The organism is Antrihabitans stalagmiti (genome assembly GCF_016482825.1).
Lineage (GTDB): Bacteria > Actinomycetota > Actinomycetes > Mycobacteriales > Mycobacteriaceae > Antrihabitans > Antrihabitans stalagmiti.
The window spans coordinates 1-45648 of sequence record NZ_JAEMNV010000015.1 but is presented as its reverse complement, the minus strand read 5'-3'; the positions used below and the strand labels follow the sequence as shown (position 1 = coordinate 45648).

Annotated in this window: 39 protein-coding genes, 1 tRNA gene, 1 rRNA gene and 1 pseudogene; 8 read left to right on the top strand and 34 right to left on the bottom strand. The window is 63.3% G+C overall.

What is annotated here, in order from left to right; genetic code table 11:
- The coding region (locus JGU71_RS28645; protein ID WP_199708564.1) for a non-ribosomal peptide synthetase at positions 1–3297 on the bottom strand (3297 nt) is incomplete at its 3' end.
- 539 nt (positions 3298–3836) lie between these two features.
- On the opposite strand from JGU71_RS28645, the gene JGU71_RS28640 reads away from it, so the two are divergent.
- Positions 3837–4055 (top strand): hypothetical protein, encoded by a 219-nt coding sequence (locus tag JGU71_RS28640; protein WP_199708563.1) that lies wholly within the window; start codon positions 3837–3839, stop codon positions 4053–4055.
- A gap of 49 nt (positions 4056–4104) precedes the next feature.
- On the opposite strand, the gene JGU71_RS28635 is transcribed toward JGU71_RS28640, so the two are convergent.
- Genes JGU71_RS28635 through JGU71_RS28615 form a run of 5 tightly spaced genes read right to left on the bottom strand, consistent with a single transcriptional unit; the run spans position 4105 to position 10105 of the window.
- Positions 4105–5163, bottom strand: coding sequence for an LLM class flavin-dependent oxidoreductase (locus JGU71_RS28635; protein ID WP_199708562.1), 1059 nt, complete (start codon positions 5161–5163; stop codon positions 4105–4107).
- A gap of 32 nt (positions 5164–5195) precedes the next feature.
- The gene (locus JGU71_RS28630) at positions 5196–5969 is read right to left on the bottom strand and encodes an SDR family oxidoreductase (RefSeq protein ID WP_199708561.1); all 774 of its coding nucleotides are present in this window, start codon (positions 5967–5969) and stop codon (positions 5196–5198) included.
- Positions 5970–6009: 40 nt separating this feature from the next.
- Complete coding sequence (locus tag JGU71_RS28625; protein ID WP_199708560.1) at positions 6010–7059, bottom strand: 2,3-butanediol dehydrogenase; 1050 nt, start codon at positions 7057–7059, stop codon at positions 6010–6012.
- A gap of 9 nt (positions 7060–7068) precedes the next feature.
- On the bottom strand, positions 7069–8439 hold the full coding sequence (locus JGU71_RS28620; RefSeq protein WP_199708559.1) for an NAD-dependent succinate-semialdehyde dehydrogenase: 1371 nt from the start codon (positions 8437–8439) through the stop codon (positions 7069–7071).
- A 40-nt stretch (positions 8440–8479) separates the two neighbouring features.
- A complete protein-coding gene (locus tag JGU71_RS28615) occupies positions 8480–10105 on the bottom strand; it encodes a flavin-containing monooxygenase (RefSeq protein ID WP_199708558.1) in 1626 nt (541 codons plus the stop codon).
- Positions 10106–10321: 216 nt separating this feature from the next.
- Between JGU71_RS28615 and JGU71_RS28610 the strand changes: the two genes are divergently transcribed.
- Positions 10322–12034, top strand: coding sequence for a helix-turn-helix domain-containing protein (locus JGU71_RS28610; RefSeq protein ID WP_199708557.1), 1713 nt, complete (start codon positions 10322–10324; stop codon positions 12032–12034).
- Here JGU71_RS28610 and JGU71_RS28605 read toward each other — a convergent pair whose 3' ends face one another.
- Positions 12035–12934: a LysR substrate-binding domain-containing protein gene (locus JGU71_RS28605; protein WP_199708556.1), complete on the bottom strand. Its 900-nt coding sequence runs from the start codon at positions 12932–12934 to the stop codon at positions 12035–12037. It lies immediately after the preceding gene.
- A 95-nt stretch (positions 12935–13029) separates the two neighbouring features.
- Here JGU71_RS28605 and JGU71_RS28600 point away from each other — a divergent pair, with 95 nt between their 5' ends.
- From JGU71_RS28600 to fabG, 3 genes are read left to right on the top strand one after another with little or no spacing between them, the layout of a single operon-like run.
- Entirely contained in the window at positions 13030–14208 is a 1179-nt protein-coding gene (locus JGU71_RS28600) for an acyl-CoA dehydrogenase family protein (protein ID WP_199708555.1), read from the top strand.
- Complete coding sequence (locus JGU71_RS28595; protein ID WP_199708554.1) at positions 14205–15419, top strand: CaiB/BaiF CoA transferase family protein; 1215 nt, start codon at positions 14205–14207, stop codon at positions 15417–15419. The genes JGU71_RS28600 and JGU71_RS28595 overlap by 4 nt, the downstream gene beginning before the upstream one ends.
- A gap of 14 nt (positions 15420–15433) precedes the next feature.
- The gene (gene fabG / locus JGU71_RS28590) at positions 15434–16162 is read left to right on the top strand and encodes a 3-oxoacyl-ACP reductase FabG (protein WP_199708553.1); all 729 of its coding nucleotides are present in this window, start codon (positions 15434–15436) and stop codon (positions 16160–16162) included.
- Between the two features lie 22 nt (positions 16163–16184).
- On the opposite strand, the gene JGU71_RS28585 is transcribed toward fabG, so the two are convergent.
- The 3 genes from JGU71_RS28585 to JGU71_RS28575 are packed head-to-tail and all read right to left on the bottom strand — an operon-like array spanning position 16185 to position 17583.
- On the bottom strand, positions 16185–16532 hold the full coding sequence (locus JGU71_RS28585) for a DUF3703 domain-containing protein (protein WP_199708552.1): 348 nt from the start codon (positions 16530–16532) through the stop codon (positions 16185–16187).
- Between the two features lie 2 nt (positions 16533–16534).
- Positions 16535–17254 carry a cation efflux transmembrane domain-containing protein gene (locus tag JGU71_RS28580; protein WP_233530239.1) on the bottom strand — a complete coding sequence of 240 codons (720 nt, stop codon included), beginning with the start codon at positions 17252–17254 and terminating at the stop codon, positions 16535–16537.
- Complete coding sequence (locus JGU71_RS28575) at positions 17254–17583, bottom strand: ArsR/SmtB family transcription factor (RefSeq protein ID WP_199708550.1); 330 nt, start codon at positions 17581–17583, stop codon at positions 17254–17256. Before JGU71_RS28575 ends, JGU71_RS28580 begins: the two co-directional genes overlap by 1 nt.
- 808 nt (positions 17584–18391) lie before the next feature.
- On the opposite strand from JGU71_RS28575, the gene JGU71_RS28570 reads away from it, so the two are divergent.
- A complete protein-coding gene (locus tag JGU71_RS28570) occupies positions 18392–19534 on the top strand; it encodes an SGNH/GDSL hydrolase family protein (protein ID WP_199708549.1) in 1143 nt (380 codons plus the stop codon).
- Positions 19535–19685: 151 nt separating this feature from the next.
- Here the strand turns inward: JGU71_RS28570 and JGU71_RS28565 are convergent, their stop codons facing one another.
- From JGU71_RS28565 to JGU71_RS28545, 5 genes are all read right to left on the bottom strand, one after another.
- Positions 19686–20624, bottom strand: a complete 939-nt coding sequence (locus JGU71_RS28565) for a TAXI family TRAP transporter solute-binding subunit (protein WP_199708548.1) — start codon at positions 20622–20624, stop codon at positions 19686–19688.
- A gap of 24 nt (positions 20625–20648) precedes the next feature.
- Complete coding sequence (locus tag JGU71_RS28560) at positions 20649–22013, bottom strand: MFS transporter (protein WP_199708547.1); 1365 nt, start codon at positions 22011–22013, stop codon at positions 20649–20651.
- A 121-nt stretch (positions 22014–22134) separates the two neighbouring features.
- Positions 22135–23508 carry a sensor histidine kinase gene (locus JGU71_RS28555; protein WP_233530238.1) on the bottom strand — a complete coding sequence of 458 codons (1374 nt, stop codon included), beginning with the start codon at positions 23506–23508 and terminating at the stop codon, positions 22135–22137.
- A 28-nt stretch (positions 23509–23536) separates the two neighbouring features.
- The gene (locus tag JGU71_RS28550; RefSeq protein WP_199708546.1) at positions 23537–24196 is read right to left on the bottom strand and encodes a response regulator transcription factor; all 660 of its coding nucleotides are present in this window, start codon (positions 24194–24196) and stop codon (positions 23537–23539) included.
- 553 nt (positions 24197–24749) lie between these two features.
- Positions 24750–24823 (bottom strand) — tRNA-Pro (locus JGU71_RS28545).
- 229 nt (positions 24824–25052) lie between these two features.
- Between JGU71_RS28545 and JGU71_RS28540 the strand changes: the two genes are divergently transcribed.
- Entirely contained in the window at positions 25053–26462 is a 1410-nt protein-coding gene (locus JGU71_RS28540) for an HNH endonuclease signature motif containing protein (RefSeq protein WP_199708545.1), read from the top strand.
- 20 nt (positions 26463–26482) lie between these two features.
- Here JGU71_RS28540 and JGU71_RS28535 read toward each other — a convergent pair whose 3' ends face one another.
- From JGU71_RS28535 to steA, 12 genes and pseudogenes are all read right to left on the bottom strand, one after another.
- Positions 26483–27247 carry an acyl-[acyl-carrier-protein] thioesterase gene (locus JGU71_RS28535; RefSeq protein ID WP_199708544.1) on the bottom strand — a complete coding sequence of 255 codons (765 nt, stop codon included), beginning with the start codon at positions 27245–27247 and terminating at the stop codon, positions 26483–26485.
- Between the two features lie 42 nt (positions 27248–27289).
- The gene (gene der / locus JGU71_RS28530) at positions 27290–28723 is read right to left on the bottom strand and encodes a ribosome biogenesis GTPase Der (protein ID WP_199708543.1); all 1434 of its coding nucleotides are present in this window, start codon (positions 28721–28723) and stop codon (positions 27290–27292) included.
- Positions 28720–29382, bottom strand: coding sequence for a (d)CMP kinase (gene cmk / locus JGU71_RS28525; protein ID WP_233530246.1), 663 nt, complete (start codon positions 29380–29382; stop codon positions 28720–28722). Before cmk ends, der begins: the two co-directional genes overlap by 4 nt.
- A gap of 23 nt (positions 29383–29405) precedes the next feature.
- Positions 29406–30410 (bottom strand): annotated as a pseudogene (locus JGU71_RS28520) (pseudouridine synthase); the annotation flags it as partial.
- A 466-nt stretch (positions 30411–30876) separates the two neighbouring features.
- Complete coding sequence (gene scpB / locus JGU71_RS28515; protein WP_372433256.1) at positions 30877–31581, bottom strand: SMC-Scp complex subunit ScpB; 705 nt, start codon at positions 31579–31581, stop codon at positions 30877–30879.
- Complete coding sequence (locus JGU71_RS28510; RefSeq protein WP_199708540.1) at positions 31578–32471, bottom strand: segregation and condensation protein A; 894 nt, start codon at positions 32469–32471, stop codon at positions 31578–31580. The genes scpB and JGU71_RS28510 overlap by 4 nt, the downstream gene beginning before the upstream one ends.
- The gene (locus tag JGU71_RS28505) at positions 32396–33247 is read right to left on the bottom strand and encodes a ParA family protein (RefSeq protein ID WP_307829972.1); all 852 of its coding nucleotides are present in this window, start codon (positions 33245–33247) and stop codon (positions 32396–32398) included. Before JGU71_RS28505 ends, JGU71_RS28510 begins: the two co-directional genes overlap by 76 nt.
- 201 nt (positions 33248–33448) lie before the next feature.
- Complete coding sequence (gene xerD / locus JGU71_RS28500; RefSeq protein WP_199708539.1) at positions 33449–34432, bottom strand: site-specific tyrosine recombinase XerD; 984 nt, start codon at positions 34430–34432, stop codon at positions 33449–33451.
- On the bottom strand, positions 34374–35003 hold the full coding sequence (locus JGU71_RS28495) for an NUDIX domain-containing protein (RefSeq protein WP_199708538.1): 630 nt from the start codon (positions 35001–35003) through the stop codon (positions 34374–34376). Before JGU71_RS28495 ends, xerD begins: the two co-directional genes overlap by 59 nt.
- A complete protein-coding gene (gene pyrG, locus JGU71_RS28490) occupies positions 35000–36757 on the bottom strand; it encodes a CTP synthase (RefSeq protein WP_199708537.1) in 1758 nt (585 codons plus the stop codon). Before pyrG ends, JGU71_RS28495 begins: the two co-directional genes overlap by 4 nt.
- A 141-nt stretch (positions 36758–36898) precedes the next feature.
- Positions 36899–37834 carry a copper transporter gene (locus JGU71_RS28485; protein WP_199708566.1) on the bottom strand — a complete coding sequence of 312 codons (936 nt, stop codon included), beginning with the start codon at positions 37832–37834 and terminating at the stop codon, positions 36899–36901.
- On the bottom strand, positions 37831–39015 hold the full coding sequence (steA, locus tag JGU71_RS28480; protein ID WP_199708536.1) for a putative cytokinetic ring protein SteA: 1185 nt from the start codon (positions 39013–39015) through the stop codon (positions 37831–37833). Before steA ends, JGU71_RS28485 begins: the two co-directional genes overlap by 4 nt.
- 148 nt (positions 39016–39163) lie before the next feature.
- On the opposite strand from steA, the gene JGU71_RS28475 reads away from it, so the two are divergent.
- Positions 39164–39592, top strand: a complete 429-nt coding sequence (locus JGU71_RS28475; RefSeq protein ID WP_199708535.1) for an SRPBCC family protein — start codon at positions 39164–39166, stop codon at positions 39590–39592.
- Positions 39593–39605: 13 nt separating this feature from the next.
- On the opposite strand, the gene recN is transcribed toward JGU71_RS28475, so the two are convergent.
- The 7 genes from recN to rrf all read right to left on the bottom strand — a co-directional run.
- Complete coding sequence (recN, locus tag JGU71_RS28470) at positions 39606–41381, bottom strand: DNA repair protein RecN (protein ID WP_199708534.1); 1776 nt, start codon at positions 41379–41381, stop codon at positions 39606–39608.
- Between the two features lie 3 nt (positions 41382–41384).
- Positions 41385–42326, bottom strand: a complete 942-nt coding sequence (locus tag JGU71_RS28465; protein ID WP_307829966.1) for an NAD kinase — start codon at positions 42324–42326, stop codon at positions 41385–41387.
- A complete protein-coding gene (locus JGU71_RS28460) occupies positions 42323–43147 on the bottom strand; it encodes a TlyA family RNA methyltransferase (protein WP_199708533.1) in 825 nt (274 codons plus the stop codon). Before JGU71_RS28460 ends, JGU71_RS28465 begins: the two co-directional genes overlap by 4 nt.
- 1 nt (position 43148) lies before the next feature.
- Entirely contained in the window at positions 43149–43391 is a 243-nt protein-coding gene (locus tag JGU71_RS28455; protein ID WP_199708532.1) for a hypothetical protein, read from the bottom strand.
- Between the two features lie 11 nt (positions 43392–43402).
- Positions 43403–44434 (bottom strand): HAD-IIA family hydrolase, encoded by a 1032-nt coding sequence (locus JGU71_RS28450; protein WP_199708531.1) that lies wholly within the window; start codon positions 44432–44434, stop codon positions 43403–43405.
- On the bottom strand, positions 44431–45408 hold the full coding sequence (locus JGU71_RS28445; protein ID WP_199708530.1) for a tetratricopeptide repeat protein: 978 nt from the start codon (positions 45406–45408) through the stop codon (positions 44431–44433). The genes JGU71_RS28450 and JGU71_RS28445 overlap by 4 nt, the downstream gene beginning before the upstream one ends.
- A 165-nt stretch (positions 45409–45573) precedes the next feature.
- Positions 45574–45648, bottom strand: a 5S ribosomal RNA gene (gene rrf / locus JGU71_RS30700); the annotation flags it as partial.

Genomic DNA, 45648 nt, shown 5'->3' with positions numbered 1-45648 from the left:
CGCAACAAACCGCGACGCCGTCAACCCCGACCGACCCCAATACCCCCGCGCCACACCAGGACCCGACACATACAACTCACCGACCACACCCACAGGCACCACCCGCAACCGCGAATCCAACACGTGCAACTGCAGACTCGGGATCGCTCGTCCGACGGGACTCGCGGACGCGCTCCCAGCGGTGTCGCTTGTCATCCGGAGCATCGTTGCGTGCACGCAGATTTCGGTGATGCCGTACATGTTCACCAGTACGGGCGACCTGTCACCGTGCCGCTCCCACCAGTTCGTCAGGAGTGCTGGGTTCAGCGCCTCCCCGCCGAAGACGATGTAGCGCAACGACAGTGGCGATGCGCCCGCGGGGCGGGACAGTTCTGTGTTCGAGAGTTGGTAGAACGCCGTCGGGGTCTGGCTGAGCACGGTGACACGCCGCTGCCGCAACAGGTCCAGGAACTGGACGGGTGTGCGCGCAGTGAAGTGATCGACGACGACAACGCTGCCGCCGGAGAGCAGTGCACCCCACACCTCCCACACGGAGAAATCGAATGCGGGCGAGTGGAACATCGTCCACACATCCGACTCGTCGAAGCCGAATTCGACGAATGTGTTGGCCAACAGATTGACGACGCTGCGATGCGAGACGAGAACGCCCTTCGGCACTCCCGTCGATCCGGAGGTGTAGATGAGATAGGCCGTGTTGTCGGCTCGCAACGGTGCCGGCCGCTCTGTGTCGCTCACCGGTTCCGTCGACAGGCCGGTAATGGTCGCCACCGTATCCGGATCGTCCAGCAGCACAAGCCGATCGGCACCGAGGTCGTGCTCGTCGCAGAACTGTGCCGTAGTAACGACGATCAGCGGGTGTGCGTCGTCGAGGATGGCACGGATGCGTGCCGTCGGGTGCGTGACATCGATCGGCAAGTACCCGGCGCCTGATGTGAGCACTGCTGTGAGCGTGACGACCAACTCGGAGGTACGCGGCAATACGACCGCGACGAGCGTGTCGGGGCAGCAACCCTGCGCAATGATATGGCGGGCAAGTTGATTCGCGCGAGCGACCAACTGCCCGTAGGCGAGCGTCGACCCGGCGTCGTGCACGGCCGGAGCGTTCGGAGCGAGCGCGGCGCGGTTGGCGAGCATGCTCGTGATCGTTGCCGCACCGGTGTCGACGCCCGACTTGTTCCAGCGTTCGATCGTGCGACGTTCGACGGAACTGAGTAGTTGAACGTCACCCACCCTCGTTTCGGGGTCGGCGGCCACCGCCGCCAGCGTCCGCGCGAACCGATCGGCGAATCCCCGTACGGTCGCCTTGTCGAATATGTCAGTGGCATAGGTAAATTCCACCGATATCCCGGCGGGCCGCCCCTGTGGGTCGAATCGTTCGGCCATCCTCGTGTGCAGATCGAAGCTGACGTCGACCGGCTCGAGCCCGAGTGACCGCTGCGACTCCATTTGCTCGAGGACAACCTGAAGCAGCGACGTGTGCGCCGACGATCGCACACGAACCAACTCGTCGACCACACGATCGAACGGCACGTCTGCACGCTCGAACGCATCCAGATCCACTGTGCGTACGCGATCGAGCAAGTCTGCGAACGCCATCCCCAACTCGACCGGTGTCCGCAAGGCGACCACGTTGCTCCCCGTCACGACGGCGGGAGGTCCAACCGTCGTTCCGATGACGACGTCGTCCTGCCCCGACAACCTCGTGAGCAGTACCGCCAACGAGGCATGCATCGTCATGAACAGGCTCGCGCGATGAGCGTCCCCGAGGCTGACAAGACGTCGATGTAGCGACGGTCCGATCTCGAAGTTCACCCGGCCCCCGCGCGTGGACCGCACCGTGTTCCGCGGCCGATCCAACGGCAACGCCAGCACCTCGGGAGCACCGGACAACGTTGTACGCCAATACTCGAGCTGCTCTTCAGTACGCCGCAATTCTTCACCCGCGCGCGCCGACTCGGTGTGCACCGCAGAGAGCAACGTGGCCGAATCGGCTTGCAGCAGTTCCTCGAGCAGAGCCGAGAAAGTCTCCTGGTGGGCACCGAGTTGTGCCTCGTCGTACCGGTCGGGATTGGCACGAAGGTCGACGAATACGCGGGCGGGATTGCCGACGGGATACACATTGACCGACAGGTCTCGCTCGGGACCGTAAGTGAGAATGCGGTTTTCGCAGCTCGTCGATCCTAGCTGCAACGAATGGAAGTAGAGCATCACGTTCACGACCGGTCCCCCGAAACGCTGGGTACCCGGTTCGCCGACCTCGTGGCGTAGGTCGGCGATACCGAAACGCTGATGTGGCAGTACGCCCTTCACTGCGAGTTGTACCCGTCGAACCAACTTTTCGACAGAGTCGTCGGGCTCGACCCGAAGTCGGAGCGGTACGACCTCGGCCATCATGCCGCCGGCACGCCGCTCCTCTGGGGTGACGCGCGCCGACATCGGCACGTTGAGCACTACCTCGTCGCGGCCGGTTGCTCGCGACAGATAACACGCAAAGGCAGCCATGACGGTGGCCGCCGACACTGCAGGCCGCTCGGCACCCAACAGAATGGCGGTCGCCTGTTCGGACAGCGGGCCGGCCACGCGCCGGTTGCCTGTGGCGGCGGGCGCGTCGGTGGTAGCCAACGTGGCGACCCCACGGACATCACTCAACTGCTCCACCCAGTAGGCCCGGTCTTCGTCGAACGACGCCGACGTGCGATAGCGCCGGTCGATCGCAACCAGTTCGCGTAGCGGGGTCGCCTCCGCCGGTCCGGGTTCGCGCTCGTGGACCGCTGCTGTGTAGAGCTCGGCGACTCGATCGAAGATCGTCATCGCGCCGAAGCCGTCCAGGACAATGTGGTGGACACGGAAGTACCAGAGGTAGTGCTGATTTCCCGTCCAGAGCGCTGCCGACCGAATCAGCCGATCACCGACCACGTCGAGCGGCGCCGTGTAGTCCTGTTCCATCCAGTCGTGTGCGGCAGCCACGGGGTCTGTACAGCTCCGCACGTCGATCAGCTCCACCGACACGTCGAGTGAGTGGTCGACGATCTGGTGTGGGCGACCGCCGACGTCGATTATTCGGACGGCGAATGCCTCGAACTCGCGCCCCGCCGTGGCATAGGCCCAATTGAGCAGGGCGACATCGAGATCGCCACACACTTCGACACATTGGGCAACGGAGAGCGAGATCTCCGGGTCGAGCTTGTATGCCAGCCAGATCCCGTGCTGTGCAGCGGACAACGGAAATGGTTTGCCCGGCAACAGGTTCTCAGGGAGAGCCCGATGTTCCCATGCCGGATACTCCGCAGCACTCATCGTTTGTTGCAGATCGCTCCGACTCGTGGCGGCTGCGTTTTCAGCTTGAATCGGTTACCCCGCGAAAGGTCACAAGGGCCTGCGTAATCGGGCGGGCAGAGCGTCATCAGGAACCTCCGTGAAGGAGATGAACCGGTTCTAGTTCATCGTTTGACCACCCGACCTGATGGACCGATATAAGCACGCCGTCTTAGTTCACGTGCGCGAACGCCTGAAGTTAACGCAATTGATAGACAATTGAAACCCGTTGAAAGACAGGTAAATAGGTTTATTTTCCGTACCGGTCACTGGCGCAAGCACTCAGTACCGGGCGGTAGGTTTTGTTTCGAGACAAGGGGCATCCTGCACGATTCCGGTTCCGGCGCAACACAATCGAGGCGCAATCGATGCACGGGATGTCACCGGCCGCCGAGGTTGCCACAACCGACCACCGGCCACGGTGAAATACTCGGAAAAGTCGATACGTCGCACGCATGTTTTCATAACTGCGTCGTCACAACGGATGATTAGAAAACTCGAAAAGCGGGCACCGCACAGACATGAACTCGAGCGAACCGTTCCTCCCTGTCAAGCACTCACGCACCGACGAGATAGACGCCGCCGATCCTGGCCTCGGCGCACCCGGCACCATTCTTCCCCCGGATGCCACCGACGCCGAACTGAAAGCGCAACAGGACGAGTTCCAGAAGAGGATGGACCAGGAGCGAGATCACGACTCCCTGTTTCGTACACCGAACCCGAACGCGACCGACAGATAGGACCGTCCTTTACGCCGGCAGGGCCATGGGCAACGACCATTCCGCCTGATCAGGCAAATACCGACGTCGGTTGTGCATCGACTCGACTGCTGGCGTCGAGTCGTCGAGTCACCTCCGGAATCACATGGTCGGCGATGTACTGGATTCGCGCGGAACCGGAGTCGACGGATTCTCCTGGTAGCTGCGCCCAGTAATGGAAGTCACGAATCTGTGGGTAGGTGGTCGCGAGGGTAACGAGTTCGTCGACGGCCATCGACGCATCCATCAGGCGGTAGGCGCCGGCATCGAGAACCGACTGTGTGTCGCCGAACTCCGATGGCTGATCGGGCCCTTCGAAGGATCCCCACGCGATGTACTCGTTGAGTTGATATCTCGCGTGTTCGCCCACCTGCGCCCACACCCGCTCCGGATCGTCGGCGACGATGGTCCACTGGCTGGCGTAGATCCGCGCTTCGGCGAGATCGCCCCCGTGGCGTTCGACGGCATCGAGGTAGACCTGGCAGTGATCGTTCGACAGTGTGATGACGCCGTCGCCCATGCGGGCGGCCCGGTCGATCCCTACTGGCGACTGTGCACCGATCAACAGGCGCGGCGCCTGTTCCGGAACCGGTGTGACCTGCAATCCAGGTAGCGAAAACCTCTTGCCCTCATAGGGTTCGGCGCTGCCGCTCCACGCTTTCCTGATGACAGCGATGCTGTCTTCGAGCAGGCTCGGACGTTGTTTGACCCTGCGACCGAACGCCTCGAATTCGCGTGCGTGATAGCCGAGACCAACTCCGAGCTCGAATCGATTGTCGGTCAACAGCGATAACGCAGTGGCGTCTTCGGCGAGCCGCACCGGGTCGTGCAACCCGGCAACCACGATATTCGTGCCGATGCGCATCGTCGAGGTGCGCGCACCGATGGTCGCTGCGATCGTCAGGGGCGACGAGGCGTAGTCGTCGTCGGCGAAATGGTGCTCGCTGACCCAGGCGGACCCGAATCCGAGTTGCTCTGCCCAGGCAACTTGATCGACCGACTCCCGATACAGCGAGCCGAGCGGCTGACGCCACTGCGAGGGATTGCGAAGGTCGTACCAAAGGCCGAATGTAGGTGTGGAGGTGGACATCCGAAGCTCCTTTTCGGTGGTGTGTTGTCGGCTCAGACGAAAAGCATTCCGCCGTCGATCAATACGGCTTGACCGGTCATGTAGTCGGAGTCAGGTCCGGCAAGAAAGGACACGAAGTTTGCGACGTCTGCACCGGTGGACACCCGTCCGAGGGTGATGCCCGCGGCCATGGCCTTCATCGACTCGCCCTCTCCGACGTCGTTGATCGCACCGAGGTCGCGATCGACCTCCACCCACATGTGGGTGTCGACTATGCCTGGGCAGTAGGCGTTCACCGTGATTCCGTGCTCGCCCCATTCCTGCGCGGCAGCTTGGGTGAGAGCCCGTACACCGAACTTCGACGAGCTGTAGACACCGAGCAAGCCGAAGCCCTTGTGACCGGCGATCGAGGAGGCGCCAATGATTTTGCCGCCCTTACCTTGTGCGATCATCTGGCGCGCCGCTTCGGTGTAACAGAGGAACACGCCGCGACCGTTGACCGCGTGCACCTTGTCGTACTCGGCCGGCGTCACATCGAGCAACGCCTTCGTCTGGGCGATGCCGGCGTTGGCAACCATTACGTCGAGCGAACCGAGATGTTCGGCGGTGTCGGCAACCAGACGATGGACCGATTCCGGGTCCGACACATCGCCGGTCAAGGCAACGGAACGGACCCCGTGCGTCTCGATTTCCTTACGGGTGACGTCGAGTTCGGCGCTCATGGACGGCAGGTCGGACACGGCAACGTCATGTCCGTCCTGCGCGAGGCGAAGAGCGATGGCTTTACCGATTCCGCGCGCGGCGCCGGTAACATGTGCAACAGTCATGACAATCTCCAGTATTCGAATTGGTTTGTAGCAGAGTTATTTACAGCGTCGGATCTACGAGAAGCTTCATCTTGCGTCCGGCCCGCAGCGGTTCGAAGCCTTGCTCGACAACCCCGCTGAGCGGGATGGTGTCGACCCAGCCGGTCGTGTCGTAGTGCCCGCGTGACATCAGATCGACGACGGCGCGATAGTCGTCGCTCGTGTAGCAGATCGTTCCTTGAATTCGCCGCTCGCGAAGGACCAGATTGATCAGTGGTGTCGGCAGCGGCCGATCGTAGATTGCGACGCTGATCAGTGGCCGACGCTCCCCCACGCACTCGAGTGCAGCCTCGACGGCCGGCGCGACGCCAGCTGCGTCGAAGGCTGCATCAACTCCGTTGCCATTTGTGCGATCGGCAATGAGTGCCGATACGTCCTGACTTGTCGGATCGAGGGTCCGCGCACCGAGTTTTTCGATCGACTGCCTGCGCGTCGGCGAAGGCTCGACCACATCGATTTCCGTCAATCCCATGCCCCGCAACGCAAACCACAGACCGATTCCGATCGGTCCCGCACCGAAGATCAAGGCGCTGTCCTGGTCGCCGACGGCACCGAGCACGGCGGCGTGATAGGCAACCGACATGGGTTCCACGAGCGCACCCATTTCGACCGAGACCGAATCCGGCAATACATGAATCTGGTTGCGCGGCACCACGGTGTACTCCGCCATACCCCCATCGGCCATAAGTCCGTGGAAGCCGATGACGGTGCACAGGTTGTAGTGTCCGGACTTGCACGGTCGGCATTCGCCGCAGCGATACAGCGGCTCGATGGTGACTCGATCGCCTTCGTCGATGTCTGTCACTCCTGCGCCGAGATCTGTTACAACACCGGAGAATTCGTGTCCGAGGACGAGTGGCATCGCTTTGCCGGTGAGGGGGTGTGGATCACTCGGCGGGATGAAGATCGGGCCGTCGTAGAACTCGTGTAGGTCGGTGCCGCAAATACCGTTGCGACTGACCTTCACCTTGACCTGCCCCTCTCCTGGCGTTGGTTCGGGGATATCTTCGATGTCGAGCTTGTTGTTTCCGTAGTACATCGCTGCACGCATTGTCACTCCTCAGGCGATTCGGACGAGCTTCTTGTTTGCGAACTCGTCGAGACCGAATCGACCGAGTTCCCTGCCGATTCCAGAGTTCTTGACACCACCGAAGGGCATATCCGGTGCGCTTTTCAAAGTCGTGTTCAGGCCGACCATTCCGACGTCGAGCCGATTCGCGACCGCGTCGGCAACGGTGTCGTCTGTGGTGAACACCGAGCTACCGAGTCCATACGGCGAATCGTTGGCCAGATCGACGGCCTGATCGACGGAGTCGACCTTGTAGAGGACCGCGACTGGGCCGAACAACTCTTCGTGGTACGCGCGCATCTCCGGCGTCACGCCGGAAAGAACTGTGGCGGGATAGAAGGCGCCCCGACCGTCGGGGACCTTGCCGCCCGCGTGGACGACGGCTCCCTTGGAGATTGCGTCGTCCACCTGGGCTGCCAATTCGTCGCGAGCATCGATCGACGACATCGGTCCGAGTTTGGTCTCGTCACGCCGAGGATCACCAACCGTCCACTGCGCTGTCTGCTCGAGGAAGCCGGAAACAAATCGATCCCACACCGGTGCCTCTACGATCAGTCGCTTGGCAGAAGTACAAGCCTGCCCCGCATTGCCGAACCTGCCCGGAACCGCAGCGGAAACCGCCTGTGCGACATCGGCACCGGCGAGAACGAGTAGCGGATCGGACCCGCCAAGCTCGAGCACACATTTCTTGAGGTGCTTGCCAGCCAGTCCGCCGATTTCGCTGCCGGCACGCTCGGAACCCGTCAGTGAGACGCCTTGCAGGATCGGGCCCGTGATCATCTGCGCGACCTGGTCCCTGTTAGCAAACACATTCTGGTAGATGCCGGTAGGTGCTCCTGCTTCCTCGATCAGCTGTTCGATCCTGAGTGCTTGCTGCGGGCAGTTCCCGGCGTGTTTGAGCAGAATAGTGTTGCCCAACAGCAGATTCGGTGCGACGAATCGGGCAACTTGGTAGTACGGGAAGTTCCACGGCATGACGCCGAGCAGTGGACCGATGGGCGCAGTTCGGACGACTGCTCGTCCAGTCCCAGCGATGTCGAGGACTTCGTCGGCAAGAAAGTTCACGCCGACCGTTGCGTAGTACTCGTAGATCGACGCGGACAGTTCCACCTCGCCCCTCGCTTGCGCGATCGGCTTCCCCATCTCCAAGGTCATCAACTCGGCAAGGGATTCTGCGTGCTCGCGATGCAGGGCCGCCACCCGCGACAACAGCTCGGCTCGCTGGGTGATGTCCGTGCGACGCCAGCTCAGGAACGCCTCCTGCGCGTCCACAAGCGATTGCGCCGCTTCGACATCCGACATCTCTGCAAACTCGCGCACCACCTCGCCCGTTGTCGGGTCGACAGTTGCGTAGCGTGTCATCGTTTCGTCCTTGCTGAATGGTCGGTGAAAGACGTCGCCATCAGGAGACCGGCGTGAGTGCATCGGCTTTGGTCGCGAAGCTTTGGTATCCCGCTGCCGCTTCTGCTCCGCCGATGGTTCGGTATTCCTTCAAACCGCCCAGGTAGAACATGACCGCCCGCTTCTTGCCTGGGATGTTGGCACCGAAGATCCACGACGAGGGCGACTTGGGAAACAGAGTCTGATTTGCGATGTCGATGCAGGTCTCGGTCCACTCGTGTTCGACGTCGGGTTTGACGTCGATCCACTCCTTGCCGTCGGCCAGCACGTGGGCGATGGCGTCGCTGATCCACTCGACCTGAGTTTCGATCGACGGTGGGAGGTTCGTGAACGGGCCGTTCGGACCGAGGATCATAAACATGTTCGGGAAGCCGCTGGTGGCGACGCCGAGGTAGCTCGTCGGTCCGTCACTCCAATGCTCTTTCAGCGTTTGCCCGTTCCGGCCGCGAATGTCGGTGCGCACGTAGTTGCCGTCGACAGCGTCGAAACCGGTGGCGCAGATCAAAACATCGAGTTCGTGCAGGGTTCCGTCGGCAGTGACGATGCCCTTGTCGACGACCTTCGTGATGGGGTTTTCCTTGACGTTCACCAACGACACGTTGGGCCGATTGAAGGTTTCGTAGTAGCCGGAGTCGCACAGCGGGCGGCGCGCGTAGAGGTCGGTCGGAGTGAGCTTGCGTGCCGTTTCCGGGTCCGTGACGATCTGCGCAATTTTGTTTCGGATGAATTTTGCGGCTTCTTCGTTCGCTTCTTCGCTGGTCGCGATGTCGCCGAACGTCTTGAACATAAAGCAGAAACCACCGCCTTCGTTCCAGGCCTCCTCGAATATCCGCTCCCGCTCGGCGTCGGAGACTGTCCCCATTTCGAGGGTGCTCTCGACGAACCCCATCGCGAGCCCCGAGTTGCGGACCTGATCCCAGTTGGCTTCGAAATTGTCTTTGATCGCCTGCTGCTCCTGCTCCGTCAGCACTCGGTTCCCTGCGGGGACGCTGTACTGCGCGGTGCGTTGGAACGAGGTCAAATGACCGACAATCGGCGCTGTCGCGGTGATCACCTGGTTGCCGGTCGATCCATTGCCGATCACACCGATGCGCTTGCCGGTGACGTCCAGATCCTCCGGCCATGCTCCGGTATGTACGAGGCTGCCCTCGAAAGACTCCATACCCGGAAACTTCGGCAGGTTGGTCGCCGAAAGCAGACCGAGTCCGGTCACGAGAAAACGGCTGCGGTAGGTCACGTCGCGGTCGGTACGCACAGTCCACATACCCGCGGATTCATCGAACTCCGCCGACACCATGCCCGTCTCGAGCTGGATGTGGTCGCGAAGCTCGTAGCGGTCGACCACGCCGTTGAGGTATTCCAGGATCTCGGGTTGCCGAACGAACTTCGTCTTCCACGGCGTATCCGTGTACAGGTCGCGGTCGAACGAGTACTGGTAGACGAAACTCTCGGAGTCCGAGAGCGCACCCGGGTATTTGTTCCAGTACCAAGTTCCGCCGACTCCGCCTGCTTTGTCTATTGCAACGGCATCGAGTCCTTGCTCGTTGCGCAGTTTGTGCAGCATGTAGATGCCGCCGAAGCCGGCTCCGACGACCAATGCGTCGAGTTCGTGGACCTGTGCATCCATGGCGTTTGCTCCTTCGGCCTTGCAGCCTGTGTGAGGTAGTTCACTGTCTGACACCATGGTGGGAGCGATCACTGCATGACGGGTGTTCCAATGTGGAACACCGTTCGCCAAAGCGTTGAACAGCGTTTATACCGAAACAGTAAGAATAAGAAGCAGATTGTGTATTGGCTCCGACACCGTTTCGGGCGCACAGTAGAGGCGGAAGGAGGCAAATCGATGTCGGATCTGGTGCGCAGAGCACGCGAAGAACTCATCCGCGTCGGTCTACTCGGTGAATCACACGCCGCCGGCGTCGTCCCCGATCTCGTCCTGCGCAGCTGGCGCAGGTCGATCGGCAACAGTGTCGCGAGCACATCCCTGAGCGAACGCTTCCAGCAGGCCGACACCGATTCGATGCTGCTACGCGCGGCCGACCCCGTACTGGACCGGTGGCAGCATCAGCTGACCGACACCGACATCACCCTGTTCCTCAGCGACCGAGCAGGAAGCATCGTCGCCCGACGCACAGGCGACAGCAGTGTCAGTCGGCGCTTGGATCGAATCCACGCCGCGGAAGGATTCGACTATTCCGAGGACTCGATCGGTACTAACGGGCTCGGCACGTCGATGGTCGAAAAACGTGCGGTCTACATCGAGGGAACTCAGCACTACAGCGACGCGCTGGCGAGTCTCGCCTGCGCTGCCGCGCCGGTCTGCACCCCAACGGGATTGGTGCTCGGATCCATCTCGCTCGGGGGTCCGATCGAGATGGCGAATCCCCTCATGCTGTCGGTCACCCGCGAGATCGGCCAACAGATCGAGGAACGTCTGCGTAGTTCGTCGCGGCCGCAGGATCTCGCGTTGGCGATGTCGTTTATGCGGTACAAGAACTCCCGACGTCCGACGCTCGTCATGGACGAAGAGTCGCTGCTCGCAAATACCCCCGGGCTTTCCTACGTCGATGTCGGCTCCCACGTTGCGTTGTGGCAGTTGCTCAGCGACCAGGACTGGTCCGCCGGCAGCGCGGTGCTACAACTCGACGGACTGCACTACGACGTGACAGCGCGGCGCGTGCTGGACGGTCCGCGTGCACACTACGTGATGCACTTCGACGATCGGCCTGAAGCCCAGGCCGAGCCGAGAAGCTTTGTTGCGCAACCGCACTCCAGCAAGACCACCCCTGCGGCGGCATTTGTCGTCGTCGAGGGACCACGGGGGTCGGGCCGCGCAACGACAGTTCTGGAATCATTCTCGAATCGGGAAGACACAACCGACGTCGAGTCGATCGATCTCTCGATAGCCGGCGATATCCCCTGGCCCGCAGTGACAGCCGCGTTGGCCGATGGAAGGAACGTTCTGCTTCGCCGCGCCGAGGGCCTTGCCGCGATCCAGGCGCGCGACCTGTCACGGGTTGCGCACGAGCATCGGGCGGCAGTGGCCGCGGGCAAGCGTCGAAGCGTGCTGCTGCTGACCGTCTGTAGCGACACTGCGGCCGACGACGTCCGATCGGCGGTCGACGAAATCGGAGTCTCCATACGGACTCATCCGTTGACGTCGAATCGTGAACGAATACCTGGTCTCGTGAAATCGATACTCGACCGCGTCGATCCGGACGGTCAGCACTCCCTCTCCCCTGCCGCACTGCAGGCACTTGTGCAGTGGTCGTGGCCGGGCAATATCTCCGAGCTCATCGAGACATTGACCGAACTCGTACGGACCGCCGACGGCTCGGTGATCGAGCGTCGGCAGTTGCCGCGACACATCCAGCAGGCACCGACGAGCCGTCGACTCACCTTGATGCAGACAGCGGAGCGGGACGCGATCCTGAAAGCGCTCGACAACGCTGGCGGTAACAAGTCCGAAGCCGCCACCCTGCTCGGTATCGGCAGAACCACCCTCTACCGAAGAATTCGCGAGCTGGGCCTCGCAAGTGACGAAAGTTCTTTGTGATCAGTCGAATTCGGCAACGTCGAGCTTACGCATTTCGTCCAGCACCGCCTTCAATGCCGGATTGTTGTCGTTGCGTCGCCACGCGATCCGCAAGTCCACATCCGACGTCGACGCATCGAGCGGAACGAACACCACGTGCGAGTCGATGACGTTGCGTGCGACCGACGCCAAGGTCAGGTGAGCGCCCACTTCGGCGCTGACCAGCGCCAACGCCGTCTGTGTATCCGGTGCAATCTGAACAACCTGCGGCACAAAGCCGTTCGAGTTGGCGAGTCTACGCAGGCGGTCGGGTAACACCGCTCCTTCGTGGGGAGGCAGCGACACGAAACCCTCGTCGGTCAGCTGCGCCATCGTCAACCGACGAGCACCCGCGAGTTCGTGGGTGTCGGGAAGAGCGACGACCAACGAATCGGGCATCGCCACCTCGGCCGACACATCGGCAGGTATGACGTCCCATCGCCCGAGAGCTATATCGGTGGCACCGTCGACGAGCTTCTTCATCGCCGGCTGCGCGAAGTTTTGGCTCGACAGTTCCAACTGAATACCGGGTCGCTGCGATCTGACCACCCGTGCCAATCGAGCGACCAGCCGGTGCGTCGACACACCTGCGAAGGCGATTCGAACGGTGCCCACATCACCGTCACCTGCTGATCGGACCGCCGCTTCGGCTCGCTTCACCGCATCGAGCACCTCTTGGGCCGGACCGACCAGCGCCTGCCCACTCGATGTCAAACGCACCGACCTCGTGTTCCGGTCGAACAACAGCGTCCCGAGCTCTTTTTCCATCTGTTTGATCGTTCGACTCAGCGGCGGTTGCGCAACGTGGAGTCGCTCAGCGGCGCGCGCGAAGTGAAGTTCCTCGGCCACAGCTAGGAAGGACCGCAGTTGGGCTACATCCATAACGGACTCCATTTCACCGGTATTACCCAAAAGGTAATACAGAACTACTTATTAAGTATTGGACTGATCCTAATCGCACACGGATAGTGAGAGTCATGCCAAACCACAACCCCGAGGTACCCGAGGACGTTTTTGCCGAGGTGCTCAAGCAGGTCAGCCAATTCGTCAGGACTCGTGTCGTCCCCCGCGAACTCGAGATCATGGCCGACGACGCTATTCCGGCCGACCTTCGCAAGCAGGCTGCCGACATGGGACTCTTCGGCTACGCAATCCCGCAAGAGTGGGGCGGGCTAGGCCTCGACCTGGTCCAGGACGTCGAGCTGGCTATGGAACTCGGATACACCTCGCTGGCGTTGCGGTCGATGTTCGGCACCAACAACGGCATCGCCGGTCAGGTCCTCGTCGGCTTCGGCACGGACGAACAGAAGGCGCAGTGGCTTCCTCGCATCGCCTCCGGTGAGGTCGTCGCATCGTTCGCGCTGACCGAACCCGGCGCGGGTTCCAACCCTGCTGGTTTGCGCACCACGGCCAAGGCCGACGGTGACGGGTGGATCATCGACGGGAGCAAACGCTTCATCACCAATGCCACCAACGCACACCTGTTCGTCGTCTTCGCGCGCACCGACCCGAAACCCGCTCAGGGCAACGGGATTGCCGTCTTTCTCGTTCCAGCCGACCTTCCCGGCATCGACGTCGGACCGAAAGACGCCAAGATGGGCCAGGAAGGATCACGTACCGCCGACGTCACGTTCGCCGGCGTTCGCGTGGGTCCGGAGGCCCTTGTCGGCGGTTCCGGCGATGTCGGCTACCGCGCCGCGATGACGTCGTTGGCTCGTGGTCGTATTCACATCGCCGCCTTGTCTGTCGGTCAGGCGCAACGTGCACTGGACGAATCCCTTGCCTATGCAACTACTTCGACGCAAGGCGGCACCGCCATCGGCGAATTTCAACTCGTCCAGGCGATGCTCGCCGATCAACAAACCGGCGTGATGGCCGGACGCGCGTTGGCCCGTGAGGCTGCACGATCCTGGGTCGACAACACCGACCGGCGTATTGCGCCATCTGCGGCCAAACTGTTCTGCACCGAAATGGTGGGCAAAGTTGCCGACCTCGCCGTCCAGATCCACGGCGGCACAGGCTATATGCGCGAGGTTCCGGTCGAACGAATCTACCGCGACGTCCGTCTGCTGCGACTCTACGAAGGCACCAGCGAGATTCAACGCCTGATCATCGGCGGCGGACTCGTCCGCGCAGAGCAGAAGAAGACGTCATGATCCTGCCGCTCGAGGGCGTCACCGTCGTTGCGATCGAGCAGGCCGTCGCCGCTCCTCTTGCCACCCGCAATCTTGCCGATCTCGGTGCGCGGGTGATCAAGGTGGAACGCGTCGAGGGCGGCGACTTCGCACGCGACTACGACCACGTGGTGCACGGCACCGGTGCACACTTCGTTTGGTTGAACCGCGGAAAAGAATCCATTGCAATCGATCTGAAGTCCGACGAGGGTCGCGCGGTCGTCCGGCGCCTGGTCGACAAGGCTGATGTCTTTCTGCAGAATCTTGCGCCCGGAGCGGCAGAACGGCTGGGGCTCGGCGCCGCTGCACTTCGCGCAAGCCGTCCCGAACTGGTCGTCGTGAACCTATCCGGTTACGGCACTGGTGGACCCATGGAGCAGCGCAAGGCCTACGACATGCTCGTTCAAGCCGAGGCCGGCCTCGTGTCGATCACCGGAACCCCGGAGACGGCCGTCAAGACCGGCATCCCGACAGCCGATATCGCGTCCGGAATGTACTGCGCTCAAGCAGTTCTCGCCGCTTTGCTGCGGCGTTGGCGCACTGGTGTAGGTGCCACGGTCGACGTGTCGATGCTCGACGCGACCATCGAGTGGATGGGACACGCGATGTACACGCAGATGCACACCGGTGCGCAACCTCCGCGAATGGGATTGAGCCACAGCTCGATTGCCCCGTACGACGCATTTCCGACCCGAGACGGCCAGATGCTGATCGGAGTTCAGAACGACACGGGCTGGCGAGCGCTCGTCGGTTCGGTGTTCAGCGTTCCCGAATTGGCCGACGACCCTCGATTCGCAACGAACATGCAGCGCGTCCAACACCGCAAGGAATGCGATGCGCTTGTGGCCGAACAGACCTCACAGTTGACTACGGCAGAACTCGACGCCCGCCTCGCCTCGGCGGGCGTACCTGCGGCCCAGATCAAACAACTCGATCGGGTCGTCGATCATCCACAGCTGCAGGCGCGAAACCGTTGGCGCAGAATCGAGACCGAGCACGCTCAGGTCGACGCGCTGCTGCCACCGATCACGTTCGACGACGTCGAGTCCGCCATGGGCAACGTCCCAGCGCTCGGTCAGCACACGACCGCGCTGTTGCACGAGTCCGGACTCGACGCCGCAGCCGTCGACGACATCGTCGCGCAAGGAATCGCATTCCAGGCCGAGATGTTCCAGCCCGCACCCACCCGATGAACGATAGGAACCCAATGCTCACAGGACGTACAGCTGTCATCACCGGCGGCGCGCAGGGAATCGGGCTGGCGATCGCGCGCACCTTCGCCGAACACGGCGCCCGCATCGCCATCGGCGATCTCGATGAAACGAAAGCAAAGGAAGCAGCCGCCGGCTTGCCGAACGAGGCGATCGGAATCGGCTGCAACGTAACCGATTCCGAGGATGTAGCCCGGCTGCTCGAGGCTGCGGTCGAGGCCTTCGGCTCACTCGACATCATGGTCAACAACGCAGGCATCACCCGCGACGCGACGATGCGGAAGATGACAGAGGATCAGTTCGATCAGGTTGTCCAAGTTCATCTACGCGGCTGCTGGAACGGAACCCGTTTGGCCGCCGGCATCATGCGCGACAACGGCGGCGGATCGATCATCAACATGTCGTCGATATCGGGCAAGGTCGGCTTCATCGGCCAGACCAACTATTCCGCAGCAAAAGCCGGCATCGTCGGCCTGTCCAAAGCGGCCGCAAAGGAGGTCGCGCATCTCGGCGTTCGAGTGAATGTCATCCAGCCCGGACTGATTCGCACCGCGATGACCGCCGCGATGCCGGAAACAGCATGGGACCAGAAGATGGCGGAGATCCCCATGCAGCGCGCGGGCGAGCCGGAAGAAGTCGCGTCGGTCGCCCTCTTCTACGCCTCCGATCTATCCTCGTACATGACCGGCACCGTCGCAGAAGTGACTGGTGGGCGGCACATTTGATCGGTGGTAGCTGGCAGAGTTCTCAATTCGGCGCTGTCAGCGCCGCTGCGAGATCGGCGGGTACCCGCATCGGCGTCGTGAGGCCGACTGCGGTGCGGCCGGTGTTGCCTTCGGGGTAACGACCGCTCAGCGATCCCGGGGCGGCGACGATGATGCGGACGACTTGGCCGAGGGCTTCCCGCCGGTCGTGCTGCCGAACAGCAAGCGCGAGCATTGCGACGTGGTTTCGGGTGTGCAGCCATGGGTGTGGCTGAGAAACGATGTGCGCGCGTTCGAGATGCACCCATCGCGCGTCAGCGTCGGGGCACGAACGGGCGGCGGCCATTTCCTCGTTGTAGAGAGCGCGCGCCTGTGGGCTGATATTTGGCATGGTCATCCTTCCTCTGTCGGCTGCTGACAGCAGTCGCAGGTGTGTCTCTGCTCGGCGTCGATTGGGTTCGATGCCGTTGCGGGGCAGCAGGTATCGCCCCTCCAGGCGTTGATGCCCTCCCTGACCGCGATGCCGGCGATGACGAGGGCTGCGAGCGGATCGGCCCATGACCAGCCGAACAGGCTGTTCAGCAGCAATCCCACCAGCAGGACCGCAGACAGGTAGGTGCAGAGCAGGGTTTGTTTGGAGTCGGCGACCGCCGACAGCGACCCGAGCTCGCGTCCCGCTCGCCGTTGCGCGTAGGACAGGACGGGCATGATCGCGAGACTGGCTGCGGCCAAACCGATTCCGACCGAGGAGTGCCGAACGTCGCCTACCCCCAACAGGGACCTCAGCGCATCGACGGTGACATAGGCGGCGAGCGCGAAGAAGGAGAACGCGATGATCCGTAGCGCGGTCTTCTCGCGAGTTTCGGGGTCGCGGCCGGCGAACTGCCACGCGACCGCGGCGGCGGAGGCCACTTCGATCACGGAGTCCAGACCGAACCCGATGAGCGCAGTCGAGGAAACCCGGGCCCCTTCGGTGAGCGCGATCGCAGCCTCGACGACGTTGTAACTGATCGTCGCCGCGACGAACCATCGGATCCTGCGTGACAACACTTTTCGTCGCTCCGCACCCCGATCAGCGGTGGGCAATCCGAGGGATACATGAGACTCGGCCATCAGCAGCAGCCTTCGGCCTCGGAATTTGGGCAGCATGCAGGGTCGACCGCGAGAACCAGGCCTACCAAGTCGTCGAGCGCCTGCCCGATGCGGGGATCAGCCAGTTCGTAGCGGGCACGACGCCCTTCGGGGACGGCGACAACAAGGCCGCAACCGCGCAGACAGGCAAGATGATTCGAGAGGATCTGGCGTGTCACTCCGATCGTGTCGGCAAGCTCCGATGGATAGCTCGCACCTTCGCGAAGGCGGAGCAGGATCTGAGTGCGGGTCCGGTCCGAGAGTGCATAACCGAAGCGGCTCAATGCGTCACTGTGCACCACTGTCGACATGGCCTAATAGTACAGGCACTTCTGTATTCAGGGAATGCTGAATCGACTGGTCTGTCACAACCATCGCGGGGGACGCGCAGGCGCACCATCCACCGTCACGCCGATCGAGCCACGGACGCGAGTCCGAATCAGTTGGTCGGCGCATCGGCGTTCTTGAAGTCGACCCTCCCCGATTCCACCGAGGCCGTGTTGCCAGGACACGGCCACTTTGCCCACCTGATGGACACGAAGGGCGTAGCGGCAACATCCGATCGTTCACCCAACACTGACCACGCGCAGAGGCTGAGGCCTCGCGCTAGGCCGGCTCAGCACGAGGCGTCAATGGTTCATCCGCACAGCGCGCGGGCGTGGGCCAACGTACGCACGACCACGGTTATGACAGCCTCGCGTCCGTTTCCGTCAGCATTGCCCTCGCCGGGCCAGGCCGATCGAAACATACTTCGGCAGGCCGGTCGTGCTGATCAGGACACGCAGTCCAGACGGAACGGCGCACCTCGCGCCGATGTCGTCGGCATGGCGGCTCGGTGATCAGTGCATGCTCGGCATGACAGCGGATCGCAAACCACACGCAACCTGCTGTGCGAACGCGAGTGTGTGCTGAACCTGCCGTCCTCGAACTCATGGACGCCCTCGACCGGCTGGCGCTGCTTGCCGGGTCGCCGAACATGACGCAGCGCAAAGTCGAGAAGGGGTACCCCACGAACCTAAGTTGTTTCATTGACCGCTGTGGTCAGTCGGTCGTATCGCGGCAAATCCGACGAATGTCACTGCACGTCTGACGAACTGCCGAACGACGTAGGGTTCGAATATGAGCGAGACACTCACACCGATCACACCGAATCTCGTTCGTGGAGCTCTCGACTTCGAGCGCACCGCTCGTGGTCTGGTGCCGCACCGCCTCCCCTCCTGGGCACGCGCTCGACTTCCCGACAAACAGTTCGCTACGGCGGAGGCGCACCCCTCGGGCGTTCGGTTGGCGTTCCGCACGACAGCCGCCCATATCGAACTCGACGTACTTCCGACCAAACGTGTCTATCGCGGCCTACCGCCCCGGCCGGACGGGGCATACGACCTGTGTGTGGACGGTGAGTTCGTGGAACAGGCCGTCGCTGTCGGTGGCAATACGATCATGGTCGACGTGGCGACCGGAGCCGAAGAGATTCGGGCCGGCACGCACAGCACACTGAGTTTTGCCGTCGGTTCGGCCGGTGTGGCGAAGAGTGTCCGAATTTGGTTGCCGCACAACGAGAACGTCGAGTTGTTGCAGCTGCGGACCGATGCTGCGATCGAACCCGAGTCCCTCACTTCGCCCTCCTGGGTGCACTATGGAAGCTCGATAAGTCAGGGGTCCAACGGTTCGGGTCCCAGCTCGTCGTTCCCGGCGCTTGCGGCGTCGGGCATCGGGTTCGAATTGGTCAACCTCGGGTTCGCCGGAAGCGCTTTGTTGGACCCTTTCGTCGCCCGGGTCATACGCGATACGGCGGCAGATCTGATCAGCCTCGAGATCGGCATCAACATCGTCAACACCGATGCGATGCGGCTGCGCGCCTTCGGCCCCGCTGTACACGGTTTTCTCGACACGATCCGAGACGGACACCCAACCACGCCTGTCATAGTCGTATCGCCACTCTACTGCGCGATTCACGAAAACACGCCGGGGCCAGGCGCTTTCGATCCGGGCGCGTTCGCTGCCGGCGATGTCCGCTTCATCGCGACTGGAGAACCGGAGCCCGGAAAATTGACTCTGACTGTCATACGCGACGCATTGGCACTGATAGTTCGCGAGCGTGCCGCCGATGACCCGAACATCCACTATCTCGATGGGCTGAACCTGTACGGAGAGGCCGACTTCGCGGAATTTCCACTGCCCGACGGACTTCACCCGGGTCCCGAAACGCACCGTCGAGTCGGGACACGTTTCGCAGCCGTTGCAGGCGCCATCGTGAATTAGCACATCGTTGCAGTACGGCGTAATGGGACGGTGAAAACCACCGAAGCCTTGTCGCGCTGACAGCGTTCGAACCTGCGAGTTCTGGTACGCAGTGGACTACTGTGACCTGCGAAAACCCGCGCAGCCGTGCGGTCGGTTACAGCATGTCGGATCAGCCGTGGCGTCTGCGGTATTCCCGTTCCGCCCCCGGGTGCAGGGGGACACTGCCGGTCATGACGAGTGATCGGGCGTCGAGAAATTGGCTCCCGATCGCCTGCCCGGGAACGAGAGCAGAAGACTGGTCGAGAAGCAGGCCTACCAGTGCCCCGACAACGCTGTCCGGCACCGCGGGGTGTGCCAACATCAGGTTCGGAATTCCTACTGTTGTCACCTTCGAGTGTTTGCCGTACACGTCCGCAGGAATCGGCACCGACTCGTAGGCGGTGCCGAACGAACTCCGCAGGTTCGCCACGACGGCGCCCAGATCGAGCAAGCGGATGGCGGTACGAGCATCGGCGAACGCCGGGGTCGGTAGCCCGCCCGCCCACATCACGGCGTCGACCTCGTTGTTGGACAGGGCTTCTGCCGCCGAGCGCATCGACAACTGCACCTGCTGCACGGCACCGGGATCCCCCAAACCGGCTGCGTCGAAGATTCGTTGCGACACCACGGTCGCACCGGACCCAGGCGCACCGATACTGACGCGCACGCCACGCAGATCCGCGACTGACTCGATGGCCGAGTCCGCACGCACGGCGACCTGGAAGTAATTCTCGTACACGCACCCGACCGCCGCCAGATTCGGACTCCGGTGGCTGTATGCGGCATCGATGAGCGTCATCGCCAGATCAGCTCGCCCGGAATCCAATGCTTGGAGATTGTCGATAGAACCAGCGGTCGTGAGCGGAATAATATCCGCTGCATCGGTTTTCGCGGCGGCGCCGGCGAGTAGGCCAGCAAACTCCCAAAAGAAGCCGCCTACCTCGCCTGCTGCGAAACGCAGTTGCGGTGCCGGATCCCGGGCACAGGAACCCACCGCAGTGACCCCGAGTGTCAACAAACAAGCCCGCAGCGTCGCTCTCCTGGAGAGCAATGCTGCGGGCTTGGTCATGTCAGTAACTGTAAGCCTGGAGTCTTACTGAAACGCTCGGCCCTGCTCGCGGTCTAGGACGGTCTCTGCCTTGTTGCGTAGAACGAAGATATAGACCATCAGAGATATCCCGATCACGACCGTCACGTAGAAGATGAACCACGAAACATGGCCACCGTTCTTCGCCGCCTGGTAGATCAGCGGCGCTGTACCACCGAACGCAGAGTTAGCGAGCGCATAGCCGAGACCGACACCGAGCGCACGGACGTGCGAGGGGAACAACTCGGCCTTCACGATCGCATTGATCGAGGTGTAACCGGTCAGGATCACGTAGCCGACGCATACCAGCGCGAGGGACTGGACCACCGAGGTCGCCGTCGGGAGGTAGGTGATGAGCACGTACGTGTAGAGCACGCCGCCGATTCCGAAGAAGAGAAGGAGCGGCTTGCGACCCACCTTGTCGCTGATCAGTCCTCCGATGGGCTGCAGCAACATGAGGAAGATCAGACCGAAGAGGTTGATCCAGGTGCCGGTCATTCCCCGGTCCTCGTACGCGGTCCTGATCATCGAGGGCGCGTTGACACTGTAGGTGTAGAACGCGATGGTGCCACCGGCAGTCACCATGAAGCAGATCAGCAGCGCTCGCCAATGGTTGCCGATGAGTTCTTTCATCGAACCGGAGGCTTGGTCGGCTCCGCTGCGCACGGCGTCGAGTTGATCCTTCGTCAGCGATTCGTCCATGCTCCGGCGTAGCCAGAACACCACTACCGCCGCGACGCCACCGATGAAGAAGGCTATGCGCCAACCGAATTCCTCGATCTGCCCACGGTCGAGGAATACCTGCATCAGCAGCAGGGTCACCTGTGCGAGAACATGCCCGCCGATCAGAGTGACGTACTGGAACGACGAGAAGAAGCCACGACGCTCGCGGGTGGCGGCCTCGGACATGTAGGTCGCCGATGCGCCGTATTCACCACCGGTCGCGAAGCCCTGGACCAGACGACTCAGGACGAGGATCACCGCCGCCCATACGCCGATGCTCTCCCGTCCTGGAGTCAAGGCGATGACCAGTGAACACGCGGCCATCAGGGAGACACTGAAGGTCAGCGCTGCACGGCGCCCGTTGCGATCGGCGTAGCGGCCGAAGAACCACGATCCGACCGGCCGCATCAGGAAGGTGACGGCGAAGATGGCGTAGACGTAGACCGTCGAATTCTTCTCCGCCGAGTCGAAGAACTGGTTCTCGAAGTACGTTGCGAAGACGGTGTAGACGTAGACGTCATACCACTCGACAAGGTTGCCCGACGACCCTCGCAGCGTGTTGAGAACTGCGCGACGAGTCGCAGCGGGCGAGGAGACAGTCTGCGTGGATCGCGGCGATTCGGCTGTCGAGGTGGCCTCGTTGGCCATGGGGAGTCCTTCCACAGGGGGCTGATGCGGGTTGCCGGAACGTGTGCGGCAACCGAAGTCCTCCCACTGTGACCGCAAGCACACCTCAGAACCAAGCTGTCCCGGATTTCCTAACACTCCCTTAGGAAAGCGCGTCGGCCCTCGGCAGCGTGAGTTCGATCCGTAGTCCTGATGGTCGCAGCCCACTGACCTGGAGACTTCCGCCTGCCCGCTCTGTCAGCGCGTGGACGATGGACAGACCGAGACCGGTACCTGTGCCCTGGGCGCTCGAGCCCCGATAGAACCGGTCGATGATGTTCGGCAGCTCCTCGGCGGGTACGCCGGATCCGGTATCGGACACGAAGATCACAACCTGATGTTCGAGTGCTCGGTGACCGATCTCGACGTTGGCACCGGCACCGGCGTACTTGGTCGCGTTGCTCAGGAGCGCGTCGAGAATTCGGGTCAGGTCGTCGTGCGGAAGTGCAGCGAGGTGGGTTTCATCGGACCCGACGATCTTCGGGGTTATGCCTGCCACCGTCATTGCACTCGACCAGAATTCGACTCGCTCTGCTACCGCAGCGCCCACGTCGCATCCGGCGGACTGAGTGTGGGCAGGTGTCTCGGCAGCGGCCAGGACTAGCAGGTCTTCGACGATGGTCGTCAGCCGATCGACCTCCAGAGTCGTCTTCGAATGCGCCGGAGCTGCCGACTCCGGCACCCGCATCCCTAGGATGTCGAGCCGAATCCTCAACGCAGCCAGCGGGTTACGGAGAGCGTGGGCCGTGTCGGCCACCAGCCGTCGCTGCGCGGTCGTTGCCGTCTCGACGTCTTTTGCCATGGCGTCGAATGCGCCGGACAGTTCTCGAACCTCGGGCGGCCCGTCGTAAGCGGGCGGCTCGGGACTTCGAGACTCCTCGATCGGCACCTGGTCGTGGAATTTGTCCCCGAACGTATGGACACGCGACGACAGTGCAGTCAGCGGACGAACCACCCAGCGCGACAACGCCGCGGCGATCAACGCAACGGTGACGAGAATCAGCAGGGCACCGCCAGCAATGACCATCCAGGCCACCGCGACGTCCCTGCGTGCAGGACCGGTCGACGCGGCAATCACCACGGCGCCGTCGACTTGCGTTCCACCGCCGACCGGTGCTGCAACCAATACCGAGGGCTGCGACCACGGCGTCAAACCCGATGGGACGGAACCACGTTGGTTACGCAAAGCCCCTGCGATGGCCTGCCGCACGTCAGCTCGCTCGACGTCCAGGCCCGCCGAAGCCCGGACAGCCCCCGTTCGGTCGACGATCGCTATCCCTTCGTCGTACAGGCTGTTGTAACGCTGCACGGACTCTCGGATCCGAGGTATGCCGGATTCGCCCTCACGCGAACTCAACTCGGCGAAGAACGTTGCTGCAGCGGCACGGTTTTCGCTGAAACGCTGCACTCGTTCCCGTCCGACGAGAACCGCCAAGGGCACCGACAGCGCAAGCACGACAATGGTGGAGTAGATCATGAGCACCACCAGCACACGGCGTCGCACGTCAGGTAACCCAGCGGTAGCCGAAGCCGCGGATGGTCACAATGGTGCCCGGCCGATCGAGTTTCGAGCGCAGCGCCGTCATGTGCACGTCCAGGGTCCGCGAAATTGCGACGTATGCGTCACCCCAGATTGCGTCCATCAACTGCTCCCGACTGACCGCTTCACCACGCCGGGTTACCAGATGAGCCAGCAGTTCGAATTCCTTGGTCGTCAGCGCAGCACCCCGCCCGTTCACCTCTACGCTGCGGCCGACGAGATCGACGACGATATCGCCGAGAACAAGTCTGTCGGCGGTGGAATCGATCGTCGTAGTGCGACGTCGGGCGGCGACCTGGAGTCGCGCGTGCAACTCCCCGAGTCGAGCTGGTTTGACGACGTAGTCGTCCGCGCCGCCGTGTAGTGCCCGGACCACCGAGCGCTCGTCGTCGCGGGCGGTCAGCACCACCACCGGAACCGAACTCAAGGTCCGTAGCTTGCGCAACACCTCGAGGCCGTCCATGTCCGGCAATCCGAGATCGAGCAGGACGACATCAATCTCGTGGTGCCCGAGCAGAACATCGGTGCCGCGGCGCATACGGACAGGTTTATGCCCCACCTCGGCCAGCGCATCCACAAGCGCGTCCCCGACGCCGTCGTCGTCCTCCACCACCGCTATGCGCATCGGTCTCGAGTCACCTCGTATGGGTCAATGACTACCGGGGGGCGAGCGCGGCGGTACGGGATTACCGGCCGCTTACGACACGCAACTGTCCGAACGGTTGATTACACCACCTGCAGCTCCCGTCGACGTAGTGGTGTCCATCTTCACGTTCGCACTCGTCGGATGCGCATCCACTGCCGCACATGAGCATTTGGTGGCCACATCGGCACCGCTCACCGTCACAGCCCGGGTGGTGAAGTGCTTTCGGCGGCGCACCACAGTCGTGACACTTGGTCCTCCCATTGCGTAGTCGACTGGGCCGCCACGTGCATCCCACCGAATCGAGCATTTCCAGATCGCAAGCCTTGCAAATTGCCATGCTGCGCAGAGTCGCACGGGGCACCGACAGTGCAGTGCGCCTATAGAGGGTTCGCAGAGAATACGCAGAGGGCGGACACGCATCACCAGAGTCGTTGTACGACAGGGCCTTCTCGCCAGCTTGCCTTTTCGACCCGCTTTGCACGAACAAAGCGGCTCCGGAATTCTCCGAAACCGCCTGAGACCTAACTACTTGTCGGGCTGACAGGATTTGAACCTGCGACCACTTGACCCCCAGTCAAGTGCGCTACCAAACTGCGCCACAGCCCGTTCGCGCCCAACTGCGGGCGCTCGAAGAGGTTACCCCAAGCGACTCGCCTAGAGCCAATCGCTATCCAGTCGGTGGTCAGGCACGGTAAGACCCTTCTTCAGCTAACCAGAAGTCGCAACATCGGAAACAGGAACACCACAAACACATCCAGACACATCTGCATCGAAACTGTCTGCCACCCAGCATCTTTGACCGAAACGTGTCGGTACCTCGCGATACGATTCGCACATGCTTTCGAACCCAGCATCCGACCCCGCCACCGTGGTCGATGCTGCCTTCGACGCTATCGACACCGCACTGAAAAATCTGCGCGACAACGGATTCGACACCCTGACCACCGCACGCGAACGTATAACCGCCCTCGATCGCCTCGAAACCTTCGCCCGCACGGTCCCCAGCCTCGGCCATACTCTGATCGCCGCACTCGCCACCGACTGGATCCCCGGCGAACTCGGCGACAACCGGCTCGCCGACACTCTCGCCGACCAGCTCCACATCACCCCCACCGACGCCCGTCACCGCGTCCGCACCGCCGAACAACTCGCACCCCGCATCACCCTGACCGGCGAGCAACTCGACCCGATCTACCCGGCGATCGCCGACGCTCAAGCCGACGGCGCCATCAGCGACGCCCACGTCCAGATCATCCGCGAATTCTTCAACCAACTCCCCCACGACACCGACCTCGACACCCGCGAACACGCCGAACGCACGCTCGCTCACCAAGCCCGCACACTGCGTCCCGACCAACTCCGCAAGGTATCCGAACGCCTCCTCGCCTACCTCAACCCCGACGGACACTTCGACGACGCTGACCGCGCCCGCAAACGCAGCTTCATGTTCGGCAAGCAAGGCCCCGACCTGATGACAAAAGGCGACTTCGTCATCGACCCCGAACTGCGCGCCTACCTCGAAACCATCCTCGCCAAATACGCCAGACGCGGCATGTGCAACCCCGACGACACCGAATCAGCCGTCGACGCCGACCCCACCGAGACAGCCGCCGCCCGCGACCGCCGCAACCCCGGACAACGCAACCACGACGCACTCAAGGCTGTCCTCCGCGCTACCCTCGCCACCGGCAATCTCGGCCAACACCGAGGTCTGCCTGTCACTGTTGTCGCCTCGATGACCGTCAAAGAGCTGACCGACGCCACGGGCACCGCCACCACCGCGGGCGACACCGTGCTCCCGATGCGCGACATCCTCAAAATGGCACGCCACGCCTACCACTACCTCACCATCTTCGACGACGACGGTCGCCCCATCTATCTCGGCCGCACCGTCCGCATCGCCTCAGGCGACCAACGCATCGTCTGCTACGCCAAAGATCGCGGCTGCACCTTCCCCGGCTGCTGGAGACCCGCCAACCTCTGCCAATGCCATCACTGCAGGGAATGGGCCGCCCAACACGGGCACACCGACGTCGACCAACTCGCCCTCGCCTGCGACTCCCACCACCAACTCGCCGGGCTCACCGACAAGCACTGGCACACCATCACCGCACCACCCGGACACTCGCACGCAGGCCGAATCCTGTGGATACCACCCGCACACGTCGATCCCCAACGAAAACCGAGAATCAACTATTACCACCACCCAGGCGACTACCTCATGGACGACGAGCCGCTCCGATGACGCGGCGGATGGTCGTACAACTACGCCTCGAGCGGGGAAACCCTTGCCACGGCGCGCATTCCGGTGCCGACGCCGAACCAGACGTCCAGCGCGGACCCGTCCCGGCGACCCAGCACCAGCACGTCCTCCCCCGCCATCAGCGGTTTGCCGTATTCGATCACGACGCGGTACGGCGGCTTCATCAAACTCGGGTCGACGGCAAGGAACTCTTCAATCGCGTGCAAGTGCACGGCGTTGTTGACGTGGCCTAGCCAATCGAGGTCGGTGATGCGCAGCGGGAAATGCATGGCATGCACATCGTCGTCGTCGGGTCCGGGCATCGGTTCGGTCAGCGCAGCTTTCCACCGCAGTCTGTGCTCGGTGGTGTGCGCCAGCATCGGCGCCATGAACTTCTCGCTCATTCGCGTCGGCAGACCGGAGTCTTCGCCGAAGTGGATGAGGAACGCCTCGGTTTCGATACGGCCACCGCGATCACCGACGATCTGGACGCGCATATTGCACCAACGATTCGACAGCGCAGAACTCCAGCGCCGCAACGTCGCGCGTTCGCCGAACACCAACGGTTCCAGCACATCGAAAACCGTTCGGCGAACCACCCAACCGCGGTGGTTGTCGCCGTCGTCGCTCACCTCGAGATGCTCGTACCCGATGTCCTGCAGATACCGCGCGACGGCATCGAGCCGCAGCCGCTGATCGGAATCCGTATCCGCCAATCGGACCGGCCACGACGTCTCGAAAGGAACCAGACCATCAGGACTGTCGGGTAGCGGAGTAGCGATCACCATCCGGCGAGTATGGCAGTTGCCACACTCGCCGCGGCGACCACGTCAGCCTCGTTTGCCCGGCCGATCCCGCTTCTCCCGCACGCGGACCGACACTCTGACCGGGCTGCCGTCGAAGTTGAACTCTTCACGCAGCCGCCTCTCGATGAAGCGGCGATAGCCTGCCTCGAGGAACCCGGTGGTGAACAGGACGAACGTCGGCGGACGCGTCGCGGCCTGCGTCGCGAACATAACTCGCGGCAGACGACCACCACGCAACGGTGGTGGCGTGGCAGCGATGACTTCCTTGAGCCAGTTGTTGAGTCGGCCCGTCGGGACGCGCTTGTCCCACGATTCGAGCGCAGTTTCCAAGGCGGGAACCAACTTCTGGACAGCGCGGCCGGTCTTCGCGGAGATGTTCACTCGCTGCGCCCACGGCACGCGGGCAAGCTCGCGATCGATCTCCTTGTCGAGCTGCAACCGTCGGTCCTCGTCGACGAGATCCCACTTGTTGAACGCGATCACGAGCGCACGACCGGCGTCGGCGATCATCGACAGCACCCGCAGGTCCTGCTCTGTGAGCGGCTCGGACGCATCGATCAGCAGAATGACGACCTCGGCGGCATCGATCGCCGACTTGGTCCGCAGCGACGCGTAGAACTCCGCACCACTCGCATGGCTGACCCGCTTGCGCAGACCGGCGGTATCGACGAAACGCCACGTCTTGCCGCCGAGTTCGACAAGCGAGTCGACCGGATCGACTGTGGTACCGGCGACGTCGTGCACGACAGACCGCTCGTCACCGGACAGCCGGTTGATCAGGCTCGACTTGCCGACGTTCGGCTTACCGACGAGCGCGACGCGACGCGGACCGAGGCCCGTACCGCCTTCACGCGGCGTCTCCGGCAGGATCGCGAGAATATCGTCGAGCAGGTCACCGGTACCGCGGCCGTGCGTTGCACTGACCGCACGCGGCTCGCCGAGTCCGAGCGACCACAGCGACGCGGCCTCCGACTCGCCACGCGCATCGTCGACCTTGTTGGCGACCAGAATCACCGGGGTCTTCGACTTTCGCAGCACACGTGCCACGGCCTCGTCGGTCGTTGTCGAACCGACGACGGCGTCGACGACGAGCAGGATCGCGTCCGCAGTCGACATAGCAAGCTCGGCCTGACGCGCAACGGACTGCTGCAACCCCTTCGCATCCGGCTCCCAGCCGCCGGTGTCCTGAACCATGAACTTGCGCCCGGCCCAGTTCGCCTCGTAGGAAACACGGTCACGTGTCACACCGGGAACATCTTCGACGACTGCTTCGCGACGGCCGATGATGCGATTCACGAGCGTCGACTTTCCGACGTTCGGGCGGCCGACGACCGCAAGCACAGGCATAGGGATATGAGCATCGAGTTCGCCGTCTTCGGCGAGATCGGCAAGTTCCCAGTCCGCTTCTTCGTTCCAGATGCCGTCTCCGGCGTATTCGACGCCTACGTCTTCACTCATCTCAGGGCGCCTGTCTTCTCACACACAACGTCGTACAACCTGTCGATCACTGCTTCTATGCCCAATTCACTGGTGTCGACGATCACGGAATCGTCCGCCGGCCGCAGCGGGGAGACAGCTCGGGTGGAGTCGAGATTGTCGCGACGCTCGACGTCGGCGAGCACCGCGTCGAAGTTGTCGCCTCGACCTTGTGCGACGTTCTGCTCGTTGCGACGCTCGGCACGAGCCTGCGCCGACGCGGTCAGGTAGATCTTCACATCCGCATCCGGCAGCACAACGGTGCCGATGTCACGACCTTCGACGACGATCCGATCAGCACTTGCCGTAAGCCGGCGCTGCAGCTCGACGAGCTGCTGACGCACCTCACCGACCGCCGACACTGCCGAGACCGCCTTTGTGACCGCGTCGCCGCGAATCTCGTCGGACACGTCGACGCCGTCGAGCAGCACAACCTCACCGCTGGGATCCGTGCCGATGGTCAACGGCAGATCCGCAACCGCTGCAACGATGGCGGCTGCGTCGGTCAGCTCGACGCCGGAACGCAGGACCTGCAGCGTCGCAACGCGATACATGGCTCCGGTGTCGAGGTAACTCGCACCGAGGCGGGTAGCAAGCCGTCGCGAGACGCTCGATTTGCCTGTGCCCGATGGTCCGTCCATTGCCACGATCAAAGGAATCTCGCTCACAGTCCAACCCCTTCGTACAGTTTGCCGACCTCGTCGCGGCCGATCACGCGAAGCGTGCCCGGCCGTTGATCACCGAGCGAAACCGGACCGATGTCCGTGCGCACCAAACGAATGACCGGGTGTCCCACGGCTTCGAGCAGACGCCGCACGATGTGCTTACGACCTTCGTGCAGAACAACTTTCACCAATGTCGAACCTTCGCCGATATCGACGATGGAGAACGAATCGACCCTTGCCGGACCGTCTTCGAGTTCGACGCCGGCCTTCAATTCCTTACCGACACCGCGCAATACGATCCCGGAGACCGTCGCCATGTAGGTCTTCGACACCTCGTAGGACGGGTGCATCAATCGGTGCGCGAGGTCGCCGTCGTTGGTCAGCAGCAGCAGACCCTCGGTGTCGGCGTCGAGACGGCCGACGTGAAAGAGCCTCTGCCCCGCTGCAATTCGCTCTGCAACGATGTCGCCGACACACGGACGACCGAGGTCGTCGGACATCGTCGACTGCCAGCCGCGCGGCTTGTTCAGCGCGAGATGAACGAGCTCTTCCTGAATCATGACGCGAGTGCCGTCGACGCGGACGACTGCTGTCTTCGGGTCGACTCGCATGCCCTGCTCGGTGACGATCCGACCGTCGACCTCGACGCGTCCAGCCTCGATCATTTCTTCTGCGGCACGGCGAGAGGCGACGCCAGCTTTCGCGAGCACCTTCTGCAACCGCACACCCTCGCCCCACGGCAACCGGGCCTGAGGGTTCGGGTTCTCCGCATTCTGATGGCGCGCAGGTTTCGCATTGTTCAACTTCGGGGCCGGAGCGGCCTTCTTGCGCTCGGGCTTGTTCGATGCAGCCGCCGGGTTGGGCCTGTCGCTCGGCGCGCGGTTCGGGCGGCCGGTGGGCCTGTCAGCCTGAGGACGGCCCGACTGCGGGCGGTCACCCTGGTAACCACGGTCACCCTGGTAACCACGATCCGACGGTGCACCGGAACGAGGAGCACCCGTCCGAGGTCCGTCGGTCCTTGGTCGGTCGGTACGTGGCCTATCGGTGCGCGGTCCATCGAACCTCGGACGATCGGTGCGCGGCTTGTCCGAACGAGGACCGTCGGTCCGCGGACCGTCGAACCTCGGACGATCGGTACGCGGCTTGTCCGAACGAGGACCGTCGAACCTCGGACGATCCGGACGTTCGGAACGATCCGAGCGGGGATTGTCCGAACGGGTCCGATCGGAGCGGGTCCGATCCGAGCGGGGTCCATCGGTTCGGGGGCCGTCGAACTTGCCCGCGCCGAACTTGGATCCACCCGTTCTCGGTGCGCCCGATTTCGATCCTCCGGCGCGCGGTGCGCCGGATCTGGAGCCTCCGGCGCGCGGTGCGCCTGCTCTGGGAGAACCACCCTGCTTCGGGTCTGTTCGCTTACTTCGGTCCGGTGTGCCATCACGGCGAGCGGGTCTATTCACTTAACTTGTCCTGTCAATCTTCGGTTTCGAGATCCGGCATCGGGCCGGGCTCTGTGGCCGGATTCTTACGCATCCGGGCAAATCTATTGTCCATCTCAACACTGTCGTTGATCTCGTCGATCAGGTCGACACCCGGCAGCAGCGGTGCCAATGCGGGCAGGTCGGCCAGCGACGCCAGTCCGAGTCGCTCCAGAAAGAGCTCGGTGGTCACGTACTGAGTGCCGTTGGAATCCGGGTCTACACCGGACTCCGCGATCAGGCCGCGAGCCAGCAGAGTTCGCATCACACCGTCGACATTGACGCCACGAACACCGCTGACTCGTGCGCGAGTCAACGGTTGACGGTATGCCACAACTGCCAAAGTTTCCAAAGCGGCGCGAGTCAACTTCGACCGTGCGCCGTCGAGAAGCATCCGTTCGACGTAGGGCGCGTACTCGCTACGTGTGTAATAACGCCACCCGTCACCGACGTAGCGCAGATCGATTCCGCTACTGCGTTCGGTCAGCTCGGCCGCCATCGACTGCAACAGCTGCTCGACTCGCTCGGCGCGATCCCCGACTGCATCGGCAAGCAGTTCCGCCGAGGCGGGCGAGTCGATCACGAGCAGCATTGCCTCCAACGCGGATCGCAATGCGTCGTCGTCGAGGAGCACCGGCTCGAGGCCCACCCCGTCGTTCATGTCGACGTCGGTCACGCTCACATCCGCTTCCTCACTCATTCGTAGTCCTCGTCCCTCGCCCGAACAGCCTCGCCGGAACCCGTCCAGGTGACCGCGAGTGCGCCGAGCGGATCCGGCTGTTCGAAGTCGATCGCCTTCTCGCGAAACAGTTCGAGCAGGCCGAGGAAGCGCGCGATGATCTGGACTGTCACAGTGCAGTCGGCGGTCAGTTCGCCGAAGGACGTCCATTGCCCTTCTCCCCTTGCTTGCAGGATGTCGAGCATGAACTGCGCCTGTTCGGCGATCGAGATCTTCGGCATGTGGAGGTGGTCGAGTCCGACCGTCGGGACCTCACGCGGGCGAAATGCTGCTGCTGCAATCTGTGCGAACTGCGCCGGCGCGACACCGATCATCACCTCCGGCAGCAGACCGGCGAAGCGTTCCTCCAACGACACCGACCGCGGATATCTCCGCAGCGCGGCAGCCTCGAGTTCACCGAAGAACTGGGCAACCTGCTTGTAGGCGCGGTACTGCAGCAGCCGGGCGAACAGGAGGTCACGTGCCTCCAACAGCGCCAGGTCTTCGGCGTCCTCCACCTCGCCGGACGGCAACAATCGTGCTGCCTTGAGGTCGAGCAGGGTCGCAGCGACGACCAGAAACTCGGTTGTCTGATCGAGGTCCATCTGCGACCCCAACGCCTTCGTATAGGCGATGAAGTCGTCGGTGACGGTGTGCAGAGCAACCTCGGTGACGTCGAGTCGATGCTGATTGATCAACGTCAGCAGCAGGTCGAACGGACCCTCGAAGTTTCGCAGCCGGACCCGAAATCCACCTTGCTCAGCATCGGGTTCGGTCGTCGTCGCGACCTCGGCGGTCACGACGTGGACCGGTGGATGACCTCGCGTGCCAGCGCTCGATATGCCTCTGCGCCATGGGATTTGGGTGCCCATGTCGTGATCGGCTCACCGGCGACGCTTGTTTCGGGAAAACGGACGGTTCTGTTGATGACGGAGTCGTAGACGACGTCGCCGAACACCTCGACCACACGAGCCATCACCTCGCGGGCGTGCAACGTCCGTGGGTCGAACATCGTCACGACGATCCCGGACAGCGTCAACCGTGGGTTGAGACGATCGTGCACCTTCTCGACGGTGTCGTTGAGCAACGCCAACCCACGCAGGCTGAAGTACTCGCACTCCATCGGGATAATCACGCCCTCGGCGCACGCGAGTGCGTTGATCGTGAGCAATCCGAGCGATGGCTGGCAATCGATGAGGATGTAGTCGTAACGGTCGACGACCGGATCGAGAGCGCGCCCGAGTGTCTGTTCCCTGCCGACTTCGTTGACAAGCTGAATCTCCGCGGCAGACAGGTCGATGTTGCTCGGCAGCAGATCCATGTTGTCGACGCGGGTTCGCATCAGTACGTCGTCGACGGAAACACGACGTTCGACGAGCAGGTTGTGCACAGTCAGCTCGAGGTCGTGATGTGCGACGCCGAGACCAGCGGACAACGCACCCTGCGGATCGAGGTCGACGAGCAGAACGCGGCGACCGTATTCGGCGAGCGAGGCACCGAGATTGATGGTCGACGTCGTTTTGCCGACGCCGCCCTTCTGGTTACACATCGCGATGATCTGGGCGGGTCCGTGACTGGACAGCGGCTTCGGCTCGGGAATGTTGCGAGCCGGGCGACCTGTCGGACCCATGACGCCTGGGGTGTAGATCGATTCGGGCTGCTCGGACTCCGCTGCGGGTCGCTGCGGTGCCTTCACGTTCGGTGCTCCCTGTCTCGAATCTTCCTGATCTGAGCGGACGTACAACTCACCCGATCCATCCCGGCTGCCACCCGGACGACGAGTGATGCCGCAACTTGGATAGAACCTACCGCCTCGTCAGCCGGAGCTGTGCCCGGACACGCATACGCACTACCGAGCCCGCGGATGAGCACCTGCCCACACCTCACGCAACGCGTTGATGGTGACCAGCGTGTAGATCTGAGTCGTCGTCACAGAAGCATGCCCCAGTAACTCCTGCACCACGCGCACGTCCGCACCACCGTCGAGTAGATGCGTCGCGAACGAGTGCCGCAGTGTGTGCGGACTCACGCCGGTCGAGATGCCGGCACGCTCTGCCGAAGTCTGCAAAACCTGCCAGGCACTCTGCCTCGACAACCTGCCGCCGCGCACGTTGAGGAACAGCGCCGGCTGAGCTCGCGATACCAATGCGGGTCGGCCACGGACCAGGTAGGCGTCGATGGCAGCAACGGCAGGCCGACCGATCGGCACCAACCGCTGCTTGCCACCTTTGCCACGTAGCAGGACCGCTCGATCCTCCACGTCGATGTCGTCGACGTCGAGTCCGACCGCTTCCGAGATGCGGGCACCGGTCGAATAGAGCAACTCGAGCATGGCTCGGTCCCGCAACGATCGTGGACCGTCGGTCGCACTCGTACCGCCCGACGCTTCGAGGAGGGAAAGGACGTCGTCGAACGGCAACGACTTCGGCAGCCGCCGACCCGGCGTCGGCGGCTTCACCGCATGGGCGACGTCTGTCGACGTGATGCCTTCCAGGGTCGCGAACTTGTGGAGTCCCCGAACAGCGATGAGTGCCCGCGCCGCCGAACTCGCCGCCAGAGCGGGCAGACCGGCATCCGGAACGCCGCGACGCAGCGACACCGTGAAGTCGGTGATGTCGGCTTCGGTCACATCCGACAGCGACGCGATTCCCCGGTCGTCGAGAAAGCCCGAATAGCGATCGAGATCGCGTCGATAGGAGCTGAGCGTGTTCTTCGCGACGCCGCGTTCTACCGCGAGATGGTCGAGGTAGGTCTGCAGCTCTCGCGCGAGCACATCAGGCCTGTTCGGCCTTGCGGTTGGCGAAGGTCGTCGGACGACCCGGCCACGGCGCATCCGCTGGCCGCGGCTCGATACCGGACGCCCGCGCCGACACCAGCGCAAGAATTCCGGCAACCGCGGTGGCGTTGGTGATCTCGCCCCGGAACGCAGCGGCAGCCGCGTCGTCGAGCGACATTCGAACAACCCGCAGGTCCGCTTCCTCGTTCTCCGGTTCCGGCTGATCCGTCGTCGTCAGATCCTCGGCGAGGTAGACGCGCAGCGCCTCGTCGGTGAATCCGGGCGACAGCACGACGTCGACGAGAACCGACCAACGCCCGGCCGCCAGGCCCGTCTCTTCGGCAAGCTCACGCTTGGCCGCAGCCAGTGGATCCTCGTCGGGGACGTCGATCAGACCGGCGGGCAATTCGAGCAGCCGCGTAGCGACGGGATGCCGATATTGATCGATCAGCACCAGCTTGTCGTCCGCGTCGAGTGCGGCGACCGCTACGGCCCCGTGATGCTCGACGACCTCACGTTCGACGACCCGACCGCCCGGCATGGCGACCTGATCCAGCCGCAACGCAAGGATCGCGCCGTCGTAGATCGTCTTGCTGGAGACCGTCTCGAACTCGTGCCTATCCGTCATTCCGCGCTTGCCGTTTCACTCTCGGCAGCGTCCGACTCCTCGGCGGCATCGTCGTCGAACTCCACCGGAAGCTGCTCTGCTGCTTTGTATTTCAGCGCAGCGCTGATAAATGCCGAGAACAGCGGATGCGGACGGGTCGGCCGACTCTTCAGCTCCGGATGCGCCTGCGTCGCGACGAAGAACGGATGCTCGCTGGCGGGCAGTTCGACGAACTCGACGAGTTGACCGTCCGGCGAGGTGCCGCTGAAGCGCAGACCACTCGACGCGATCTTGTCGCGATAGGTGTTGTTGACCTCGAAGCGGTGGCGATGACGTTCGGAGACCGTCTCGCTGCCGTAGGCATGTGCCACCACGGACCCTCTGGTGAGGACCGCCGGGTAGGCACCGAGGCGCATCGTGCCACCGAGATCAGCGTCGCCTGCGACGATGTCGACCTGATCGGCCATCGTCGCGATCACGGGATGTTCGGTGTCGGGATCGAACTCGGCCGAGTTGGCGTCGTCGAGTCCGACCGAGCGCGCGGCCTCGATGACCATGCACTGCAGTCCCAGGCACAGTCCGAGCGTCGGAATCCCGCGCTTGCGGGCGTAGCTGATCGCGCCGACCTTGCCTTCGATCCCACGGATGCCGAAGCCGCCGGGAATCAGCACTGCATGCACATCACCGAGCGCAGCCTGTGCACCGGCAGGCGTCTCGCACTGATCCGACGGCACCCAGCGAATCTCGACCTTCGAGCGATGCGCGAAACCACCGGCGCGCAGTGCTTCGGTAACCGAGAGGTAGGCGTCCGGTAGGTCGACGTATTTGCCGACGAGCGCGACCTCGACGCTCTCCCGCGACTCGTGGACCCGCTCGAGCAGATCGCCCCAGACCGTCCAGTCGACGTCGCGGAACGGCAGACCGAGTTTGCGGACGACGTAGGCGTCGAGCCCTTCGCGGTGCAGCACCTTCGGAATGTCGTAGATCGACGGCGCGTCAGGGGTCGAGATGCAGCCGTCGACTTCGACGTCGCACATCAGCGCGATCTTGTTCTTCAACGCGGGCGGCACATCGCGATCGCTGCGCAGAATGAGCGCATCGGGCTGAATACCTATGCTGCGCAACGCCGCAACGGAGTGCTGCGTCGGCTTCGTCTTCAACTCCCCCGACGGCGCGAGGTACGGCACGAGTGAGACGTGCAGGAAGAAGACGTTGTCGCGACCGACATCGTGGCGGACCTGACGAGCGGCTTCGAGGAACGGCTGCGACTCGATGTCGCCGACCGTGCCACCGATTTCGGTGATGACGACGTCCGGAGTCTGGTCCTCGAGGTCCGGACCGCTCATCGCGAGGATGCGAGCCTTGATCTCGTCGGTGATGTGCGGAATCACCTGAACCGTGTCGCCGAGGTATTCGCCTCGTCGCTCCTTCGCGATGACGGTCGAGTACACCTGACCGGTCGTCACGTTCGCGAAGCCGGAGAGGTCGCGATCGAGGAAGCGCTCGTAGTGGCCGACATCGAGGTCGGTCTCCGCGCCGTCCTCGGTGACGAACACCTCACCGTGCTGGAACGGATTCATGGTTCCTGGATCGACGTTGAGATACGGATCCAATTTCTGCATCGTCACGCGCAAGCCGCGCGCGGTCAGAAGTTGCCCGAGGCTCGACGCCGTCAGTCCCTTACCGAGAGAGGATGCGACACCACCGCTGACGAAGATATGTTTGGTGGCTATACGCGATTGCACGCGTGATTGATGCGCGCTCGAGTTCTGCACAGACGCTCCCGTGATGACGCTGCAGGTCTTGGCTCTGCGAATGGTGCTGGGGCCTGCTGTCCCACGGGACTTCACGGTAACACTTGCGCGCACGTTCGACCCAACGACGCACTCTTGGCGTGTCGCTGTCGTCCTGGTCTGCTAGCTCGGCAGCGCCCCCACCGTCACGGCGGTCGCCTTCGGACCCGTGCCGTAACGACCCGATGCACCGGTCAATTGTTCTTGGAGCGCAAGCACACTCGTGATGCGTCCGGCCTCACGATCGACGTTGTCGACCGTGGACGCCGTCGACGCGAGTGCGGCATCGGCTCGCGCGACGGCGATTGCGCCGTTGCCCTCCGCCGAGCCTGGCCTGCCCGCGAGGACGGTGCCTGCTCCACGCGAATCCAACGCTCCGGCGAAACGAGCCACGATCGCGCCTCGGTTGCCTTCGCCGCCTGTCGTGCCGCCGGTGAGGACTATGGCCAGTTGCGCGGGCCGAACCTGGTCGTATTCGACGAAGCCACCGCCGCGCAACGTGTCCAGCGCGAGCGTCAGTTCCTCGGGCGAGCTTTGTGGCTGCGCCGTCTCGGGGTTCAGCAGCAGAACCGACCCGAGCAGATCACCCGCGATGCTGCCCTGATCGACAGCACCCGTTCGCAACTGCACACCGGCCGGAATGACGTTCGTCAATGTGGTGCGGAGCCGATCGCCATTGGCAGGATCGACGAACGCGTCCGTGAGACCGACCCTGCCCGAGACACTTGCACCCGCTGCCTCGACGGACTTCACGATGCCGTCGAGGTCGGCAGGATCGGCGTCCGGTGTCGTGAAGATGACGACCGACCGCTGAGCAAGGGCGTTCTGCAGAATCCGACCGGCGTTCGCTGCTTCGAAACTGTCGGACGAGCCGAGGGCGATCTGTAGCTGGTTGTTCGTGTTTTCGAGTTCGTCGACCGTGCCTTGCAGGCCACTTTTGTCGTCACGCAGGCTGGACAGCACGCCGGATGCGATCGTCTGGGACCCGAGCACTACCCCGATGGCAAGTGCGAGAAAGATCCCAGCGATCGAAATCGCATGTTGCCGTAGCGATATCACTCGAGCAGCCCCTGCGCCCACGTGACGAAGCTGTTCCAGGTTGCGATCGCCCAATCGAGCGTCTCACCACCCATGTTCGACGCAACGAGCGCGACGATGACGGCGACGAGCGCGGCCATGATGAGCAGTGCGATCGCACCACCGGACACTCGGCTGCGATACAGCGTCGCTACCGCCTTTGCGTCGACCAGTTTGGCGCCGACCTTGAGGCGCGTCAGGAAGGTCGCCGGATTGCTGTCGCGGCGGCCACGATCGAAGAATTCGTCCAGCGTCGCGGCTGCGCCGACGGTCACGATCAACGCTGCACCGTGGTGGTCGGCGAGCAGTAGCGCGAGGTCAGCGGGTGATCCTGACGCGGGGAAGGTGACTGCACCGATACCGAGGTCCTGGATCCGCTCGAGACCCTTGGCGTGGCCGTCGGAGTCGGCGGGAAGCACAACTTCGGCGCCGCTGCGCAACGTCGCGGTCGTGATGTCTTCCGGATCGCCGACGATGAGGTCGGGTCGGTAGCCGGCCTTCATCAACGTGTCGGCAGCAGTTCCGACGCCGATGAGAATCGGTGCATATTCCTTGATGAACGGCTTGAGGTTCTTGAGGTCGGCGACGTGATCGGGTCCGTCGGCGACGACGACAACGTGGCGGTCCTTGAGATTGAGATCGATATCCGGAACGCCGATGCCGTCGATCAGCAGCGGGCTCTCGGTACGAACGAACTCGATCGTGTTGCCGGAGAACGCTTCCAAGTGCGCCGCGAGGCCACTCTTGGCTTCGATCATTCGGTCGGAGATCTCGGCTTCGGTGAGTTCACGTCCCTCGGCGAGACGACGCTCCCCCGCGTAGACATTGCCCTCGTCGAGCCGGATCTTCGAACCGTCCTTGACCTTCTTGAAGACGTCGTCGTTGGTCGCATCGATCAGCGAGATGCCGTTGGCGACAACGACCTCCGGACCGAGGTTGGGGTATCGCCCCGAGATCGACGGCGACGCGTTGACCACCGCGAGCACGCCGGCTTCGACGAGTGCATCAGCGGTGATTCGGTCGAGGTCGAGTTCGTCGAGGATCACGATGTCGCCCGGACCCACCCGGCGCAGCAGCCGGGCGGTGTTGCGATCGACTCTGGCAATGCCGCTGACTCCGGGCAGCGACTCGGTGCTTCGGGACAACAACGCCGCAAGTTTCATGACCACGATGATGGCCGTGGTACACCTCCAGATCGTGGAGGCGCGCCGAATCAACTACCACATCAGTCACATGGGCACCAACTGATCGACCGAAATCCAGGCTCGAGCCGGCCTGGATAGGCTGAGCCGACTCTTCGAAAGGATTCAGATGGCCAGCTACACCGTCGACACCGTGATCGAAGCACCACGTGACGTCGTTTACAGCATCTTCGCCGACCGTGAGAACAACGGCGACTTCCTGCCGATCTCGACCCGGCTCAAGTCCGCAGGCACCACCGAACGCCAGGGCGTCGGCGCTGTGCACTTCCTCGGCCTCGGCCCGGTCGGCGTATCGGAGCAGATCATCGATCTGGTCCCCGGTGAGCGGATCGTCTACAAGATCGTGGCAGGCGCACCGGTCAAGCGCCACGTCGGAACGATCGCGTTCACCGATGCCGCCAACGGCACCCGCGTCGTCTACACGATGGAATCCGAGCCCAAGCTGCCCGTTCCAAGCAAGGTGCTCTCGCTCGGCCTGAAGGCGCTCATCGGTGCATTCGTCTCCGGTGCACGCAAGGAAGCAGCGAAGCGGGCCTGATCAGGCCAGCTGTTCAGGCACAACGCTCGGCGTTCGCCGTAGCCAGCAGTTCCTCGGCGTGGGCGCGGCCGGTCTCGGTGTCATCGAGGCCGGCCAGCATCCGTGCCAGCTCTTTTACCCGCTCTTCGTCGGTCAGCGCTTTCACACCGCTGTTGACAACCCCTTTGGCGTTGTCGGACTTGTCGACCACAAGGTGCGTGTCGGCGAATGCAGCCACCTGCGGTAGGTGCGTCACGACGATCACCTGGTGGGTGCGCGCCAGACGCGCGAGCCTGCGACCGATCTCGACCGCTGCTCGGCCACCGACGCCGGCATCGACCTCGTCGAACACCATCGTCGCCCCACGGTCCGAACCCGCGAGCACAACCTCCAGCGCCAACATGACGCGCGACAACTCACCGCCCGATGCGCTTTTGCTGATCGGGAGCGATTGCGCTCCGGAATGAGCAGACAACCTGAACTCGACCTCGTCGACACCCGCGGAACCGGCATGCACGTCGCGGCCGTCGATGACCAGGGGTGCCGAATCCTGTGGTCCCGCAGGCAGTTCGCGGACCTCGACCTCGAGGCGGGCTTTGCCCATGGCCAGGCCGCCGAGCTCGGTGCTGACCGCCTTCGACAACTTCGCTGCGGCCTTGACGCGTGCGGCGGTCAGCTTCGTCGCTGCAACCGAAAGCGCTGCTGCGTTCTCGTCCACTTTCGTCGCGAGATCTGCGAGCGCTTCGGCGGAGACGTCGATCTTGGTCAACCGCTCGCGGGCGTCATCCGCCCACGCGAGCACGCCGTCGACGTCGGCTGCGTACTTTCGCGTCAACTGCTTCAGCTCTGCTTGACGTGTCAGCAACGTGTCGAGGGCGTTCGGGTCCGACGGCAGATCCGCCAGGTACGAGGTCAATTCCGCAGAGAGATCGCTGACGATCGCGATCGCCTCGTCCAAGCGCGGCCCCAACGCCCGCAACGCCGGATCCTCGATGCTCTCCACCTTCGACCGTGCCGAACCGAGAAGGTCGAGAGCACCGTCGGCGTCGGAGGACGGACCGAAATCCGCATCCGCACCAACCAGAGCGCCCTGCGCACCCGTTGCCGCCTCACGCAGCGAATCCAATTCGCTGAGCCTGCGCACCTCGCCGACGATCGTCACGTCTTCGCCGGGTTGCGCAGCAACGTTGTCGATCTCGGTCAATGCGAATTGGAGCCTGTCAGCTTCCTGCGCGAGTTCGCGGCTTTTCTGAGTTCGCTCGAGCAACTGGGTCCGGGCATCGAGCCACTTCCGACGCAGCGCCACATATTTGGTCACCAGTGGACCGACCGAATCGGCAGCGAACCGGTCGAGAGCGTTTCGCTGCTGCTCCGGCTTCAGCAGTCGGAGCTGATCGTTCTGGCCGTGCACGGTCAGCAGCGGACTTGTGAACTCCGAAAGCACGCCTGCCGGAACGCTGCGACCGCCGAGATGCGCGCGCGACCTGCCGTCGCTGCCGACCGTTCGTAACGCGATGATGCTGCCGTCTTCGTCGGCCTCGCCGCCCGTCGCTTCGAGCACACGAGCGACCTCCGTCTGTGCGGCCTCGTGCACGTCGTCGATCGTGAAGCGTCCCTCCACAACCGCACGCGTCGCACCGAGTCGCACTCGACCCGGGTCGGCGCGGGCGCCGCTCAACAGGTGCAGACTCGTGACGACCATCGTCTTACCTGCGCCTGTCTCGCCGGTGAGAACCGTCAACCCCTCGTGGAATTGAGCACTCGCCTTCGAGATGACGCCGAGTCCATCGATCCGAATTTCCGCTAGCACTTGTTAATTCTTCCTTCCGCGCCAACCCGTGACGGGCAGCTCGAATTTACGAACCATCCGATCGGCGAACGGCGCTGAGTCCAGCCGTACCCACCGCACCGGATTGCTGCCCCGCACGGCTTCGACTCGTCCACCGCGGGGCAGTTTCATAGTCCGACGTCCGTCGAGAAACACCAACGCATCGTGGCCTGTCGCAACGGATTCGACGGCGATCACCGATTCCGGGCTGGTGACCAACGGACGAGCGAACAGTGCGTGGGCGTTGCTCGGGATGACGAGTATCGCTTCGAGTTCGGGCCACACGACAGGTCCACCGGCCGAAAACGCGTATGCCGTCGACCCCGTCGGAGTCGAGATGAGCACGCCGTCGCACCCGAAAGCAGACACGGGCCTACCGTCGACTTCGAGAACAACCTCGAGCACCCCGAGCCGCGACTCGTTTTCGATGCTCGCTTCGTTCAGCGCCCACCCACGGTCGACGACCTCGTCGTCGAGGGTGACCACGACATCGATCGTCATCCGCTTCTCGACCCGGTAGTCACGCCGAACAACCTGTGCGAGTGCAACATCCAAATGTTCTGCCTCGGCCTCCGTCAGGAAACCGATCCGGCCGAGGTTGATTCCGAGCACCGGGATCGACGCCACCTGCGCGAGTTCGGCGGCACGGAGAAAGGTGCCGTCGCCGCCGAGTACGAGGACCATTTCACACCCGACCGCGGCGTCGGGCTTTGCTTCGACAACTGTCACACGCCGAGCCGACGTGCCCGACTCCTCGTCCGGACTCTGCTCCATCTGCGTGCTGTATGCCTCGTCCGCGAGCACTCGGATCGCGATGCCTGCATCGGCAAAGATCTTCGCAACCCGGTGCGCGGTGTCGGAGATGTCGGTGCGACCGGGGTGCGCAACCACCAGAATCTCCCGACGCTCCTGCGCCGACTCGTTCACTGTGGACCCTCCTGGATCGCTGTGGCGATAAGTGCAGATACTCGTGTCTCGTCGTCGGGATCCTGCGTTGCACCGGCGCGGAGCCACAAGAAGTATTCGACATTGCCGGACGGGCCAGGCAGCGGACTTGCGACCACGCCGAGCGTCCGGAGGCCAAGGGCAGCAGCAGATTTCGCAACGTCGAGAACCACTTCGGCCCGCAATGCCGGGTCACGCACGACGCCACCGGCGCCGACCCGCTCTTTGCCGACTTCGAACTGCGGTTTGACCATCGGAACCAGGTCGGCGTTCGGAGCGACGCAGGCCGCCAGCGCGGGTAGCACCAAGCTCAACGAGATGAAGGACAGATCGGATACAACGACTTCGACGGCTCCCCCGATCGCGTCGGCGTCGATCGAACGGACGTTGGTTCTGTCGAGAACGCGAACTCGTTCGTCGGACTGCAGGCGCCACACCAACTGGCCGTAGCCGACGTCGACGGCGACAACCTCGGACGCGCCACGCTGGAGAAGAACATCGGTGAATCCGCCCGTCGAGGCTCCCGCGTCGAGGCATCGCTTGCCGTGGACGCTGAGCCCGTGTGGTTCGAAGGCCGCGAGCGCACCGAGTAGTTTGTGCGCACCTCGCGATGCCCAGGACACTTCGTCCGGGATGTCCTTGACGAGCAAGGGGGTACCTGGCTCTACCGCCGTCGCTGCCTTGGATGCCACCGAGCCGCCGATGAGGACTCGACCGGAGCCGATCAGCTCCACAGCATGCTCGCGCGAGCGCGCAAGACCTCTCCGCACCAGCTCGGCGTCGACCCGCGCCCGCCGGACCACCTCAGATCTTGTCCACGGTGGCCAGCGCCGCGACCAACACGTCGTGCGCCTGTTCCAAGATTTTCGCCTGCTCGGGAATGGTCTCGAGCCGCGTTCCGTCTTCGAGCGTCGAGGTACCGAGCCGACCGAGCAGGGCTTCGACCTCAGCACGTACTTCGTGCGGATCTGCAAACGACATGGTCGGATCGCCCGGGTGGTTTGGTCCGGGCAGATGGTGTCCTGGTCGAGGTGTCGGCATGCTCATCGGCATCAACGCTAGTCGATATCGCGAAGCGGTGCTGGCAACGAAACGGCCAGCGTGGACGTGCGATCCGACGGGTTCGTCCACGATCGGACGGCGTCCTCGGCTTCCGGCGACGATGTGACGACCGCTCCGAACTCGGGGTGCGCCCACGCTATCGCGGCGGTCACAGCCAGAGCAGCGATCGCATCCCCCGAACCGGACAGTTCGATATCGGATCCGGTGAACTTCGCAGACCAGCTGTCGCCAGGGTCCACGCTCGGTTGATCGAGCGACGCAAGCGAGAACGCAAGATACGTGGGTCGGCGGTCGGGCAGTGCTCGCAGGAGGTCGTCCGCGGTACTGACGCCCGAAAGGACGAGAAGCGAGTCGAGACCGACCGTGTTGGCACCCTCGATGTCGGTGTCGAGCCGATCTCCGACGACCATCGCAGAGCGAGTCCCACTGCGCTGCAATGCATCTTCGAGCAGTGGCGCAGCAGGCTTACCCGCGACGATGGGGTCGCGATCGGTCGCGGCGCGCAAAGCAGCGACCAGCGAACCGTTGCCTGGAGCGAGTCCACGTTCGGTCGGGAGCGTGGCGTCGGTATTGGTCGCGATCCACGGCGCGCCGGCCCTGATTGCATAGGCAGCCTCGGCGAGAGCGGGCCACGCTGTCTCCGTCGAATGCCCTTGCACGACAGCGGCAGGCTCGTCGTCCGCGCTCCGGACAGCAACGAGGCCGAGAAGTTCTACCTCGTCGGCCAGTGCCTGCGTGCCTACGATCAGCACCTTCGATCCTGGTTCGAGACGCTCGGCGAGCAGTCGCGCAGCTGCCTGCGAACTCGTCACCACGTCGTCTTTCGACGCGACGAATCCGAGGTCGGACAGGTGGCGCGCGACGGCCGCCGGGCTTTTGCTGGCATTGTTGGTGACGAAAAGCAGTCGCTCAGTTGACCCTTCGAGTGCCTGCACAGCGCCTGGCACTACGCCGCTCCCCCGGTACAGCGTGCCGTCGAGATCGAGCAGTAGGCATTCGTAGCCCTGCCGCAGCGCAGAAGATGTCACTCGCCGCCGCCGGACAGTTCCGCGACGCGCTCCTCCGCATCGGTATCACCCTCGAGATCCGCGGACGCCGAGTTGAGGAACCACTTGACACCCTCGTCGGTCCGCCCGGCCGCGACGAGCGCATCGGCGTAGGCATAGAAAAGGCGCGCAGGTCCAGGACCCGTTCGAGCTGGATCCAGGTCTGCGGTCTGCAGTGTCACGACGGCTTGGTCGTATTCGCCGAGGTCCATCCGAGCACCTGCAACGACGATCCGCAGTTCGCTTGCATCGTCGCCGGTCAGTGCGCGGGCTTCGTCGCTACGACCGAGCTCGATGGCACGTTCGGGGCGGCCGAGGCCGCGTTCGCAATCGGCCATGACAGCCAAAAGTCCTGGACCGCCTGCCATTCGGCGTGCGGCGCGCAGTTCGGACAACGCTTCGGCCCACTCGCCGGCGTGGTAGGCAGCCACGCCTGCAGTTTCGCGTACGACAGCAATTCGACCCGCCCGCTGCCGTGCGGCTCGAGCGTGTGCAAGTGCGAGGCGCGGGTCGTCGTCGAGCAGATTGGCGACCATCACCAGGTGGCGTGCAACAGCTTCGGCATTCGACTTGTCGAGGCTGAGCAGATCGCGACGTACAACGGCGTCGAGGTCGCTCGGTGTGATGTCGTCTGGTAGGTCGGGCTCTTCGGGGCGCGGTGGCCGGCGTCCGGCCGAGCTGTCACCCGAACGGCCCGCGAATCCGCCTTCGCCACCGCGACGACGAGGACCGTCCTGACGGGGTCCGCCACCTTGGCCAGATCCGCCTTGACCAGCACCGCCCTGTCGATTGCCGCCGTAGGAACCACCACGACCACCTGCTGCGCCGCCTGTTCGGCCTGCACCGCCAGTGCTGTTGCTGCCGCCGCGATCTCCCGGTGCACCATCACGGCTGTTGCGCCCGCTCGATGAATTTCCCCCACGGAAGGACTTGCGATCGCCACTTCGGTCCGTCACAGTCGATTCCTCTCGCGCCGCTCTGTTGTTGAACCGCTCTGTAATTGAAGATTAGTGTTCGATATTCAGCCAATGCCGTATCGAGCAATTCGAAGTTCGTTAGTCAATTTTAGGCACAAATGACGAAAGGGGACCCAGTTGTCTGGGTCCCCTTTCGGAAAGTATGTTCGGCGGTGTCCTACTCTCCCACACCCTGGCGGGTGCAGTACCATCGGCGCTGACAGGCTTAGCTTCCGGGTT

Bases quoted from the DNA above. Each gene is read 5' to 3' on its own strand.
- JGU71_RS28610 (WP_199708557.1), top strand. From the start codon at position 10,322: ATGTCGGATCTGGTGCGCAGAGCACGCGAAGAACTCATCCGCGTCGGT.
- JGU71_RS28495 (WP_199708538.1), bottom strand. From the start codon at position 35,003: ATGACGGATAGGCACGAGTTCGAGACGGTCTCCAGCAAGACGATCTAC.
- JGU71_RS28550 (WP_199708546.1), bottom strand. From the start codon at position 24,196: ATGCGCATAGCGGTGGTGGAGGACGACGACGGCGTCGGGGACGCGCTT.
- JGU71_RS28535 (WP_199708544.1), bottom strand. From the start codon at position 27,247: ATGGTGATCGCTACTCCGCTACCCGACAGTCCTGATGGTCTGGTTCCT.
- JGU71_RS28575 (WP_199708550.1), bottom strand. From the start codon at position 17,583: ATGTCGACAGTGGTGCACAGTGACGCATTGAGCCGCTTCGGTTATGCA.
- JGU71_RS28555 (WP_233530238.1), bottom strand. From the start codon at position 23,508: ATGATCTACTCCACCATTGTCGTGCTTGCGCTGTCGGTGCCCTTGGCG.
- JGU71_RS28615 (WP_199708558.1), bottom strand. From the start codon at position 10,105: ATGGATGCACAGGTCCACGAACTCGACGCATTGGTCGTCGGAGCCGGC.
- JGU71_RS28475 (WP_199708535.1), top strand. From the start codon at position 39,164: ATGGCCAGCTACACCGTCGACACCGTGATCGAAGCACCACGTGACGTC.
- JGU71_RS28510 (WP_199708540.1), bottom strand. From the start codon at position 32,471: ATGGGCACCCAAATCCCATGGCGCAGAGGCATATCGAGCGCTGGCACG.
- JGU71_RS28635 (WP_199708562.1), bottom strand. From the start codon at position 5,163: ATGTCCACCTCCACACCTACATTCGGCCTTTGGTACGACCTTCGCAAT.
- JGU71_RS28560 (WP_199708547.1), bottom strand. From the start codon at position 22,013: ATGGCCAACGAGGCCACCTCGACAGCCGAATCGCCGCGATCCACGCAG.
- JGU71_RS28595 (WP_199708554.1), top strand. From the start codon at position 14,205: ATGATCCTGCCGCTCGAGGGCGTCACCGTCGTTGCGATCGAGCAGGCC.
- der (WP_199708543.1), bottom strand. From the start codon at position 28,723: ATGAGTGAAGACGTAGGCGTCGAATACGCCGGAGACGGCATCTGGAAC.
- cmk (WP_233530246.1), bottom strand. From the start codon at position 29,382: ATGGACGGACCATCGGGCACAGGCAAATCGAGCGTCTCGCGACGGCTT.
- JGU71_RS28565 (WP_199708548.1), bottom strand. From the start codon at position 20,624: ATGACCAAGCCCGCAGCATTGCTCTCCAGGAGAGCGACGCTGCGGGCT.
- JGU71_RS28620 (WP_199708559.1), bottom strand. From the start codon at position 8,439: ATGACACGCTACGCAACTGTCGACCCGACAACGGGCGAGGTGGTGCGC.
- JGU71_RS28600 (WP_199708555.1), top strand. From the start codon at position 13,030: ATGCCAAACCACAACCCCGAGGTACCCGAGGACGTTTTTGCCGAGGTG.
- JGU71_RS28585 (WP_199708552.1), bottom strand. From the start codon at position 16,532: ATGCCAAATATCAGCCCACAGGCGCGCGCTCTCTACAACGAGGAAATG.
- JGU71_RS28570 (WP_199708549.1), top strand. From the start codon at position 18,392: ATGAGCGAGACACTCACACCGATCACACCGAATCTCGTTCGTGGAGCT.
- JGU71_RS28455 (WP_199708532.1), bottom strand. From the start codon at position 43,391: ATGAGCATGCCGACACCTCGACCAGGACACCATCTGCCCGGACCAAAC.
- JGU71_RS28640 (WP_199708563.1), top strand. From the start codon at position 3,837: ATGAACTCGAGCGAACCGTTCCTCCCTGTCAAGCACTCACGCACCGAC.
- JGU71_RS28630 (WP_199708561.1), bottom strand. From the start codon at position 5,969: ATGACTGTTGCACATGTTACCGGCGCCGCGCGCGGAATCGGTAAAGCC.
- JGU71_RS28540 (WP_199708545.1), top strand. From the start codon at position 25,053: ATGCTTTCGAACCCAGCATCCGACCCCGCCACCGTGGTCGATGCTGCC.
- scpB (WP_372433256.1), bottom strand. From the start codon at position 31,581: ATGAGTGAGGAAGCGGATGTGAGCGTGACCGACGTCGACATGAACGAC.
- xerD (WP_199708539.1), bottom strand. From the start codon at position 34,432: ATGCGCCGTGGCCGGGTCGTCCGACGACCTTCGCCAACCGCAAGGCCG.
- JGU71_RS28580 (WP_233530239.1), bottom strand. From the start codon at position 17,254: ATGGCCGAGTCTCATGTATCCCTCGGATTGCCCACCGCTGATCGGGGT.
- steA (WP_199708536.1), bottom strand. From the start codon at position 39,015: ATGAAACTTGCGGCGTTGTTGTCCCGAAGCACCGAGTCGCTGCCCGGA.
- fabG (WP_199708553.1), top strand. From the start codon at position 15,434: ATGCTCACAGGACGTACAGCTGTCATCACCGGCGGCGCGCAGGGAATC.
- JGU71_RS28625 (WP_199708560.1), bottom strand. From the start codon at position 7,059: ATGCGTGCAGCGATGTACTACGGAAACAACAAGCTCGACATCGAAGAT.
- JGU71_RS28605 (WP_199708556.1), bottom strand. From the start codon at position 12,934: ATGGATGTAGCCCAACTGCGGTCCTTCCTAGCTGTGGCCGAGGAACTT.